Genomic DNA, 57,492 nt, shown 5'->3' on the forward strand with positions numbered 1-57,492 from the left:
CTGGTGCATGCCTTGCGGCATTTTAAAAATTTTGGAGCGGGAAACGAGACTCGAACTCGCGACCCCGACCTTGGCAAGGTCGTGCTCTACCAACTGAGCTATTCCCGCTTGGGTGGTGCTTGATGCATGCCTGATGGCATTTTCAAATTTTGGAGCGGGAAACGAGACTCGAACTCGCGACCCCGACCTTGGCAAGGTCGTGCTCTACCAACTGAGCTATTCCCGCCCTGCGTGACAAAAAATTCTGTACCGTCACGGGAGGCGCATTATACGAGAATTCCTTCCTGCCGCAATAGTTTGGCGTCACTTTTTTGCGATTTTGTTCCGACTGACGATTTAATCAACAATGTGGCTAAAATGGAAGCAAAATCGCGGCGCGTGAAGGCGTAAGGCTGCAATCCACTGATTCAGGGCGAAAAAAAACAGGCCGGCGAACCGGCCCGCTTTTGTCTGCTGACGCTCAGAGCGTGTGCTCGGTGCGCGCGATGATGTCATCCTGCGCATCCGGCGACAGCGCAGTGAAGAACGCGCTGTAACCCGCCACCCGCACGACCAGATCGCGATACTGGTCAGGATGTTTTTTGGCCTCCAGCAGCGTCTCACGCGACACGATGTTGTACTGAATATGCCACCCCTTATGCACTTCAAAGAAGGTGCGCAGCAGCATCATCAGCTTCTGACGGTCGCTGTCGTTATCCAGCGTGGCGGGATTAAGCTTCTGATTCAGCAACACGCCGCCCAGAATCGACCCGGTTGGCAGCTTGCCCACCGAGCTGATAACCGCCGTCGGCCCCAGATGGTCGGTGCCGGATGCCGGGCTTGCCCCTTCAGCCAGCGGCGTGGTCGCTTTGCGGCCGTCCGGCGTTGCCATGGTCGCGGCGCCAAACGGCACGTTAGCGGAGATGGACGAGGTGCCCGCGTAGTAATTCCCACCGATGGGCCCCCGGCCATAGCGCGGGTTGTGGTACTGCTTAATCTCATCGATATAGGTCTGGTAGGCGCGGGTCAGCAGCGTATCCACCGTATCATCGTCGTTGCCGTATTTCGGGGCACCGTTAATCAGGCGCTGGCGCAGCTGTTCATGGGTCAGGCCCTCAAAGTTGTCCGCCAATGCCTGCGCCAGCTGTTGCTGACCGATAACGCCCTGGTCGAACACCAGCGTCTTCACGGCCGCCAGGCTGTTGCCGAGGTTGGCGATACCCACCTGTAACCCCGACACCCAGTCATACTTCGCCCCGCCCTGCTTGATGCTTTTCGCCCGCTCGATGCAGTCATCCACCAGCGCGGAGCAGAGGATATCCGGTACGTTCTCCTCCAGCATGGTATCGACCACATATTCAATTTCGATGGATTTACGGGTGTAGTAGCGGATCTGGTTATCCCATGCCGCCATGACCTCCTCAAAGCGCTGGAAATTGCCTTTTGACAGCGCCTGCGCCTGAGGCAGGAACACTTTCCCACTGGTGGCATCGCGCCCGCCCTCAAGGGCGGCCAGCATCACGCGCGCGAAGTTGATAAAGCTCATGCCGGTGCAGCGATAGCCCCACTTCCCGCCCACGGCGGTTTCGATGCAGCCAATGGCGGCGTAGTCGTAGGCATCCTGCGGCGCGATACCCAGTTTGATGAACTCCGGAATGACGATCTCATCGTTGTTAAACGCCGGCATCCCGAAGCCGCAGCGGATCACCTGCACGCAGGCGTCGAGGAAATCATCGCTGATGCCCGCGTGATAGCGCACGCTCAGGTTCGGCTGGGTAGAGCGCAGGCGGCCGCAGGACTCCAGAATGGCATACGAGAGCGGATTAACCGCGTCCATCGCCACGTCGTTCACCAGCGTCTGCCCGCCGATGGTCACGTTCTGATAAAGCGGGCTTCCCGCTGAGGCTTTGGAGTGCGAGCCGGAGCGGATCTTGTTCACCTCCAGCAGTTTGAGCCAGCAGCCGTGCAGTAGCTCAATGGCCTGCTCACGGCTGAGCGAGCCGTTCAACTCGACATCGCGGCGATACCAGGGATAGAGATACTGATCCATGCGGCCAAACGACACCGAATGCCCGTTCGACTCAATCTGCAAAATCAGCTGAATGAAATAGCACAGCTGCAGCGCCTGCCAGAACGTTTTCGGCGGCTCGTGGGCGATCGCTTCGCAGTTCTCCGCAATCTGCAGCAGCTCGTCGCGACGGCTTTCACGCGTCTCGTCGTTGGCCATCCGGCGCGCTTCCTGTGCGAAACGGCCAATATGATCGCTGACGGCCTGCAACACGATATCAATCGCTTTCAGGAACTGCTCCCCGTTCAGATCCTCAAGCACCGTCAGATTGATGCGCGCGCGGCGCTGCGCCACGGTGTCGCGCAGGCCATCAAGGCCTTTCTCCAGCAGCAGAGGGAAGTTCACCGCCAGATGGGCGTCCCCGGAGGTCATGTTGCCTTCCGCCTTGATGATGCCGGTTTCCAGCAGCGCTTTTTGTTCATCGGTGAACATGCCGTAGCAGCGGTCCTGCACCGTCTGACCGCGCCACCACGGGCACACCGCATGCAGCACGCGTTTATTCTCTTCGCTTACCGCGAACCCGGCACCGGGCCGATCCGCCAGATCGTCAATCTCCTTTTCGATCCACGACACGGTATATTCCGGGAAAATCGGCGCGGCGCGCACTTCGCTCGCCTGGTTGCCGACGATCAGCTCATCATGTTTGATCCAGATGGTGCGCTCGGCAAGGTGGTGTGACAGCGCCAGCGCGCGTCGCACCGGCAGGGGCTTATCCATATTATGCTGATAAGCCTCGGTATAGTGCTGCGCGCGTTCCGTGCAGACCGGGGGCTTAACGATATTCACCAGGGCATTTTTATGTGCCTTGATGCGATTGCTCAGAACGTCAAGTTTCAGCGTGGTCATAGAATTATCCTCTCAGGGTAGCCGTCAGACCTTTGCGGTGCGCGTAGTCCACAGCGAAATCAAGCAGCATCGGGTCGTCCAGCGGTTTCTCCGGTGCCAGGTAGGGTTGGTTAAGCAGCTGGTATTTGTTCATTCCCAGCGTGTGATACGGCAGAAAATGGATATCGCTGACGCCCAGTTCATCCGCAGCAAAATCGGTGATGGCGCGTAGTGAGGCGGGGTCAGCGTTAAAGCCGGGGATCAGCGGCACGCGAACGGTCAGCGCCTTACCGGCCCGGGCGAGACGCGTAAGGTTGTCGAGCACCCGTTTGGCCGACCCGTCGGTCCAGGTTTTAAACGCGACGCTGTCGACGTGTTTGAGGTCGGCGAGAAACAGATCGGTATCGGAAAGCGCCGGTTCGATATAGCGCCACGGGACATGCAGGCAGGTCTCTACCGCGGTGTGAATACCCTGCTGATGGCTGGCCTGCAGCAGCGTGTGCGCCAGCGCCGGGCTCATAAAGGGTTCGCCGCCGGAGAGGGTTATTCCCCCGCCGCTGCGGTCGTAGAAGGGTTTGTCGCGCATTACCACGGCCATGATCTCGCTGGCGGTGCGATCGTCGCCGCACACCGTCAGCGCCTGGGTCGGGCAGCAGTCGCGAAGCGCGTCGGCCGTCTCAGGCGTAAGGCGTTCGCGGTGGATAACCAGACCTGACGACAGGCGCTCGATATGCTGCGGCGCGGCCTCCTGGCAGAGCGTGCAACCCGCAAGGCACAGGCGGGCGTCAAACATCAGCTCCGGCACAGCTGAACGGCTTTCGGGATTCTGACACCAGCGGCAGCCCAGCGAGCAGCCTTTCAGGAACACAACGGTGCGAATGCCCGGGCCATCGTGCGTGGAATAACGCTGGATATTAAAGATCATCAAAGCACCCTCTTATTTTCGAATGAAAAGTAGATAACTTTCATTCGAAATAAACGTTGATAACGATCAACGTCGCTTATCGGGGCGTCTCTATACTGCTCAAAAATTGTTAAATCTCACATTTTGAGGAGAGATCGATGGAGCTCTATCTTGATACCGCCGACGTAGCCGCCGTTGTCCGCCTGGCGCGCATCTTCCCGCTAGCCGGTGTGACCACCAATCCCAGCATCATCGCCAGCGCCAGGCAGCGGCCTGAAGACGTATTGCCCGCGCTGCGTGACGCGCTGGGCGGCGAAGGGCGTCTGTTTGCTCAGGTGATAGCAAACCAGGCGCAAGAGATGGTGGCCGAGGCGCACAAACTGCGCGGCATCATTAGCGATCTGGTGATCAAGGTGCCGGTCACGGCGGAAGGTCTGGCGGCGTTGAAGCTGTTAAAAAGAGAGGGAATCCCAACGCTTGGCACCGCGGTATACGGCGCGGCACAGGGGTTGTTTGCAGCGCTTGCCGGTGCAGAGTACGTTGCCCCTTACGTTAACCGGGTCGATGCCCAGGGCGGAGACGGCATCCAGACCGTGACGGAGCTGCAGCAGCTTCTGACGCTGCATGCCCCGGGCGCGAAAGTGCTGGCAGCAAGTTTCAAAACGCCGCGTCAGGCGCTAGCCTGCCTGCTGGCCGGGTGCGAAGCCATCACCCTGCCGGTAGAGGTCGCCGAACAGTTTATTTCCACGCCGGCGGTCAGCGCGGCAATAGGCAAGTTTGAACAGGACTGGCAGCACGCCTTCGGTACGCGGACGCTGTGAGTCAGCCATACACAAAGGCCCTCGTAGCGAGGGCCTTTGTCATTCAGAGCCGAATGAAATGCTCGCGGTAGTACGCCAGCTCAGCCACCGACTCACGGATATCGTCCAGCGCCTGATGCGTCCCCTGCTTTTTAAAACCGTCCAGCACTTCCGGCTTCCAGCGACGGGCCAGCTCCTTAAGCGTGCTGACATCCAGGTAGCGATAATGGAAGTACGCTTCCAGTTCCGGCATATATTTGAACAGGAAACGGCGATCCTGAGCGATACTGTTTCCGCAGATTGGCGACGTTCCTTCCGGCACCCACTCGCGTAAAAACGCCAGCGTTGCCAGCTCCGCCGCACGGTCATCCAGCTGGCTTGCCTTCACGCGCTCCACCAGCCCGCTCGCCGTGTGTGTACGCACGTTCCAGTCATCCATCAGCGCCAGCTGGGCGTCTGACTGATGCACCGCCATCACCGGGCCTTCTGCCAGGATATTAAGATCTTTATCGGTGACAAGGGTGGCGATTTCGATGATGCGGTCGCGCTCAGGATCGAGTCCGGTCATTTCAAGATCGATCCAAATGAGGTTGTTTTCATTGGCACTCATGCTATTTTCCATCCGTTATCGCGTCACGCTCGGGTGACAGGCAGTTAATTCATTTACAATAGCTGGTATCATAGAGGTTTTGCCCATCAGGGGCGACCAGGAGCCATTAAGATTGAGCAAAAATAAACTCTCCAAAGGTCAGCAGCGCCGCGTGTCAGCCAATCACCAGCGCCGTCTTAAACAGACTACGGAGAAAGCCGATCCCGACGACTCACAGTTTGGTGAGCCTCGCGACGGCCGCGTCATCAGTCGTTTTGGTCAGCATGCCGACGTCGAATCACCTGACGGCGGGGTGCACCGCTGCAACATCCGCCGCACTATCCGTTCGCTGGTCACCGGCGACCGCGTGGTCTGGCGTCCGGTAAAAGAGAACGTCCAGGGCAAAGGCATCGTTGATGCGGTACACGAGCGCACCTCGGTACTGACGCGTCCGGACTTCTACGATGGCGTGAAGCCTATCGCCGCGAATATCGATCAGATCATCATCGTCTCCGCCATCCTGCCTGAGCTGTCGCTGAACATTATCGACCGCTATCTGGTGGCCTGTGAAACGCTGGACGTTGAACCGTTACTGGTGCTCAACAAGACCGATCTGCTGGATGAACAGGGCCTCGCCTTCGTCAACGAGCAGATGGATATCTACCGCCACATTGGCTACCGCGTGCTGCTGGTCTCCAGCTACAAAGACGAAGGGCTGAAAGCGCTGGAAGAGGCGCTTATCGACCGCACCAGCATCTTCGCCGGGCAGTCAGGCGTAGGGAAATCGAGCCTGCTGAATAATCTGCTGGGCCTGAAAGACGATCGGATTCTGGTCAACGACGTCTCCGATAACTCCGGGCTGGGCCAGCACACCACCACCGCCTCGCGTCTGTATCACTTCCCCGGCGGCGGCGACGTCATCGATTCGCCAGGCGTGCGCGAGTTCGGTCTGTGGCACCTTGAGCCGGAACAGATCACCCAGGGCTTTGTCGAATTCCACGACTATCTGGGCCACTGCAAGTTCCGCGACTGCAAGCACGACAACGACCCAGGCTGCGCCATCCGTGAGGCCGTCGAGCGCGGCGAGATCGCCGAAACCCGCTTCGACAACTATCACCGCATTCTGGAAAGTATGGCTGAGGTAAAAACGCGTAAAGGCTTCTCCGCCACCGATGACTGAACCCCGGTCGATGCGTAGGATGACGAGCCGCGCTGCGGTTTTATGCTATTATCGCGCCCTTTTCTGTACGGCCTGGCGCCAACGCGCCGGGCAAGGACTGGCAAAACCATTAGCCTGGAGGCTACCTTGCTAAACGACATCAAACTTTCGCTTCAATACATTCTGCCGAAACTGTGGCTCACTCGCCTGGCGGGCTGGGGCGCAAGCAAACGTGCCGGCTGGCTGACGAAACTGGTTATCGATCTGTTTGTGAAATACTACAAGGTCGATATGAAAGAGGCACAGAAGCCGGATACCGCCAGCTATCGCACCTTCAACGACTTCTTCGTGCGCGCGCTGCGTGACGACGTGCGTCCGCTCAATACCGATCCAAACGTGCTGGTGATGCCGGCAGATGGCGTTATCAGCCAGCTTGGCCGTATTGAAGACGACAAGATCCTGCAGGCCAAAGGCCACAACTACACGCTTGAAGCGCTGCTGGCGGGTAACTACCTGATGGCGGATCTGTTCCGCAACGGCAGCTTCGCCACCACCTATCTGTCGCCGCGCGACTATCACCGCGTGCATATGCCGTGCAACGGTATTCTGCGCGAGATGATTTACGTACCGGGCGATCTCTTCTCGGTCAACCACCTGACCGCGCAGAACGTACCGAACCTGTTTGCCCGTAACGAGCGCGTTATCTGCCTGTTCGATACCGAGTTTGGCCCAATGGCGCAGATCCTGGTCGGGGCGACCATCGTCGGCAGCATCGAAACCGTCTGGGCGGGCACCATTACGCCGCCGCGTGAAGGCATCATCAAACGCTGGACCTGGCCTGCGGGCGAGAGCGACGGCGCCGTGGCGCTGCTCAAAAGTCAGGAGATGGGCCGCTTCAAGCTGGGCTCCACCGTTATCAACCTGTTCGCACCGGGTAGCGTGGAGCTGACGCCGCATCTGCAAAGCCTGTCGGTAACCAAAATCGGCGAGCCGCTGGCGGTCTCGACCGACGCGGTGATTGCTGACGTAACCCCTGCCGAAGTGACCCAGGAAGAGATCGACGCCGAGCGCGACGCCAATCCTCTGGTCGACAACAAAGACGACGTGTAACAGCAAAGAAGGGTTCTTCCGTGCGCCTGATTATCACTGTACTGATGGCCTGGTGCCTCAGCCTGGGGGCGCACGCAGCAAGCGCCCCCGATGCAAAACAGATCGCCCAGGAGCTGGAGCAGGCGAAAGCGGCCAAAAATCAGCCTGACCAGGCCGAGACCGTGGAAGCCCTCCAGTCTGCGCTGAACGCGCTGGAGGAGCAAAAAGCCTCGCTTGAGCGCGCCAGCCAGTATCAGCAGGTTATCGACAATTTCCCCCGGCTCTCCCAGACGCTGCGTATGCAGCTCAACAACCTGCGCGACGAGCCGAAAAAAGTCCCCTCCGGCATGACCACCGACCGGCTCAACCAGGAGATCCTCCAGGTCAGCAGCCAGCTGCTGGAAAAGAGCCGTCAGGCGCAGCAGGAGCAGGAACGTACCCGCGAGATCAACGACTCCCTGAGTCAGCTTCCCCAACAGCAAACGGACGCCCGCCGCCAGCTTAATGAGATTGAGCGTCGCGCCGGCAGCCAGCCTGCCACCAGCACCCCGCTCTCTCAGGCGCAGAATCTGGGCTTACAGGCCGAATCGGCACGCCTCAAAGCACTGGTGGACGAGCTTGAGCTGGCGCAGCTGTCGGCGAACAACCGTCAGGAGCTGTCGCGCCTACGCGGTGAGCTGGCGCAAAAGCAGAGCGAGCAGCTGGATGCCTGGCTGCAGGCGCTGCGCAATCAGGTGAACAATCAGCGCCAGCAGGAAGCCGAACGCGCGCTTGAGAGTACCGAGCTGCTGGCCGAAAACAGCGCCGACCTGCCGCCTGCGCTGATGGATCAGTTCAAGGTAAACCGCGAGCTGTCCCAGGCGCTCAACCAGCAGGCCCAGCGTATGGATCTGGTGGCCTCCCAGCAGCGCCAGGCCTCCAGCCAGACGTTGCAGGTACGTCAGGCGCTCAACACGCTGCGCGAGCAGTCGCAGTGGCTTGGCGTCTCCAATTTGCTGGGTGAAGCGCTGCGCGCCCAGGTTGCCCGCCTGCCGGAAATGCCCAAGCCGCAGCAGCTTGATACGGAAATGGCGCAGCTGCGGGTTCACCGCATGCGCTATGAGGATCTGCTGAGCAAGCAGCCGCAGCTGCGTCAGATCCGCCAGGCCGACGGCAGCGATCTGAGCGCCGAGCAAAACCGCATTCTGGAGGCCCAGCTGCGCACCCAGCGTGAGCTGCTGAACTCGCTGCTGCAGGGCGGCGATACCCTTATTCTTGAGCTGACCAAGCTGAAAGTGGCTAACAGCCAGCTGGAAGACGCCCTGAAAGAGGTGAATGAAGCCACGCACCGCTATCTGTTCTGGACCTCGGACGTCAGCCCGTTGACGCTCTCCTGGCCGGTGGATATCGTGCAGGATCTGCGGCGCCTGATCTCGCTGGATACCTTCAGTCAGCTCGGTAAAGCCAGCGTGATGATGCTGACCAGCAAAGAGACGCTGCTTCCGCTGTTCGGCGCGCTGGCGCTGGTGGGCTTTAGCATCTACTCGCGCCGCCACTTCACCGCCTTCCTGACGCGCTCCAGCGAGAAAGTCGGGAAAGTCACACAGGACCACTTCTGGCTCACCATTCGCACCGTGTTCTGGTCGATTCTGGTCGCCTCGCCGCTGCCGGTGCTCTGGGCGACGCTCGGGTATGGCTTACGGGAAGCCTGGCCCTGGCCGATTGCCGTTGCGGTGGGCGATGGCGTCACCGCCACCGTACCGCTGCTGTGGGTTGTGATGATTTGCGCCGCGTTCGCCCGACCAAACGGGCTATTCGTGGCGCACTTCGGCTGGCCGCGCAACCGGGTCGCGCGCGCGATGCGCTACTACCTGATGAGCATCGGGCTGATTGTGCCGCTGATCATGGCGCTCATCATGTTCGATAACCTCAACGACCGTGAATTCTCCAGCACCCTTGGGCGCCTGTGCTTTATTCTGATCTGCGGCGCGCTGGCGCTGGTGACGCTGAGCCTGAAACGGGCCGGCATCCCGCTCTATCTCGATAAAGAAGGCAACGGCGACAACATGGTCAACAGCATGCTGTGGAACCTGTTGATGAGCGCCCCGCTGCTGGCCATTCTCGCCTCGCTGGTGGGGTATCTGGCGACCGCGCAGGCCCTGCTGGCGCGTCTGGAAACCTCGGTAGCCATCTGGTTCCTGCTGCTGGTGGTCTACCACATCATCCGCCGCTGGATGCTGATTCAGCGCCGCCGCCTGGCGTTTGACCGCGCCAAGCATCGCCGCGCCGAAATTCTGGCCCAGCGTGCGCGGGGTGAAGAGGAGCCGCCGCATACGCTCAGCACCGAGGGCGCGCTGGAGGTGGAGGCCTCCGAACTGGATCTCGATACCATCAGCGCCCAGTCGCTGCGCCTGGTGCGCTCCATCCTGATGCTCATCGCCCTGCTGTCGGTGATTGTGCTGTGGTCAGAGATTCACTCTGCCTTTGGCTTCCTTGAGAACATCAAGCTGTGGGACGTCTCCTCAACCGTGCAGGGGGTGGAGAGCCTGGAGCCGATCACCCTCGGGGCGGTGTTTATCGCCATTCTGGTGCTGATTATCACCCTGCAGCTGGTGCGCAATCTTCCGGCACTGCTGGAGCTGGCGCTGTTGCAGCACCTGGAACTCACGCCGGGCACCGGGTACGCGATTACTACCATCACCAAATACCTGCTGATGCTGGTGGGCGGGCTGATGGGCTTCTCGCTGATTGGTATTGAGTGGTCGAAACTGCAGTGGCTGGTGGCGGCGCTCGGCGTCGGGCTGGGCTTCGGGTTACAGGAGATCTTTGCGAACTTTATCTCCGGCCTGATTATCCTGTTCGAAAAACCGATCCGCATCGGCGATACCGTGACCATCCGCGATCTCACCGGCAGCGTCACCAAAATCAACACCCGCGCCACCACCATCAGCGACTGGGACCGCAAAGAGATTATCGTGCCCAACAAGGCCTTTATCACCGAGCAGTTCATCAACTGGTCGCTGTCCGATTCGGTCACGCGTGTGGTGCTGACCGTGCCGGCGCCAACCAACGCCAGCAGCGAAGAGGTCACCCAGATCCTCTACACCGCCGCCGAGCGCTGTTCGCTGGTGATCGATAACCCGCCGCCGGAAGTATTCCTGGTGGATTTGCAGCAGGGTATTCAGCTGTTTGAGCTGCGTATCTATGCGGCAGAGATGGTGCACCGTATGCCGCTGCGTCATGAGATCCACCAGCTGATACTGGCCGGCTTCCGCGAGCACGGTATCGACCTGCCGTTCCCGCCGTTCCAGATGCGGCTGGAAACGCTGGATGCGAAGGCCGCCGGCAATACGCTGAGCAGCGCCGGACGCGGAAAACGCGCGCCGGGAACCCTGTAACCCCCATAAAAAAAGGAGCCTCACGGCTCCTTTTTCTTTTCTGCTGTTAGCGTCACGCTACGCCCGGTCAACCGGGAAAGCAATAACGTCGGCGAGGCTGTCTGCACCCAGAGCCAGCATGATCAGGCGGTCAACGCCCAGCGCCACGCCGGAGCAGTCCGGCAGGCCCGCTTTTAATGCCTCAAGCAGGTTGTAATCCACCGGTTGCTGCACCAGGCCGCGCGCCGCGCGTTTGCGGTTGTCCTGCTCAAAGCGCTGCTGCTGCTCACGGGCATCGGTCAGCTCGTGGAAGCCGTTCGCCAGCTCAATGCCCTTGAAGTACACCTCGAAGCGCTCTGCCACGCGGTGATCTTCGGTGCTGATCTGTGCCAGCGCCGCCTGGCTTGCCGGGAAGTGATAGATAAACGCCGGGCGCTCTTTACCGATATGCGGCTCCACGCCGACGCTGAACAGCAGCTGCAACAGCGTATCGCGATCCTCTTCGGTGTCGGCGATATTGCTGAGATCGAGCTTCGCCGCCACTTCGCGCAGCTGCGCTTTGTCCGCTGACAGCGGGTCAATCTCCAGATGACGCAGGAACGCCTGCTGATAGGAGAAGAAGTCTGCCGCGCTGCACTCGAGCACCTGCTGTAACAGGTCGTCGACCTCGTTCATCAGGCGGTACATGTCGTAGTGCGGGCGGTACCACTCCAGCATGGTGAATTCCGGGTTGTGATGACGCCCCATCTCTTCATTGCGAAAGCTGCGGCACAGCTGGAAGACCGGGCCACAGCCCGCCGCCAGCAGGCGCTTCATGTGGTATTCGGGGCTGGTCATCAGGTAAAGGTTCATTCCTTCAGAGTGACCCGGCCCTACGAAACGGGTTTCAAACGGGAACAGATGAATGTCGGTTACCGTTGCCTGGCTCATGCAGGGGGTTTCCACCTCCAGAACGCCGCGATCGGTGAAGAAGCGGCGGATCTCGGTCATGACGGCGGCGCGTTTCAGTAAGTTAGGAATGGATGCGCTTGGCTGCCAGGTGGCCGTCTCGCTCATGGGGAATTCTCCAAAGTCAAACAAGGGCAGGAAGTCTACTCGGAAGGCGTCAGCGAGACAAATTTTGCACAATATTTTTTCCGCGCCCCCCTGTCAAAAGCCCCGTCCAGCGTGCCTTTTTCAGGGTTACGCCGATGATTTGCACCAAAGAAGAGCAAAAAAATCGAACGCGTCAAATTTCCCTCAAAATCCTATGGTTATACTTTGCTACCTATAAAGGAGCAGGAATCGCGTCGTGCGCATGCCCGGCTGGATGGTGCGGCGTCCATACACTTACCAGGAGGAATGTCGTGCATACTTTTCACGCCGATATTGCAGTGATTGGGGCAGGCGGTGCCGGATTACGCGCCGCCATCGCCGCGGCGCAGGCTAACCCTGACGCTAAAATCGCTTTGATTTCAAAAGTCTATCCAATGCGCAGCCACACCGTTGCCGCTGAAGGCGGCTCTGCCGCGGTGACGCAGGATCACGACAGCTTCGACTACCATTTCCATGATACGGTCTCCGGCGGCGACTGGCTGTGCGAGCAGGATGTTGTGGACTATTTCGTTCACCACTGCCCCACCGAAATGACGCAGCTTGAGCTGTGGGGCTGCCCGTGGAGCCGCCGTGAGGATGGCTCCGTCAACGTCCGCCGCTTTGGCGGCATGAAAATCGAACGCACCTGGTTTGCCGCAGACAAAACCGGCTTCCATATGCTGCACACGCTGTTCCAGACCTCTCTGCAGTTCCCACAGATCCAGCGCTTCGACGAGCATTTCGTGCTCGATATTCTGGTGGATGACGGCCACGCCCGCGGGCTGGTGGCGATCAACATGATGGAAGGCACGCTGGTGCAGATCCGCGCCAATGCGGTGGTGATGGCGACCGGCGGAGCGGGCCGCGTCTACCGCTATAACACCAACGGCGGAATCGTCACCGGCGACGGCATGGGCATGGCGCTGCGCCACGGCGTTCCGCTGCGTGACATGGAGTTTGTGCAGTATCACCCCACCGGTCTGCCCGGCTCCGGCATCCTGATGACCGAAGGCTGCCGCGGCGAGGGCGGGATTCTGGTCAATAAAGACGGCTACCGCTACCTCCAGGACTACGGCATGGGGCCGGAAACGCCGCTCGGCGAGCCGAAAAACAAATACATGGAGCTGGGGCCGCGCGACAAGGTTTCCCAGGCGTTCTGGCACGAGTGGCGTAAAGGCCGCACCGTCGCCACGCCGCGCGGCGATGTGGTCTATCTCGACCTGCGCCATCTCGGCGAGAAAAAGCTGCTTGAGCGGTTGCCGTTTATCTGCGAGCTGGCGAAGGCCTACGTCGGGGTCGATCCGGTAAAAGAGCCGATTCCGGTGCGCCCCACTGCGCACTACACCATGGGCGGGATTGAAACAGACGCCCGGTGTGAAACCCGTCTCCAGGGGCTGTTCGCGGTGGGCGAGTGCTCCTCCGTCGGGCTGCACGGCGCCAACCGTCTCGGCTCCAACTCCCTCGCGGAGCTGGTAGTGTTTGGCCGGCTGGCCGGGGAGCAAGCCATGGCGCGCGCGGCAACCGCCACGCCTGCCAACGATGCGGCGCTCAATGCTCAGGCCGCCGACGTCGAGCAGCGACTGCACGCTCTGGCAAACCAGCAGGGCACCGAGAGCTGGTCGAAAATCCGGGATGAAATGGGGATGTCGATGGAGGAAGGTTGCGGCATCTACCGCACGCCGGAGCTGATGCAGAGCACCATCGATAAGCTTGCCGAATTGCAGGAGCGCATTACGCGCGTACGCATTACGGATACGTCCAGCGTGTTTAATACCGAACTGCTTTACACCATTGAGCTGGCGCACGGCCTGAACGTTGCCGAGTGCATGGCGCATTCGGCCATGGCGCGTAAAGAGTCGCGCGGCGCCCATCAGCGGCTGGACGACGGCTGCACCGAGCGTGACGATGTGAATTTCCTCAAGCACACCCTCGCTTTCCGTGAGGCCGATGGCACCACGCGCCTGGAATACAGCGATGTGAAGATTACCACTCTGCCTCCGGCAAAACGCGTTTACGGTGCAGAATCCGAAGCAGCAGAGCAGAAGGAGACGACGAATGGCTGAGATGAAAAGCATGAAAATCGAAGTGGTGCGCTATAACCCGGAAAAGGACGACGCCCCGCACAGCGCATTCTACGACGTTCCCTGGGATGAGCAGACCTCGCTGCTGGATGCGCTGGGGTACATCAAAGATAACCTTGCCCCAGACCTGAGCTACCGCTGGTCGTGCCGCATGGCAATCTGCGGCTCTTGCGGCATGATGGTCAACGGCGTGCCGAAGCTGGCCTGCAAAACCTTCCTTCGCGAGTACACCCAGGGCATTAAAGTGGAGGCGCTGGCGAACTTCCCCATTGAGCGCGATCTGGTGGTCGACATGACGCACTTTATCGAAAGCCTGGAGGCGATTAAGCCGTACATCATCGGCAACAACCGCACGCCGGATCAGGGGCCGAACCGGCAAACCCCGGCGCAGATGGCGAAATACCATCAGTTCTCCGGCTGTATCAACTGCGGCCTGTGCTACGCCGCCTGCCCGCAGTTTGGTCTGAACCCGGAGTTCATCGGCCCGGCGGCCATCACCCTGGCGCACCGCTATAACCTCGACAGCCGCGACGGCGGTAAGAAAGCACGCATGCCGCAGCTTAACGGGCAGAACGGGGTGTGGACCTGCACCTTCGTTGGCTACTGCTCCCAGGTGTGCCCGAAACATGTCGATCCGGCCGCCGCCATTCAGCAAGGAAAAGTGGAAAGCTCGAAGGATTTTCTTATCGCGACCCTGAAACCTGACGCAAGGAGCGCATAACGATGACCACGAAACGTAAACCCTATATTCAGCCCATGACGCCCACCTGGTGGAAGCGCCTGCCCTTCTACCGGTTTTATATGCTGCGCGAAGGCACGGCGGTGCCAGCGGTTTGGTTCAGCATCGTGCTGCTCTATGGGCTGTTCGCGCTGAAGCACGGCCCGGAGAGCTGGAGCGGATTTATCAGCTTTTTGCAGAATCCCGTCGTGCTGCTGATTAACCTGCTGAGCCTGGCCGCAGCGCTACTGCATACCAAAACCTGGTTCGAGCTGGCCCCTAAAGCCGCCATTGTGGTTATCAAAGGCGAAAAAATGGGACCGGAGCCGGTAATCAAAGGCTTATGGGCCGTCACGCTGGTGGTGACGATTGTTATTCTCGGCGTTGCGCTGTTCTGGTGAGGAAACCACGATGATTAATCCCATTCCAAAACGTTCTGACGAGCCGCTGTTCTGGGGCCTGTTTGGCGCAGGCGGCATGTGGAGCGCGATTGTCGCGCCGGTGATGATCCTGCTGGTCGGCATCCTGCTGCCGCTGGGCCTCGGGCCGGACGGGGCGTTCAGCTATGAACGCATCCTGGCGTTCGCCCAAAGCATCCCTGGCCGCCTGTTTATCTTTTTGATGATTGCGCTGCCGCTGTGGTGCGGGCTGCACCGGATACACCATGCCATGCATGACCTGAAAATCCACGTTCCGGCCGGGAAATGGGTGTTCTATGGCCTGGCGGCAATCCTGAGCATCGTTACGCTTGTCGGTGTGCTGACGGTATAACCTCTCCAGGGCCTGCCGCACCGGCAGGCCCCTTCGCTTATTTCACGCAAAATCCTCTGCTTCTTCTACACTTAGCATAAAAATCCCGGAGGAAAGTCGTGATGAGAATCCTGCCTGTTGTTGCTGCCGTGACCGCTGCGTTACTGGTGGTATCCTGTAGTTCCCCTACCCCGCCGCGCGGCGTAACGGTGGTGGAAAACTTCAACACAACCCGCTATCTGGGAACCTGGTATGAAATTGCCCGTCTGGATCATCGCTTTGAGCGGGGTCTGGAGCGCGTGACGGCGACTTACAGCCTGCGCGACGATGGCGGCCTGAAGGTGATTAACCGCGGCTACAATCCGGATCGCGGCATGTGGCAGCAGAGTGAAGGGAAAGCCTACTTTACCGGGGATAAATCCCGTGCGTCGCTGAAGGTGTCGTTCTTCGGGCCGTTCTATGGCGGCTATAACGTGATTGCGCTGGATGAGGATTACCAGAACGCGCTGATCTGCGGTCCGAATCGCGATTATCTGTGGATCCTCTCCCGCAACCCGACGATAACGCCGGAAGTGAAACAGAAGATGCTTGATATCGCGACCCGGAACGGTTTTGAGGTGAATAAACTTATCTGGGTGAAGCAGACCCCGCGTTAATGGGTGCTTATTTTCAGCCCGATAATACCCGCCACGATGAGCAGCAGACTGACGATGCGCGCCGCGCTGGCGGACTCACCCAGCAGTACAATCCCGGTAATGGCAGCGCCTACCGCGCCTATGCCCGTCCAGACGGCATAGGCGGTGCCGGTGGGCAGCGTCTTCATTGACCACGACAGCAGCACAATACTGACAACCATCGCCGTTATCGTCATGATACTCGGCGCAAGGCGGGTAAAACCGTGGGTATATTTCAGGCCGACCGCCCATACCACTTCAAGCAGACCAGCAATAACAAGCACTAACCAGGCCATAACAGGCTCCCTTTTTGAGATGGGGCCGTCCCCGGAGTGATGACGCGCATACGGGTCGTCCCGCATGGCCTTAAGATAAGCGAGGGCTATGATCGGCACTTAACTGGCCACGTTCAACCCTTTTTTCTTATCTTTACCGGTCAATAAACTCTAAAAGCCGGAAATAGCGGCAGTTGTCTGTTTAGATCAAGGCTTCAACTGGTCAGATATCTTTCTATCATGATGCGTTTCCTTCGTCCGGGAAACGGGGTATGTATCTTTCCTGAACGCGAAGCAGACCATGTATAAAATATTAGTGATTGACCGTTGTCACTTCAGCCGCAACGGCTTGAAAGAGTGGCTCAATCATCCCGACTACTTTACCGCATCCTTTTCCGTCACCGGTATCGACAACCTGCTCCACGCCCGTGAGCATATTCTGCAGTGGCAGCCCAATATGGTGATTGCTGATTTCTACAGCTTTATGGGCGAACTGCACCACATTCAGCAGCTGTCGTCGATTTTCGCCGCCTGCGGGAATACCACGCGTCTGATTCTGCTGCAGAGCGGGCACGCGGCGGTGCTTGATGACTACTGTGCGATGCAAAACAGCTGGCGCTCGGTCGAGAAATCGCTGTCGCTGCAGGGGCTGCGCACGCTGATTCAGGAGGCGCTGGTGTCTCGTCCGCCGTTTGGCGAGCCAAAGCCGGTCACGCCGCTGCTCACGCTGCGTGAAGAGCGCGTGCTGTCGTTGTGGAGCGAAGGGACAAGTAACGAAGTTATTGCGGCCGCGATGCGCATTACCGTCAAAACGGTGTACACCTACAAACGCAACATTCGCATGAAGCTGGGCGCGGACAATCGTTTTTCACTGTTTCTGGCGTTGCCGGAGACGATGGCAGCAGGTTGAGCGGGGAATAGCGGTACGGCCAGACAGCCGTACCGATCGGAACAGGCTTACTGGGACGCTTTGGTTGCTGCGCCGGAAATCGCGCTGCCGCCATCCTGAATATCTTCACCCACGCCGCGGGTGGTATTACAGGCAGTCAGTAAAGATGACAGCACCAGTACAGAAAAGAACGTCGCAATTGCTTTCTTCAACATAATATCTTCCTTTTATTGCCAAAGTTATTTTGTGTATAGCCACTTAAGCATAGACAAAAACGCAACAGCTGCGCCAAAAGGTGAAAATTTTAAGAGAAGTGGAAACTACTGCACGGCGCGCTGAATAGCACCGCCCAGATGCTGCACGTCCTGGCCAAAGCCACGCGCGGTATTGCAGCCGCTAAGCAGGGTGAGGCTAAGGAGTGAAATCAGCAGAAATGCGAACAAGCGGGACATGGTTTTGCGGTTCCGGAAGTAACGGCGCGGCTGGGTGCCACGCCGTCGATATCTCAGTACGCGATTACTTCACGCGGGAGACGTATTCGCCAGAGCGGGTGTCAACTTTGATGACTTCGCCAATCTGTACGAACAGTGGCACTTTAACCACGGCGCCGGTGCTCAGGGTAGCAGGCTTGCCGCCGGTACCTGCGGTATCGCCTTTCAGACCCGGATCGGTGTCTACGATTTCCAGTTCAACGAAGTTCGGCGGGGTAACCTGAATCGGGCGACCGTTCCACAGAGTCACGATGCACTCGGCCTGGTCCAGCAGCCACTTGGCGTTTTCACCGATGGCCTTCTCGTCCGCAGCCAGCTGCTCGAAGGTTTCGTTATTCATGAAGTGGTAGAACTCACCGTCGTTGTAGAGGTAAGTCAGGTTCATATCCACTACGTCTGCGCCTTCGGCAGAGTCGGTGGATTTGAAGGTTTTCTCAACGCGACCGCCGGTCAGCAGACGACGCATTTTCACGCGTGCAAACGCCTGCCCTTTACCCGGTTTTACGAACTCGCTGGATTCGATTGCGTAAGGTTCGCCTTCGAACATGATTTTAAGACCGGAACGAAAATCGTTGCTAGAATAAGTCGCCATAAAGGCCCTCGAATAGTTAACTGGTAGCTTAGCCAAAAAAATGGCACACATTGTAACCCTAAATCCCCCTTCCAGAGAAGATTGGTTAGCGCAACTTGCCGATGTTATAACCGATCCTGATGAGCTCCTGCATCTTTTAAATATCGTTCCGGACGCCGGGCTGCTCGCAGGTCGTGATGCGCGTCGACTTTTTGCGCTGCGGGTGCCCCGGGCTTTCGTCGCGCGCATGGAAAAAGGCAATCCTGACGACCCGCTGCTGCGCCAGGTATTGACCGCCCGCGAAGAGTTTATCGCCGCGCCCGGCTTCACGACCGATCCGCTGGAAGAGCAAAACAGCGTGGTGCCTGGGCTGCTGCATAAGTACCGAAATCGCGCCCTGCTGCTGGTGAAGGGCGGGTGCGCGGTGAACTGCCGCTACTGCTTCCGTCGCCACTTCCCTTATGCCGATAACCAGGGGAACAAGCGCAACTGGAAAGCGGCGCTGGAATATATTGCCGCCCACCCTGAACTCGACGAGATCATTTTCTCCGGCGGCGACCCGCTGATGGCAAAAGATCACGAGCTGGACTGGCTCATCAGCGAGCTGGAAGCGATCCCGCACCTCAAGCGCCTGCGCATTCACAGCCGCCTGCCGATCGTGATCCCGGCGCGTATTACCGACGCGCTGGTAAGCCGTCTGGCGCGCTCACGCCTGCAGGTGCTGCTGGTTAACCATATCAATCACGCCAACGAAATCGACGACGCGTTCCGCGCAGCCATGCAGCTGCTGCGTAATGCTGGCGTAACGCTGCTGAACCAGAGCGTACTGCTGCGCGGCGTCAACGACAGTGCGCCGGCGCTGGCCGCGTTAAGCAATGCGCTGTTCGATGCCGGGGTGATGCCCTACTACCTGCACGTGCTGGATAAAGTGCAGGGCGCTGCGCATTTCATGGTGAGTGACGACGAAGCCAGGCGCATCGTGCGCGAGCTGCTGTCGCTGGTATCAGGTTATCTGGTGCCGAAGCTGGCGCGGGAGATTGGCGGGGAACCCAGCAAAACGCCGCTGGATTTACAGCTGCGTCAGCAGTAGCAGCCATAAAAAAGGTGGATACGCATCGCTTATCCACCTCTACCGTTTCAGTCATCACGCATGCGTGTGGGCTATTCCCCGTTTCCCTCCACGGCAGGCATTCCCGTCAGTTCGGGCACTTGTAGACCTGACCGGTCATTTCGCTGGCGGTCGGCACGAAGCTTGAAATGATGTTCTGTGACGGGCTGGTTACGCCGTAGAGCACGTTGCCGCCCATCGCCGCCGCCTGGTTACGCAGGGCATTCGCCGCACCGCGCATTGAGCCGCCTTCCTCACCGTGCTGGCCTGACAGCCAGTTGCTCTGCTTGCCGGTCGCCGTGCCAATCAGCTGACACTGTGAGCCAGGCTGCTCCTCCACGAAGCGAACGTTCTGTCCGCCGGTGGAAAGCTCGTTACCGCCTGAGCAACCAGCCAGCAGCAGCGCTGCCGTAATCATTCCCGCTGAGACTATTAAGCGCATGTTATTCCTCATTTTCGATAAGCTGGACAAACCCTGCCCGATTCAACCTTATACCTAAAACGTGACGAAAAGAAAAACCCCGGCCGTTTTCGACCGGGGGTTTTGTGTGCTGAAACGCGTTGTGGCGGTAAACCCGGGCATAACGCGCAGTGTTTTGCGGGTTAGCTGCCGGTGTAGCCGTGACGCGATGCGCAGGCTGACCGGCATAAAAAAACCGGCTGAATCATCAGCCGGTTTTTTTGGGTGCGGAGCGCGCAGACGCGATGCTGCGCGCAGGGCAATTACATCATGCCGCCCATACCGCCCATGCCGCCCATACCGCCAGCGCCGCCTAAGTCAGGGGCGTCTGCTTTCGGCAGGTCGGTAACCATGCACTCGGTGGTGATCATCAGGCCAGCCACAGAGGACGCGTACTGCAGTGCAGAACGGGTCACTTTGGTTGGGTCCAGGATACCCATGTCGATCATGTTGCCGTACTCTTCGGTCGCCGCGTTGTAACCGTAGTTGCCGTCGCCCGCTTTAACGGTGTTGGCAACCACTGACGGCTCTTCACCGCAGTTCAGTACGATCTGACGCAGCGGCGCTTCCATTGCACGCAGTGCAACTTTGATACCGACGTTCTGATCTTCGTTCGCGCCACGCAGGTCGCTCAGCTTGCTGGCTGCACGGATCAGCGCAACGCCACCACCGGCAACCACGCCTTCTTCCACCGCAGCACGGGTCGCGTGCAGGGCGTCTTCAACGCGTGCTTTTTTCTCTTTCATTTCAACTTCGGTCGCTGCACCCACTTTGATTACCGCAACGCCGCCTGCCAGTTTCGCTACGCGCTCCTGCAGTTTTTCACGGTCGTAATCAGAGGTGGCTTCTTCAATCTGCTGACGAATCTGGGTAACGCGACCCTGGATTGCAGACTCTTCACCGGTACCGTCGATGATGGTGGTGGTGTCTTTGTTGATAACAACGCGTTTAGCCTGACCCAGGTCTTCCAGCGTGGTTTTTTCCAGTTCCATACCGATCTCTTCGGAGATAACGGTACCACCGGTCAGGATAGCGATATCCTGCAGCATGGCTTTACGACGGTCGCCGAAGCCAGGTGCTTTCACCGCAGCCACTTTCACGATGCCGCGCATGGTGTTCACCACCAGGGTCGCCAGCGCTTCGCCTTCCACATCTTCAGCGATGATCAGCAGCGGCTTACCGGCTTTAGCAACGGCTTCCAGCACCGGCAGCATTTCGCGGATGTTGGAGATTTTTTTGTCAGCCAGCAGAATGAACGGGCTTTCCAGTTCGATAGAACCGGTTTCCGGCTTGTTGATGAAGTACGGAGACAGGTAGCCACGGTCGAACTGCATACCTTCTACCACGTCCAGCTCGTCCTGCAGACCGGTGCCTTCTTCAACGGTGATAACGCCTTCTTTGCCCACTTTCTCCATCGCTTCCGCGATCAGTTTACCCACGGTTTCGTCGGAGTTAGCAGAGATAGTACCTACCTGCGCAATGGCTTTGGAGTCAGAGCACGGTACGGACAGCGCTTTCAGTTCTTCAACCGCAGCGATAACGGCCTTATCGATACCGCGTTTCAGGTCCATCGGGTTCATGCCAGCCGCAACGGCTTTCAGACCTTCGGTGATGATAGCCTGCGCCAGTACGGTCGCAGTGGTGGTGCCATCGCCCGCCGCGTCGTTCGCTTTGGAGGCCACTTCTTTCACCATCTGCGCGCCCATGTTTTCGAACTTGTCTTCCAGCTCGATTTCACGCGCTACGGATACGCCATCTTTGGTGATGGTCGGTGCACCGAAAGATTTATCCAGAACCACGTTACGGCCTTTCGGGCCGAGGGTAACTTTCACTGCATCTGCCAGTACGTTTACGCCGCGCAGCATTTTCACACGGGCGTCGTTACCGAATTTTACGTCTTTAGCTGCCATTTCGTTTTTCCCTTAAATTCGTATGTTCAGTGAGTTCACGCGTGGATTACGCTTCGACAATCGCCAGGATGTCGCTTTCGGACATGATCAACACTTCTTCATTGTCGATCTTCTCGGATTTCACGCCGTAGCCATCGTTAAAGATCACGATGTCGCCAACTTTCACGTCCAGCGGCTGAACGCTACCATTCTCAAGGATGCGGCCTTTACCGACTGCGATAATTTCGCCACGGGTTGATTTACCTGCCGCGCTCCCGGTCAGCACGATGCCGCCTGCGGATTTGGACTCAACCTCTTTACGCTTGACGATGACACGATCATGTAACGGACGAATACTCATTGATAGCTCTCCTTTGAGAAAGTCAGTATCAGTTGTGGGGTAACGCCGGCCCAAACGGGTTATCGGCTGGTGACCTGAGAGATGGGGATAGAAAATTCCCCCTTCAAGGGGGAAGCGTTAAAATTTTTTTATCTGTCGTCGCGATCCTGGTCTTCCAGGCGCTTCGGGCCGTCATCCTTGCGCTGGTATTCGCCGTCGATGGTTTGGCCATTGCGGTCGCCAGCGGTGAAACCGCCGCCGGGCATACGGTTAAAGCGCAGGTACGGCATCAGGCGCAGGGTCAGCAGTTTTTGCACCGGCGGCAACAGCAGCAGCAGGCCGAGGAAGTCGGTAAAGAAACCGGGGATGATGAGCAGCAGGCCCGCGATAATCAGCGAGACGCTTTTGAGCATCTCCTCTGCCGGGCTTTCCCCTGCTTCCATCTTCTGCTGCATCAGCATCAGGTTTTTGAAGCCCTGGTTGCGCACCAGCGACATACCAATAATGGATGTGAATACGACCAGCAGCAGCGTCAGCAGCACGCCGAAGACGTGAGCGACCTGAATGAAGATGGAAATCTCAATATAAACGTAAAGAAATATGGCAACTAACGGTATCCAGCGCACTGGCGTCTCCTGTCTGTATGCCGATGCCACAAGGCCTCGGCGAAAATGAGGTGCGAATCGCAATCCACTGGTAATGGAGGCGAGCGACGCGAATTTCAATCCAGGCTGCGGGTAAGCGATGCGTAAAGTTTTTTGCGGTGAGCCATTTCACAGATTAATAAATGTAATGAAATTGTTGTCATAATAAGTGATCCAGATTACTGCATTTCGCTATCATCAGCATATGATCGTGGATATCAGAGCGATTAAGGAAATAATCGTCGGTCTGACTCCAGCATAACCACATAAATACTGAGTATTTAGTGTATTCATCGGCAGCTTGAAAAAGAAGGTTCACATGTTAAACAACATTCGTATCGAAGAAGATTTGTTGGGTACCAGGGAAGTTCCAGCGGATGCCTACTACGGTGTACACACTCTGAGAGCGATTGAGAATTTCTACATCAGCAACAGCAAAATCAGCGACATCCCTGAGTTTGTCCGTGGCATGGTGATGGTGAAAAAAGCCGCGGCGCTGGCCAACAAGGAACTGCAAACCATTCCGAAGAAGGTGGCCAACGCGATTATCGCAGCATGTGATGAAGTCCTGAACAACGGCAAATGCATGGATCAGTTCCCGGTAGACGTTTACCAGGGCGGTGCAGGGACTTCCGTGAATATGAATACCAACGAGGTGCTGGCTAACATCGGCCTTGAGCTGATGGGCCACCAGAAAGGCGAGTACCAGTATCTCAACCCGAACGACCACGTTAACAAGTGCCAGTCCACGAACGACGCCTACCCGACCGGCTTCCGCATCGCGGTGTACGCCTCGATTCTTAAGCTGATGGATGCGATCAACCAGCTTGGTGAAGGCTTCCAGCGTAAAGCGGTGGAGTTCGAAACCATTCTGAAGATGGGCCGCACCCAGTTGCAGGACGCGGTGCCGATGACCCTCGGTCAGGAGTTCCACGCGTTTAGCGTGCTGCTGAACGAAGAGACGAAAAACCTGCTGCGCACCGCGGAGCTGCTGCTGGAGGTTAACCTCGGCGCAACCGCGATCGGCACCCGTCTGAATACGCCGGACGGCTACCAGCAGCTGGCGGTGCAGAAGCTGGCGGAAGTCAGCAATCTGCCGGTGGTCCCGGCCGAAGACCTGATCGAAGCAACCTCCGACTGCGGTGCCTACGTGATGGTGCACAGCTCCCTGAAGCGTCTGGCGGTGAAGCTGTCGAAAATTTGCAACGACCTGCGTCTGCTCTCCTCCGGCCCGCGCTCCGGCCTGAATGAAATCAACCTGCCGGAACTGCAGGCGGGCTCCTCTATCATGCCGGCGAAAGTGAACCCGGTGGTGCCGGAGGTGGTAAACCAGGTGTGCTTCAAGGTGATCGGCAACGACACCACGGTCACCATGGCGTCTGAAGCGGGCCAGCTGCAGCTGAACGTGATGGAGCCGGTGATTGGTCAGGCGATGTTCGAGTCCATCCACATCCTGACTAACGCCTGCTATAACCTGCTGGAAAAATGCGTCAACGGCATCACGGCGAACAAAGACGTGTGCGAAGGCTACGTCTACAATTCCATCGGGATTGTGACCTACCTGAACCCGTTCATCGGCCACCACAACGGCGATATCGTCGGGAAAATTTGTGCCGAAACCGGGAAAAGCGTGCGCGAAGTCGTACTTGAGCGTGGTCTGCTCTCTGAAGCCGAGCTTGACGATATCTTCTCAGTGCATAATCTGATGCACCCGGCGTACAAAGCGAAACGTTATACCGATGAAAGCGAACAATAACAGCACAGGTTAAACGCAAAAAAAGGCACGTCCATCGGACGTGCCTTTTTCGTTTCAGGCGTCTACGAATTCACAACATTCAGTTATCTATTAATTAACTCACTCACAAGGAAGCATTTATGATAGTCGTTGAACTCGTCATCGTTTTGTTGGCGATCTATATCGGCGCCAGACTCGGGGGGATAGGTATCGGTTTCGCCGGCGGTCTCGGTGTTCTGGTGCTTGCCGCAATCGGGGTCAAACCGGGCAATATCCCCTTTGACGTTATTTCCATCATTATGGCGGTGATCGCCGCGATCTCTGCCATGCAGGTGGCCGGTGGGCTTGACTATCTGGTCAACCAGACGGAAAAGCTGCTGCGTAAGAACCCTAAATACATCACTATCCTTGCCCCCATCGTCACCTACTTTCTCACCATCTTCGCCGGGACAGGCAACATCTCGCTCGCCACGCTGCCGGTGATTGCCGAAGTTGCCAAGGAGCAGGGCATCAAGCCGTGCCGTCCGCTGTCAACCGCGGTTGTCGCCGCGCAGATTGCTATCACCGCCTCACCGATTTCGGCAGCGGTGGTCTATATGTCCTCGGTCATGGAAAACCACGGCGTCAGCTACATTCATCTGCTGTCGGTGGTGATCCCCTCCACGCTGCTGGCCGTGCTGGTGATGTCATTCCTGGCGTCGATGCTGTTCAACTCGAAGCTTTCCGACGACCCGGTATACCAGAAGCGTCTGGAAGAGGGGCTGGTTGCCCTGCGCGGCGACAAGAAAATCGAGCTCAAGTCACGCGCCCACGCCTCGGTGTTCCTGTTTTTACTGGGCGTTGTCTGCGTGGTGATTTACGCGATTATCAACAGCCCGAGCCTGGGTCTGGTTGCCACGCCGCTGATGAACACCACCAGCGCAATCCTGATCATCATGCTGACCGTCGCCACCCTCACCACCATTTTCTGCCATGTGGAAACGGAAGCGATCCTCAACTCCAGCACCTTCAAAGCCGGTATGAGCGCCTGTATCTGTATCCTCGGCGTTGCCTGGCTGGGTGATACCTTTGTCTCTGCCAATATCGACTGGATTAAAGCGACCGCGGGCAGCGTGATTCAGGGCCATCCGTGGCTGCTGGCGATAATCTTCTTCTTCGCCTCGGCGCTGCTTTACTCCCAGGCCGCCACGGCAAAAGCGTTGATGCCGATGGCGCTGGCGCTGAACGTTTCTCCGCTCACCGCCGTCGCCTCCTTCGCGGCGGTATCCGGCCTGTTTATCCTGCCCACCTACCCGACGCTGGTCGCGGCAGTGCAGATGGACGATACCGGCACCACCCGCATCGGACGCTTCGTGTTTAACCATCCGTTCTTCATTCCGGGAACGATGGGCGTTGTGCTGTCCGTCTGCTTCGGCTTCCTGCTGGGCAGCGTGCTGCTGTAAGTCAGTAACCGCAGGTGACAAAAAAGCGGGCCGGCGCAACGGCCCGTTTCCTCCCCCGCCGCGCCACCCATGTTATAGTGCCTTTTTTCGCCGCTACGAGGTTGCTATGACCCAGCCTGATGCCGTTGTAATCCTCTGTACCGCTCCCGATGAAGCCACAGCCCAGGAGCTGGCCGCTAAAATGCTGGCCGAAAAGCTTGCCGCCTGCGTGACGCTGCTGCCGGGCGCGACATCGCTCTACTACTGGGAAGGAAAGCTGGAGCAGGAGTATGAAGTGCAGATGCTGCTCAAAAGCGACACGTCCCGGCAGGAAGCGCTGCTGCGCTGCCTGAAAAACCTCCACCCGTATCAAACCCCTGAACTGCTGGTATTGTCGGTTCTTCACGGAGACAGTGACTATCTCTCATGGCTCAACGCATCCTTACGCTGATCCTGCTGTTATGCAGCACCCCGGCATTGGCCGGGCTGTTTGACGCCCAGCCCAAAAGCCAGTATCTGCCCGCCGATCGGGCATTTACGTTTGATTTTATCCAGCAAGAGCACGACCTGACCCTAAGCTGGCGCATCCACGACGGCTACTATCTTTATCAGAAGCAGATAAGCGTCGTGCCGGCGCAGGCCGAGCTCGGCCCGCTGGCGCTGCCGCCGGGTACGCCGCATGAAGATGAGTTCTACGGCAAAAGCGAAATCTATACCCGCCAACTCCAGCTGCCGATCGACATCCGCCGCGCCGCGCCCGGAGCGTCCCTGAAGGTGACCTACCAGGGCTGTGCTGCCGCCGGGTTCTGCTACCCGCCGGAAACCAAAATCGTGCCGCTCAGCGCGGTCGCGCCAGCCGCGGAGACGCCCCCGGCTCCGCCCGCGCCTTCTGAACGCGTTCAGGGCGACCACGCGCCCGCGCCTCTGCCCTTCTCCGCCCTGTGGGCGTTGCTGATTGGGATTGGCATTGCCTTTACGCCGTGCGTTCTGCCGATGTACCCGCTGATCTCCGGCATCGTGCTCGGCGGCCAGCAGCGTCTCACCACCGGCCGGGCGCTGCTGCTGGCCGTTGTCTACGTGCAGGGCATGGCGCTGACTTATACGGCGCTGGGCCTGGTGGTTGCCGCCGCCGGGTTGCAGTTTCAGGCCGCGCTCCAGCACCCTTACGTACTTATCGGCCTGTCGATCGTCTTTGTGCTGCTGGCGCTGTCGATGTTTGGCCTGTTCACGCTTCAGCTCCCGTCCGCGCTTCAGACCCGGCTGGCGCTGATGAGCAACCGCCAGCGCGGCGGCTCGCCGGGAGGCGTATTCGCGATGGGCGCGATTGCCGGACTGATCTGCTCCCCCTGCACCACCGCCCCGCTGAGCGCCATCCTGCTCTACATCGCCCAGAGCGGTAATCTTTGGCTCGGCGGCGGGACGCTCTATCTGTATGCCCTCGGCATGGGGCTACCGCTGATACTGGTGACGGTATTCGGTAACCGCCTGCTGCCCAAAAGCGGGCCGTGGATGGAAAAAGTCAAAGTCGCCTTTGGCTTTATCATCCTCGCCCTGCCGGTCTTCCTGCTGGAGCGCGTGGTGGGCGAACCCTGGGGGATGCGGATGTGGTCGGCGCTTGGCGTCGCGTTTGCCGCCTGGGCGTTTATCGCCAGCCTGAGCGCAACCCGCGCCTGGCTGCGCGTGGTGCAGATCCTGCTGCTTGCCGCCGCGGTGATCGCCGCCCGCCCGCTTCAGGACTGGGCCTTCGGCACCGCCCCCACCCAGAACCACGCCGCGCTGGCCTTCACCCGCATCGCCAGCGTCGACCAGCTGAACGCTGCGCTGGCGGCGGCCAAAGGCAAGCCGGTGATGCTCGATCTCTACGCCGACTGGTGCGTTGCCTGCAAAGAGTTCGAGAAGTACACCTTCAGCGATCCGAATGTGCAGCGTGAGCTGCGCGACACCGTGCTGCTGCAGGCGGACGTCACGGCCAACAACGCGGCGGATCGTGCGCTGCTAACCCACCTGCGCGTGCTGGGCCTGCCGACCATTTTGTTCTTCGATGCCCACGGGCAGGAGCAACCGGACCAGCGCGTGACCGGTTTTACCGACGCGGAGGCGTTTACCCGTCATTTGCAGAAACGTGAACGGTAAACGACACTCTATGTGGAATACACGACCTGATAAGATGGAGGAACAGTCTGTGGAACGCGAAGCAGTTCTGGACCAGGCTCTGCAACTCCTTGAACAACAAGGACTCTCCAGCACGACACTGGATATGGTAGCGGCACGCGTCGACTATCCGCTGGAGGCGCTGCAGCGCTTCTGGCCTGACAGTGAAGCGCTGCTCTATGACGCCCTGCGTCATCTCAGCCAGCAGGTGGATGCCTGGCGTCGTACCCTGCTGCATGACGAGACACAAACGCACGAGCAAAAGCTGCTGGCGCGCTATCAGGCGCTTACCGAGTGCGTCACCCGTAACCGCTATCCCGGCTGCCTGTTTATTGCCGCCTGCACCTTTTTCCCCGACCCCGAGCATCCGATTCATCAGCTGGCCGACCAGCAGAAGCGCGATGCGTTTGCGTTCAGCCACCAGCTGCTGAGCGAGCTGGAAGTGGATGACCCGGCGATGGTGGCAAAGCAGATGGAGCTGGTGCTGGAGGGCTGCCTGAGCAGGATGCTGGTCAATCGCAGCCAGACGGATGTCGATACCGCCCGTCAGCTGGCAGAAGATATTCTGCGTTTCGCCCAGTGCCGCAAAGGCGGGGCGCTGACCTGACCCTGCCGACTCTGGCAGTATAGTTATACCCCTGATACGCATATACTCCGTCCGATTTTATTCATAAAAAGGACTTTATATGCGTATCCTGCCGAAGGCCTTGCTGGGACTTTTGTTCAGCGCTTCGCTTCACGCTGCCCCGCTCGTGGGCATTCAGTTTCAGCATAACGACTGGGAAATCGCCTGCGATAACACCGGTACCTGCCGTGCGGCGGGGTACGGGGTCAACGAGGGTGAAGTCAGCGTATTACTGACACGTCACGCCGGACCGCATGCGGAAATCATCGCTCAGGCAGTCTTTGCCGATGAGATTGACGACCCCGACTCACTCACGCCCACCTCGCTGTTCATTGATGGCACTTCCCGTGGTGAACTGGAGTCCGGAAGAACCGGTTATCTGCAACTCACCTCCACCCAACGTGATGCGCTCCTTCAGGCCCTGCGCCAGAGTGGCCGGATTGAATTTGGCAGCAACACGCGCCGTCTGGCGCTCTCCTCCGCAGGCTCAGACGCCGTACTGCTGAAGATGGACGATTTTCAACAGCGCATCGATACCCGGAGCGCTCTGATACGGCCGGGAAAACGCAGCAACGATACGGTATTACTGCCCCGCCCCCTGCCTCTGGTGGTCAGCTATCCCACCCTGGCGAACGCGAAATCGGTCGCCCTGACGCCTGCCGAACTGGCGAAGGTTGAGCCGCAGCTGCGGGAAAAATTCGCCGCGGAGTGCGATCTTGTGCAGGAGGAACAGCGGCAGCCGTGGATGAAAACGCCGATCGATGACAAGCATGTCACGCTCACTACGCTGTGCTGGCGCGGCGCCTATAACGAAAGTTTTGCCGTCTGGTTCACCGACAATACGCTCAGCGCGCCCCCGCGGTTTGTCACCAGCGATGCCAGCGACTTTACTGACGGATTCATATTCTCCTCGCACAAAGGGCGCGGCATGGGCGACTGCTTTTCCGCTGAAAGCCGTCACTGGGATGGCGAACGCTTCGTCAGAAGTAAGGCGATTACCTCAGGCATGTGTCGCGGCATGGCCGCCGGTGGCGTCTGGATCCTGCCGACGCAGGTCAGCGTCTTACGCAAGAAAGCGGATGTTGATGTCGACAAGGCGGCGCTGAAAATCCTGCACGCCGCACTGGAGACGCTTCAGGCTGAAGGTACGGTCAGGGCGCTGGCGCAACGCTTCCCGGTAAAAGCCCTGCAGACTGACTTTACGCTTAACCCCGACGCACCCGACCGCAAACCGTCAGCCGCGATAAGTGACGCCGAGTGGCAGGCGTTCGTTAACTCGAAAATCGTGGTAGATAGTTCAGCCGAAAACATCAGTTTTACGCTGGTAGATCTGGATAACGACGGCAAGCGCGATCTCATCGTTCACAGTTATGAGGGAGGTACCAGCCTTTATGATTACACCGGAGTGCGCAGAAACGATGGCAACCAGTTCTCCGTTGTCGATTCGCGGTTTAACGCCAACCACGACATGTGGCCAATGTCCGGCGTGCTGTTCTCTACTGCCGGACGCGGTGCCGACCAGGAAGGGCAATGGCTGGAGATAAACGGCCAGATCTATGCCCTGGTGCGCGACGGCGTATTTGGCTCAGACACGTTCTGGCTACTGCGCCCCTTCACTGACACCACGCATGCGCCAGCGGTAACGGTGCGTTATCACTACGACCTGCGTCTCTCATCCGGCGATGATGCGCCTTCAACGCTGACACCAGACGAACAGAACGACCTGATGGCCGAACTGGAGCGTGTCCAGCAGTCGCTTAATCATGACAAACCGCTCCGTGCGGCAGATACCCCGGTCTGCCCGGTCCCGCCCGGTACCCCCGCTGACGCGTTAATCTTCTATTCCGCTGGCCGTCCGGTAACCTATGCTGAACAGGTTGCCATGCTGCCCGCCTGGCACAACGGCTCGTGCTATGTTGGCACACTGATTTACCTGTATGACTACTCATCTGAGAGCGGCATAGAAGGTTTCCTGACCTTCGATTCACCTCGTCAGGACAACAAAGCGCCAGAGGGATTTACCTTATCCGGTACACGTCGCATAACGGGCATGGAAGCGGGATGGAAAGCGTATGCCAGCGACGCGTCAGAGGAGTAAATATTGTGCATTTTGAGGACAATTACGCCTGAATTGCCGCAATGTTGAGCAAACAAACCGTGGATGGGGAAAACCTCGTTGACGCCACTCACGGATTAAGGTTTAATTCGCCCCGTTGCCCGGATAGCTCAGTCGGTAGAGCAGGGGATTGAAAATCCCCGTGTCCTTGGTTCGATTCCGAGTCCGGGCACCACTCTTTAAAGAACCCAGCCTATGGCTGGGTTTTTGCTTTCTGGCGTACGGACACTCTACCCTACGGCTTTCAATGCCCCGCTCTCACAATGTTCACCAGCCAGCGTTACGCTGCATCATCCTCAATACACTTCATGCCATCCGCGGTGCGCACCCAGCGCGGGGCTTTCATTTCTGCAGTGAAATAGTTGATCAGGTCGTACAGCAATCCGCTCAGCTGTGTTTCCATCTCCGGGGATAACGCCTGCCCTGCCAGCAGATGCGTCAACGTGAGGCAGTAGCGGCATAGCTGGGTGCAGTCCGGATCGAAACGCGGGGTGCGAACGGGAAGCGACTCCACCGTCAGGCTGTCTACCAGGTGCGCAGGTACCGGATCGAGTAACGTTGGTTCCAGCACCGACAGGCATGCATAGAGCCTGCCGCAAAGCGCCATTTTTAATGTCGGATCGTCGCTCTCCATCAGGGTTTCGACAAACTGCTCGCAGTGGTCGGCAAGGAGAGTGAAATCCGTGGTCGCACTGAAAGGTACGGTGAGTAACGGATGAGTCGGGGTGAGGGTCGTAGCCATAGTGGCAGCCTCCTGTAACGGGATAAATTCCCGCCACCTGAGAGGCTAATCTCATGTGGTGGCGGAACCGGACGAGGTTAGCCTTACCGGCGTTACAGGGAACCGGCGCGTCTTTCGACGCCCTCGCCCGGTCCGCCATTGAGATGCGGCCGTGCGCACGACACAAAGATAGCTTGTGTCGCCTGTAACAATACTTCAGGAGGCTAATCCCGGCACCTGATTTTGCAGGTGCGAGCGCACAATAGCGCTAACCGTTACTGGCGGCAAGCGACGTCGCGCCCGAAAGCGAGGCAAGATGCGAATCAGGAAACCGCCTCGCAAAACCCTGCAAAAACCCTTTCTGCTTTCCGGTTTTTAAGATTGAATACCGAGCGCAGCAGGCGTACCATTTGTACGGAAAATTACCGTACAAAATCGCCATCGGAGACGCCTTACTATGCCTGCTCAAAAGACCCAGCGAATCGATCTGAGGCTTAGCATGGAGGATAAAAGCATGATTGAAGAGGCCGCAGCGATGACCAACCAGACCGTCACCCAGTTTATGCTTAACAGTGCCTCGGAACGGGCCGCGGAAGTCATCGAACAGCATCGGCGCATCGTGCTTAACGATGCATCGTGGGAGCAGGTAATGGATGCCATCAGCAATCCTCCGATCCCTGTCGCAAAACTGAAGCGTGCTGCCAGACGTCTTAAGGATCTGGAGTAAGCCATGCCCGGTCTGACAATTGAGATCCTGAGGGATGATGTTTGCTACGACACCACCGCCTTTGATTGCGGTGACGCGACGTTAAACACTTTTCTGACCGAACATCTGAAACGGCAGCACGACAGCAGATTTTTCCGGGCTTACATTTTGCGCACACGCGATGAGGCCGCCAGGGTATGCGGGTTTTACACCCTCTCCGGAAGTAGTTTTGAGAAAGCACACCTCCCCTCCAGAACACAGAAAAAACGCGCGCCGTACCGCAATGTTCCTGCCGTCACGCTCGGGCGCCTGGCCATAGATCATCACCTGCAAGGAGAGGGCTGGGGATCGACGCTGGTCAGCCACGCAATGAAAGTGGTTTACCAGGCCTCGCTGACGGTGGGGGTCCACGGCATGTTTGTTGATGCGCTAAATGAGAAAGTGCGTGATTTCTACCTGAGCCTCGGGTTTATTCCGCTCAGCGGCGACAACAGCTGCGTGGTATTTTATCCGGTGACCGCAATGGAAGCGCTGTTTGTTGCAGGAAAATAGAGTAATTCAGAGATAAGCGAGAGTAAAGTATTAAACCGCAGCCCTTGAATTACTCTTCTCATTCAAATTTTCAGCGCATTAACCAGCACGGTACATATTACCTTGTTAAACTCTTGATGCCTGATGACTGACTATTCATATTCCAGACGCAATATCGCTCTTGCTGTAAAAGGACCTTCTTTCAATTCTGCACCTGCCTTCTGTACCAGTACCGCCTCAAGTCTGGGTAAATTTTCCGCATTTACTGGCCATCGGGCATTCATCATCATAGGAACGTCATCCATTAATAATTGAACGCCAAAATCTGCTTGTTGGTCAGATGTAACGGTAGAGAGCATGGGATCGAAAGCGGCTTTATTTCCCATATAGGATAGGGTCATTGACCATGCCTGATTACTTTCTTCGCACTCGATATCTAATTCTACGGGCTGGCGGTAAATACCGTCAGGTACTTTCTTTATGCTGACCTTATCCCCAAAAGAGATATAAATGGTGTTACCCCCATTAATCGTGCATGCGGGTGGTTCTATCAGCGTTCCTGTCAGCTCCAGATTCAAATCATCTGCTGCCTGACTACTTTCTACGAAGCTGAAACCTATAAGAACCATCAGTAAAACAACAAATAGCCCTAAAAACTCGATCAACAGATTATGTTCAGGCTGCTTTTTCATTATTGATACTCCACAACCAGAGAGGCAAGAATACGAAAAGCGCCGCCTTTTAAAGTAGTTTCTTTTTGTCTTACGGGTACCGCATAGATTTCAGGAAGCGCTGGCCACTTGAAATTAATTTTTTCATCCAGCCCCATACGCGTTTCGCCATGATAAAAGGCTATACCGAAGTTCGCTTGATTGCTTGCCAGCGCATCCGGATCGAAAGCAGTAGCGGCACCAGAGATGCGTACAGCCTGCAAGTTAGAAACTGCACTGGAACAATCAACGGTAAAGATGACGGGTTTTTTATAATTTATCCCATCCACGCGCGTAGTCATCACATCATCACCAAAATGAACGGTGATCAGTTCATTATCATTCACGGTGCAGGGCGGTGCTTCAATCAACATGCCATGAAAGCTGACATCCGCATCAGCGAGCACCAGCATGCTAAACGGCATAACCAGCACGAGCGGTAATAAGTATCGTGCGATCATAATGCTAGTTCCTTACTGATAAGCGATAACCATCGTTGCTGTCCCTGTAAAAGGCCCGGCGGTAAGAGTGGTATTATCTTGCGCAACTGGCACAGCATAAAGCAGTGGTTCAGAACCATAATTGAATTTAACCTGCGCCCCCGGGAGCAATATTGTGCTACCGTCAAACAGTCGAATACCCAAATCTGTTTTACTGGTTTTGAGCAAGCCAGCATTAAATGACGCAGTCGTGCCACTTATGGCTAGCGTTAGTCCTTGCTTTGCGGGCGATACACAGTAAAGCGTATATTCGATCTGCTTTTTATAGTTAACACCATCAACCTGACTGGTAATGATATCGTTGCCAAAATCAACATCTATCATATCATTGGTGTTAATTACACATTGCGGCGCGCTGATCAGCGTTCCATGAAACGTGATGATGGCATCGGCTAAAGCCACGCGTGAGATCATACACAGCAATATCACTGTACCTATCATTTTTATCCTAAAAAAAATAATGGCTTTCATTTTTCCCCTTTTTTATTGGTAAGCAATAATCATCGTGGCAGTACTGGTAAACGGGCCGGTGCTCAAGGAAGTATTATTTTGCGCGACAGGTACTGCATAAAGCACAGGTGGGGCAGTATAATTAAATGCTATTGCCGCGCCTGGGGTAATCGGATTATTTCCATTGTAAAGCAATATACCCAGCCCAGCATTTGATGTTTTTATCAACATCGAATTAAACGTCGCGGGCGTGCCGGAAATGGTCATTTTCATCCCCTGTTGTGCCGGATTAGTGCAGATCAGATAATAATTGAGCTCTTTTTTATAGTTTATCCCGTTCACCTGAGTAGTGAGTATATCATTACCAAAATCTACATCGATGACATTATTACTATTCACGATGCATTGCGGAGCATCAACCAGCGTACCGGTGATATAGACAGTGCTGGTATCGCCATCTGAAACAGCCAAAGATTCTGCGTTAAAAAAAATAAGAAGGATAATACCCACAAGACTTGAAAGCCTGGCACGGTAAGTCATCGCTGTGTTCCTTATTCAGGTATTCACTAATGTGTTATTTATCCTTTATCTCGTTCAGGGATTGAGGCTCATCAATAACACGAGTTTGGCTATTCTCAGGCGGTGAGATAATTTTTCCAGCTTTGCAAAGCATGCCCGCGCAGGTAAAAGACAGCAGGCGCTGACTTCCATAGTCGTTAACGAACATTAATACGGGTGCATTACCCACTTCAGAGACAGGTGTCTTAATAGCCGCCGTGCTTTTAGGTGCAACCATCACTGCTTCAAAATTATCCAGCCCCTGACCTGTCAAAGATTTGCGTATTTCAACAAATGAGAAATGATAGGGCGTCGGGTTATTAATAATGTACTGATTGTCCTGCCTGGTAAGTGAAAGGGTTTGAGTTCCGGGTACCGTATCAGCGTTTGCATCAACCTTTAACGAATCCGGCCGCCAGAACACTTTCAATCGGGTCTGCATAGCCAGAACCAACACATTCGGTTTAGTCGATTTTGGTGGAATTTCGCGCAGGTTAAAATAGAACACGCTTTCCCGATCTTTGGGCAAACTCGAAATTTCCGGTAGTGGCTGGATGCGCATCAGGGTTTTAGCCCCTGCTTCCACGCGCTGAACCGGTGGTAATACCATCAACGGGCCGCTAAGCTTTTGTTCTTTTTCATCTTCCATCCAGCCCTGAGCCAGATAAGGTTCACGTTCATTACGGTTTGTTACATTGATGCTTACCGATTTATCGCTCTCATTCATGATCAGCCGCGAGCGATCAACGGTTAATGCTGCTCCCGCCGTGGAGCAGGCGCTGGCAGCCAGTAAGACGGTCAGCAGCCCGAAGTAAATTGTTTTCATATCAGCCTCTTAATCATATTCCAGCGTAAAGCTCACGACGGATTCAAAGGCACCTTCCCGGACGTTTGAATAGTCACTGCTTTGTACAAAAGCGCGGTAATTGAGGATGGTTTCCTCCCCGGTAAGGGGAACAGGTTTCATCGTCTTCGCCGGTTCCACGGCATTACCGTCACTATCTTCGAGCGCAATCGCAACGCCCTGCGCATCGCCAGTCACCGCAAAGGCTCCCGGCTGGTCATTCGCTTCGGTCCCATTGAAGGTCACCGCCACGTTGTTACCCGCCGTCAGGTCGCACTCGATAAGCCGGATTCGAAACGGCTCGGCGATAGAGCGGGTGTGATTGCTAAAGGTTTTCTTCACCACGGTGCCGAAATCCACCGTCTGATCTTCCGACCCGGTATCGACCACACACGGATCGGCAATCAGCGTGCCGCTGTATTCCACGTTGGTATCAGCCAACCCGCCCAGGCTGACTATGACAGTGGCAAGCCCGAGCGCCACACGGATGTTACCGTTCATCATTCGTACTCCAGCCCGATGTTGATCACTGCCCGGTAGCTGCCCAGTACCAGCGGTTCTGCGGTGCGACTTAGCTGCGCCAGCAACATCAGATCGTTGCGGCCCGGCATCAGGATCTGCGGCCAGGAACGTTCGCCGGGAATTAGCCTACGGTGCGCAGAATCTTCCAGGTGGAGACCTACGCCCTGGGCGTCGCCATGAACCCGGAACAAGCGATGATCGCTCGGGTCTTCCTCACCGATAACGTTCATAAACACCACGGGTTGCATTGGGATAAGCGTTACGTTGTTGCCATGTTCAGGACTACGGACGCTACTATCCAGCATGCAGTCTTCCAGCGTCAGGTGCACAGCGATCGGCTGCGAGCGGTCGCCGGGTTGGTGAAGACGAAACTGCGGCACCGCGTTCATTACAATTTCCTGCTCAGCGGAATCCGTGGACAAGTGGCACGGGGAGTTATACAGCGCAGCACGCACCAGCAGCCCACCGTTCATTCCTTCCACGTTCCAGTTGTCACCGTCAGCCCCCGCCGCCAGCACACCGGCAGCCAGGATCCACAGCACCAGCGTGGTTACTGGAAAATAACCTCGTCTGCGATAGTTCATGCCCCCTCCCGGGTTAATTACGCTTTGCTGGCCGGTAAAATGCTTTTGCAGATATCCCCGCTACAGCGGTATTCCAGCGTCGGCTTGCCGCCGAAATCATTAATTGTGGTGACATACGGCGTCGAAGTAGAAATAGTTTTCACCGTGGCACTCGATTTCGGTGGAATCATTACCGGTTTAAAATCGTGATCGATTTTTTTCGCGGCACCGGAAATGGATATTACCGTCATGTAATAGGGCGTCGGGTTTTCAATTCTGAAGCCGCCGCTGACGCGATGCAGAATTAACTGATCGTCCCAGCGCGTAAAACGCTCTGGCATAATTGCCGCCGGGCGGTAAAACAGCTTAATACGCGTCTGAAGCGCGACCTGTAATACGTTTGCGCGATCGCTTTTCGGTGGTACTTCCCGCACGCTAAACCAGTACACGCTCTCACGGTCCTGTGGTAACGACGCGGTGTCTGGCAGAGCATTAATACGTACCATACTTTTCTTGCCCGGTTCCACGCGCTGTACCGGCGGCGTAACCATGAACGGCGAGCTGATCTTTTTCCCGTCTTTGTCTTCAAGCCATGCCTGAGCCAGATAGGGCTTCTGTTTATTCTCGTTTGTAACCGTTAATGAAATGCTTTTTTCATTGCCGGGGAATATAGCCCGGGTACGGTCAAGAGCAATTGCGGCCCAGGACGATGTGCTGGCGGATAATACGCTGGCCAGCAGCAGCAGTTTCAGAGGTAATGACATGGTTAACTCTCTCATCATAATGAATGGCCGCGACGTTCCCTTACAGTGATACTCTTTACAGCGCACCACTTGCCGGTGTGCAGGGTAATAACAGCCGCGCCACGGAAATATTATTGGGTATCACCACCTGGCAGAATGGTTCGCCGCTGGTTTTTACCGTCAGGGTTTCGCCCGGATTAATCCCACTGAGCCAAGACAGCCCGCCGTCGCTAACGATGCCCACTTCACGATCTTTGCCGTTGCGCACGCTGGCCCCGAACGGCGGGTGACTGCCGTCAGCCATATTCAGCACCGCGACCACTTTTGCCCCTTTCAGTACGTCGAAGCGGCGGAAACCGATAGCCCCCTCGGTGAGCACGGCTTCAGCAACCGGTGAACCGGCGGCCTCAATGTCGTCCGGCAGCTTGTTGACATCGATCGCAGTGGTGCTGCGGTAGTAGCTGGCAAAGTCCGGCACCACGGCAATCCCAAAGCTGTTGGTGTGCTGGTTGCGGTCGACGGGAACATCGCCAACACCGTCAGTGCTGATCAACATTCGGGTACCGCCACGCCCGCCGCCCGGATGTAGCGCCGCGCCTTTGGTGGTGGCGGTTAGCCCGCCCGAGAGTGACAGCCCGGCGGAGGTGTAACCGTTCTGGGTCCAGTAAAGGTTGCCAGACATATCGGCGTAGTCGCCGCGGTGGGTGTAGTACCCGCTGGCTTGCGTCGCTAACCCCTCGCCGTTGCCGCTGCGCGTCCCAGCCTGGAGGCGGTAGCTGTCGCCGTCATCCAGGCGTTGATACCAGCCCGCGGTCTGGGAGTAACGCCCGTTATCCCAGTTGCCGTTGTAGCTTGCTGAACCATTGCCAAACGGCATACTGAAGGACAGATAAGCTGAGTCATCCCGACGTCCATAGTATTCGCTGCGCGTAGCACTGAGGGTCGCTGACAGGTTACGGAAGTTACCGACATCGAAATACTGGCTCACCGAAAGGCTGTAGCGGTCATTATCCTTGCGGTCCCAGTAGGTCTGGTGGCTCCAGCTTAAGTACGCTGACATCCGCCATTCCGGGAAAGATTTGTTCGCGGTGACGGTGTACAACTCTTTATCGTGTCCGATAACGCCGCCGTGATAGCGGGCGTCCAGGTATTCACCCATCGACAGATAATCCTGCTCCGAGAAACGGTACCCGGCGAACGTCACCTCACTGTTGTAATCATCGAAGCGTTTGGAGTAGCTCAGACGCCAGGATTTGCCCTGTAGTGTCTGGTTGTCCACCTTCGCCACCGACTGGGTGACGTCCGCCGACAGGGCGCCAAGGGCAAACAGATCGCGACCAATACCCACCGACAGGGCGTTATAGCGCCCGGCAGCAATCCCGCCGCCATACAGCGACCAGGCGTTGGATACCCCCCAGGAAAACTCACCGGTGGTAAAATTCGGCCCCTGCATATGATGCTGATAGTTGCTCGGACGACCGGCCGCCAGTTTGTAACGCAGCTGGCCGGGGCGCGTCAGATACGGCACCGACGCGGTATCCACCTGGAAGGTCTGTACGCTACCGTCTTGTTCCTCCACGCGCACGTCGAGACGCCCGCTGACCGCATCGCTGATGTCCTGAATGCGGAACGGGCCGGAGGCGACCGTAGTCTGGTAGATCACTCGCCCCTGCTGGCTGACTGTCACTTTAGCGTTGGTGCGGGCAATACCTGTCACTTCCGGCGCGTACCCGCGCAGCTTTGGCGGCAGCATACGGTCATCGCTGACCACCGACAAACCGGTAAAACGCCAGCTATCGAACAGATCAGAGGTGAGATAGTCTTCCCCCAGCGTCAGTCGCGCCTTCATATCGCGCAGCGTGCGGTAGGCATACAGGCGGCTCCAGTCAAAGTTATGCTGGCTGCTGCCGCCCACGCCGGTGGTGTGGGCATAATTAGACTGCCAGTCGCCGCGCAGACGCCACGGTCCGATATTTGCGCCGGCGGTACCGCTGCCGCTCACGCTCTGGGACTGATGCCCGCTGCTCGGCTGGGTCACGTTGCTGTTGAGGTTATAGTCGAACAGCAAGCCGGGAATACCGTCCTCCCAGCGCGACGGCGGCAGCCAGGAAGCGTCCTGATACTCCATCCAGCTCTGCGGCAGGCTGATTAACAATGAAATGTCCGATAAATCGCCGCGTACCGTCATGCCGTCGAGCGCGCTGAAATCCGCGCACTGACCATCATGCCACCACGCCAGCTTGTCCTGGGCGGCGTCGGTAAGCCCCAGTAGCGCAACGCTCTCTGCTGTCAAACAGGCCTCAACGGGAACTTTGTCTCCATTCTCCCCGGTTTTTTCTGGCCGTTCATAGAACGCAATATCACTATCTTTTACGGCGTGTTCATTAACCTTAACGCTCAGATTATAAGTGCCGGGCATAACAAATCCCGCCTCGGAAAAACGCGACAGATCGATATTCTCTTTATCTTCGGCATCCATAATGTCGGTATTAAACTCGACGGCATATACTGGCATTTGTATGCCAAGCAATGCCATAAGAATATATACCGACAAACGATGTCGACGTGCAAAATAAGAGTTTTTCGAACTCATGACGCTGTATCCCAGATAATATTTGGCTACTGCTTTAAGGACATAATCAATAGTCAGCCTGCTTTGTTAAATAAACTGACTATTGATAAGTCACCATAAAACGCACTAATGACGACACCTCGCCAGCAGAAAGTGGCTTGCCGTTATTAACTAAATGTAAGTGGTATTTCAGATCCATTTCTTTACCGGTTAATTCAACAGGGGGTAACGCCTCGCCACTGACAGCCTGGTTTCCCGTATCATCAGTAATGGCCAATGCCACACCCGTACCCTCTCCTTTCATAGCAAACAAATCAGGGTGCCCCTGGTCCGGCATGCCGGCGAAAGTAATCTGGGTTGATTTCCAGAACTGACCGTGCTTTTTGCCGAGTTCGCAATTGAGTAAATGGATATAGAAAGCTTTACTGCTGCGTTTGCCTGCGGAAATATCCCTCAATGGGATATTACCAAAATCAATTTCTTGCCAGACATCATCCGTAGCAATCGCGCAGGCAGACTCAACGATTTCGCCCCTCATTTTTACATGCCCGAATCCCTGATGCGGCTTCGAAAACGTGACGCCGGGAGACAGTACGACAATAATTAACAGTATCTTCATCCACATAATCATTACCAGATAAAAGCTGACCGTTACCGGCCAGCTTTGTGGCTATTACTCGTAATCCATGGTGAAGTTAGCAACGGACTCGAAATCACCGGTGGTGATAGTGTCGCTGATGCCTTTCAGATAGGCGGTGAAGCCGAGTGACGGATTAGTACCGGTCAGTTTATACAGGCTGGACGGCGTACCCAGATCAACCACTTTGCCACTTTCATCTTCAATCGCGATACCTGCACCAGCGGCTTCACCGGTCAGACCCAGCAGCTTTGCGTCCAGTGTAGAAGCGGTACCAGAGAAAGTGACGCTTACGCTATTACCGATGGTGTTACCGTCATCGTCAGTACCAAATTCGCAGTTTTCCAGATCGATGGTGAAAGATTTCGGTGCAGAAGTACCGCCATCTTTCAGCGTATGGGCAGCGACCTGACCCAGAGCAACGGTCTGATCTGCTGATTCCGGCGTGATGGAGCACGGTGCATCGATGATGCTACCGGTGAAGGTTACTTTGCCGTGCCCCTGGTCTGCGGCGTTGGCACCAGCAGCAACCATCCCCATGGTTAAAATAATAGCGGACGCGAGTTTATTGATTTTCATTAAATAAATCCTTTATTAAAGTAGTAAAGAGTCATACATGTTTCATCAGGAAATATTCACGCCCGATGAACGAGATATATAATATCAAAGCAAACTAAATATATGCCGTTCATACACCCACACCGATGATTACGATATTAGTTATCGATACCCAACCACCAAAATATCGCTGCGACACGCCTTATCGCAGCGATAACATTTATTAGTGATTTATATCGTGGGCGAACCAGAGTCCCGCCATTCATTTTTAAACAAAGCCTAAATGAAATACGCTTACGCACTGACATAGCCAACTTTGATTGTGGTTTTTTGTCAGCCTGTAGCCCTATTGAAAGAGGCTACATGCAGTTTTCCGTTGCCTCTTCAATGAACGTCATACCGTGCGTCATAATATTTCCGTGTACGTTTGCTATCACACGAGCTGCACCTGGATGCTGGCTGGTAAGCGTCACGGTGGACTTGCCATCTGGCCCGGTATCAGTTGAGTATGCTGAGAGAGAGCCCAGACTGGTGCTCCACTCAACAACTTCTCCAGCGAGTGGTTGATGGTTTTTGTTGTTAACGCTCAACGTGAGTGTTACCGCGTCGTTTCCGTTAGCCTGGGCGCAGTGTCGGCCCTGTAAAAACAAGACCAGATATTCATAAAAGTTGACATGCTGCTGAGCAGATTCGCCCGATGCGATGCTCGCGGTAACGTGTGCCATGCCCGGTTTATCACTAACCAGTGAGACGGTCGCGACACCTTCATGATCTGTCACTGCAGAAGCTGCTGATAACATACCGAGGTTGCTTGCCCAGAAGATCGTCTCTCCTGCGACTGGAGAACCATCCTTAGTAGTGATCTTCGCCCTGAACGTAACATTATCGAAGCTATACCCGCTAGCCGCGACGCTAGTTTGGTTTGCCTCTAATGCGATGCGATACTCATTTCGGTGCACGAAGTTTACTTCAGGCGCAGAGACGGACTGTTGGTCGGCTGTCGCTACGACATGAGCACTCCCAGGCACATGGCTCCTTAGTCGGACGCGTGCTTTTCCAGCGCTATCAGTCAAAACAGAATGAACACTTAGCTCCCCTGTATCGGTTTGCCAGGTAACAGGGATCTCACTGCTTGATTTACCATCTGCGCGTATTAAGGTTGCGGTATAAGCAATTTCATCCTTTCCATCCGCCAGTGCCTGGGTTTTATCTGGTTCGACAGTCATGTTGCTATTCTCTGCCACAGCGTAAACGAGGGTCTGCGCGCGATTAGACCGGTTTCCATCACTATCAATGGCGGTGCCGTAGAGTTTGATCGCTTCTCCCGGTATAGCCGGAAGTAAGATGGTGATGCTTTTATCACTAACGTTAATCACTTTTCCCCCCGCCGCTACCAGCGCCGTATCATCCAGCTCTACCTTCGCGATACCTCGTTTTGCCATGATGACCGGAACAAAAGTGAATTCAGTTGCGGGTCCAGCATGTATCTCATCCGGGAATCGCAACGAAAGTATATCCTGACGGCGATAATCCATTACCAACGTATTGTTACGGCTAACAAGCTCAAGTTGATTGTTCGCATAATAATGCTGCTTCAAATGGTTATCTGTTCGCAACTGCTGCTCCAGATTCAGCCCGACTCGCCATGTGAGATTAATATTGAAAAAAGTATCAGGGCTGTGAGCACGTTGCTGCTTTCTGTCTATACCCGCAGTGAATAGCGGCATTGGCGAGTAGCGCAGACCCAGTGTCGTCGCGTAAGGATTTTTCCCCCGTTGCGAAAATGAAGTTAGCGTCGCCTGTTCGCCATAATACTGTTCATACACAAAACGCCATCCCAGTGAAGGCCACTGAGGAACCCATCCTTCGAGGCGAACATCCCAACCGTCAGCGGGTTTTTCATCATAGCCATACTGCCGATGTGAATGACGCCAACCTGTCACCGCTTGATAAAGGTTTACTGATAGCGTCGCATTATCCAGCCAGCCTTCAATACCCACCCCATAGCGTTGATGGTGCTCATGCCAGCCAACGTCATAAAAAGCGTTATAACCCAACATCCAGTCGGCGAAAAACCAGCGCTGACCAATACCTGCATTAGCAGTTAACGGCATATCGCTATCGTGTAGACCCCACTGGGTAAAAATGAGGTTTCTGTCGACATGATATAAAGGAAGAAGCAAATCGATAGAAGATGCCTTTAATGAAAATGCTGACGTACTACGGAGATCGACACTCGCGGTACCGAACTCATTAAGCCATTGGGTCAATGCATTACTTGTACCAAAAGTAACCATTTCACTTATGAGCCTGTTACCATCGTTGTGCTCGGCATATGAACGCTTCTGCATCAAAAACGTCGTATCCGTGTGCGGTTCTGTTTGTGCTGCAAGATCAAATGCTCTGTCAGATGATATCGCTCCCTTACAACCCATCATAAATATCAAAAACAGTACCCATCCAGCGTATGGCTTTCTCAAAATAAAACGCATAGTTAACTTCTCGCATCGTTAATACAAGTACATTTGGTGAGGGGGGATTCTCTTCACTGAGAGTATTCCCTCATGATTTGCGCGGATAAAAACTAGCAAAAAGACAGAGAAAGACTTAACCCGGCACTGCTTTTCCGAATATGCATTTAACCTTCGTTTAAACTAACTGAATATCAACAAGAATTGATTTAGAACATACTTAATCATTAAAAAAGCGCGGCATAACACGATAATCAATATTGATAATTTATGCATCAACCACGCGATAGATTATCAGGATAACATCCCCAATACGATGCATAATAATATTCACACTTCATTTGCAGAGTAAATATCTGACATATTTCCTTATAAAAGCACCCAATCAATATAAAAATCTCAGCAAATTATATTGCAAAGTGAATTTTGTTCAAAAAAGACACGACTCAACGCTTTTTTTCGTAAAAGAAATGAAACATTTATACACCCTGCTTAACAGTATTATGCAGAAAGCATCGTGTATCGACCAGTTTGTCCATAGTTACAACCATGATCAATATCAAAGAGTTAACAAGCCCGTACAGAGTAACTTTAACGAAAGTGTTACGTCTCATCTTTTAATACGTGGTAAAGGAACGTTAATATCATATGAAATGGTTTATTATAGATTGTGTTGCATGTCCGATAACCTGCACTTTTTTTTCAGCGCTTGTTTCTGAAAAAAATAATAAAATGGTTATGTGGAGCGCCAATCATAAATTACTAAATTTTGAAGATACACTTTTCATTTCTCACAACAACCAGGTTATAGATTCCCGAAACAAGGCTTTAGATATATTGATGCTCAGGCCATTCCGATCGGAGCTATGGAAAACTATCTATAACGGAATAGAATGCCCGGGGGATAGACGTCAGCGTGGCAAGCTGTGCGGATATCAAAGGAGATGTAATTTTAAACGATGCCCATATGGCCTGGTTACCGTCAAAAAAACGTACTAATTTTTTATAAAAACCACATGCACGTGTCATAAATAAAAACACAACTTATCCCGGCATAGTATTTTTACAAGCAAGAGCCAGCGTGACGCTAATTATGCATGGTATACACCATGCATAATTCATTAGGGGCATATAGCTTATTGTAGTATTGAGCAGCTAAGTACCGGCGAAAACGCATTTCCGATAAGTAACACGTTATTATTCAGGTGCCATATCCTGAATATTCGGCCTTCACGTTCAGCGCCTAGTATATAGTGATTAACCCGGTCGCCTTCAATGTTATCCGCACCCGTCCTCTTTATCTCAATAAGATTAGCTCTGACAATTCCCTTCGCCAGGTCGACGGTTTCATACCTGAACCATAGTTCTCTGCTCATATGGTAACGCTTGCCGTCTTGCGTAACTGAACCATCCACAGCCATAAAGATTTTATTATTATTGAAAAAACTAATGGTAATATCGCTCACGTTTTTTAATAACATGCGGTCATGCTGCACCTCAGTGCTGAACCCACCAACACACGTAAAGGTGACACGATTATCATCGTATTTATTCCAGAACAAATAGGCTAGCGCAATACAGGCCAACAGGATTGCAATAGCGTTAACCTTTTTCATATCATTCCTCCTCCACATTGTAATAAACGCTATAACAGTCATATTGCCCGGCATCAGTTTTAATACATTTAAGCGTAAAGGCGCGATAATTGCTGTTGGATACCGTATTTTTCGATAAATAAAATGTGGTCTGTGCAGGATTTTCACATTTTAAGCCATTAACAACCTGCATAAAATACCCGCTATCATCAAGGTAGTCATCACCCGCACCGCGCACTGATAATTTTCTTACGTCACATCCTTGAAAGTTATTTATTTTAGTGGTGTGTAACAGCGGAATCTGTTTGGGATCAATGCTCGTCTCGGACACATGATAGAAAAATAAAAATTGGGTAAGCGCTAATACTACCGGAAGAAAAAGCAATACAGTACCCAGACGGGCAGTATAATTTTTAATAACATTTTTCTTATTTACACTGTCAAGCGGAGGCTCACTTTCAGACGTTACGTTCTCGTCCTGCAGAGGCTCGATTAACACGCTGTCACTGATCATAAAGCCAACCCGCGGGACCGTCGTGATCACCTCATTATCTATACCTAATGTGGCAATTTGCTTTCTTAAAACGGACACGTTTTGATTCAGATTATTATTGGTTGCATGTGCGCCGTTAGCATCAAAGATTTTTTCAAAGATTTCATTGCGGGATACAGCAAAGCCCTGATATTCAATCAGCAATGACAGAAGCTGCGCATGGGTTACAGAGATAGCAACATCATCCGCGGTCTGAGCATGGATCAGACGGCAGGATGCGCTATCAAAAACCACCCACTTTTCGATCAAAAATTTCATCCCCGTCTACTCCCTATGATGAAGAATCAACCTTAGCTCAGCACAAAAACATTAGTCAGATATTTTAATTAGCATAAAAAACCAATAAAAAGCTAATTTCCGACAAATATTGCCATGCCCCATCAACGATTCATAATAGCATCACCGCATCATATGATATAAAGGAGACGATGCCATTATGAATACTTCTTCTCTGTTACCCTGGCCTCAGCCTGCACATTCTTACAACTCAGAGCAAACCCGACTCAACCACAAAATGATGACGATCCTTAATGTGATCGTTAACGCTGATAAAGACGGCGTTACTACACGTCACGTTTCCGACCAGTGCGATATGTCGATCTATTCCGCCAGGAACTGGTTAATGAAACTTGAAGAAGAAGGACATATTCATCATGAAACGGTTGGCACACGTAAAACGCTGTGGTTTCTTAATAGAGACTAGCCGGGAAAAAGCGCGGTAGTGATACCCTTTTCATCATTGAAAGAATGATAGTAAGACAGTTTTAACGGTCGGTGTAATGTTGCTGATCGTTAACACTATCGATCCCGATGTGTTTTAATTTTTTGCATAAGTAATGTTCCTCTGTGCTCGGCGACGCGTTGCGTATAAATAATAAAATCCCTGTTTCGCAGAAGCCGTAATTTAAACATTGCCCTGCGTTTATAGACGCTCACCGTTTTCGGTGAGCACCCCATTTCCTGCGCCATAACAGCCACCGTCTGGCCTGTGCCAAAACGTATCACTGTTTCCTGCTCCCGGGCGCTCAGATGATTAACGTAACAAGAGGAGCATTTTGTTTCGCATCGATAAACCGGGTTTTCCCATGGACGCAACAATTGTTTAAGAACGAGTTCCAGTCCTTTTTGTGCGTCATCTTTACATCCCTTACGATTTATTACCGCAGCATCGGGGGAGCAGGCTACCCAGGATGGTAATGCATTGTCTCGTACTATCCGGATGTGATAGCAACGTAAGTCAGCTATATTTGCGTTCCAGCTCCGGCAGCGGCCGGGAAAATCAAAGGGTTTTTCGCCGGGCATACATTCCGATAAATATATGTCGGCCTGGTGGACCTCATCGACTTCACAAATACGATGCCTTTTTCTGGGATCTACATGATGTAGTGCCTGCTTCATTAGTGCTATTAACCCTTCGGTAAAATATCTGTCCGATAATGAGCAGTATACTTTAACATCGCTGTAACAATTATTCTCTGATTGTGGCAACCATTTATTCAGGTATTTATTAATCGGCTGGTCGGGTTTAATATCGACTGCTTTTTCTGGCCAGAGAAACCCTTGTCCGATATCGGCAGCAGAAAAACAGGCATGCTCTCGCAGCTTCTCATTCTCGATGCCTTCTGCCAGAATAAATGGTGCCAACTGACGAGCAACGTTGATGAGACGTTTCAAATAAGGTGAAGTTATTAATGAGCGGTCAAGTTTGATGCCATCAAAAACTATATCGGCTTTCATATAATAGTCATGCACCGACAATGTCCAGTCGTCAAGCCAGACCATCCAGCCATTCTTACGTAGCTGGTGAATATTTACTTTAAGAAAGTGATGTGATTCGTTATCAAGCGTCACTGCATTTTCAGGATCCTGAATTTCGATGGCGAGTCGGTTTTGATGCGTAAAAAATAGTAAAGGTTTTATCAGTAGTGGATCACACAAAACTTTTACCGGCAAATTGAGAAACCATGTTCCGCTTCGATTTAGCATGACTTCAGCCTGCCAGAGAAAGAGTGCTAATGTATCACTTGCCGTCTGGCGCGCAAAAAACGCTCCGGGTTCCTGACGGCTTTTCAGGCGAATAAGCACTTCATGGGCGATAACAATATTGCTAGCTGTCAACATTAAGGGTTGTAACCTCAGACCAGAAATCGCCTCTGCCATATCGGTGACACATGAGTGTTGCAAAAACATAATCAAATTGCCTCAGAATAATAAATTACATTCTACAGAAACTGTAGACTGACTCGTGTAGCCTCTTTATTTCTGACAGCATATAAAATTCATCCTAAAATTCCCGCATTAAATTACCACATCAGAATTACGAGAAATTTTGTCGTGAACAAATATTAAACACGATCAACTGCTTGCTTTTGCCCCTGAATAAACAAACAAAGCAGAGGATTATATCGCAGCCTGACGCCTGTGTATTTCGTTTAACATTTATTTAGGAAACAGACGTTAGATTAATGGCCGATTAGCAAACTATCCCTGGAACGCTAACGACCCTCTATAATAATGACTCATATTCCTGCAAGCCGTTGGCCGCTTACGCGGCCTTTTTTTGTGTCAAAATATCCTCAACGAGCGCTTCCCTTTCCCGCCACTACCCTGTCAGGCTCCCTTTGCGTTGGTTATCTGTACCCATTGAAATCAAACCGCAGATTATATCGCCATGATGGCACCTGTCTGCTCTGAACAAGAGAAAACATCGCAGTACCGCACCGCACTCAATTTCGTCTCGTATTTATGTTCTGCCTTTATTTTTTAATCAATAACGTCATCAATGTTATATAATAAGTACAGAAAAAATACTCCTTGATATGAATAATTGAATTATCAGTGCTCAGCAATACTTGCGAGTTGAGCACTTCGCTCAGTAACAGATACGGTGACATGTGAAAAACTATCTGAATTCACTAAGACAGTGCTTCATTAAGCGTCTTAGTTTAACAACAAAACCAGAAACCCGGCGCATCCGCTGCGATATTATGACGAATGGCCTTAACTGCATCTTATTGTTCTTGCTCGCGATACCGCTCTTCGGCTTCGCTGCATCAACAACCTATAAACTTCCGCATATCGTGTCCACTAAGTGGATTAACTTATACCAGATCGAAATCAGCACGGTACCGAATACATCCACTTGGGTGCTCGATAATAAAACACAGAAAAACACTGATTACTATCTCGAAATGAGAATCTGCCCATCCAAAAGTGGTCAGCCCATATTGACTCATTGCTATAATGTTATTAAAAATCCAGGAAATGGAGAGATTTTCGGATGTAGCAAATATGATGACCCGGCAAAAACCTGCGTCCCAAAGTTTAATAATTATTTTTCTAGCGCATATATAACCGACTCTGTAGCTTATGATAAAGACAGTGGTCAATGCGTAATCATCGTGGCGTATAAAAATATAACCAATGAGACAACAATTATCGATGTAGACTGCAGACCTGGGGTTGGCATTCCAGAGCCACCGCCGGTAATTGACTGGTGCGGTATGGGTATGAGCACTGTTACCATAGATTTTGGTACCCTACCAATGTCCTCAGCGGTGGGCGCACAAAAATCTTCAACACTTTCTGTTTATTGCGAAGGTGCACCGCGATATTACTTTGAGCTCGTTTCAGGTAATAACATTAAGCTGAGTAATAACATGTTGGCGACGCTGACTATTGATGGATACAGTCTTAATAACTATTTTACGGGTACAGCGGGAACCTCGATAAAAACCATTACCGCCACGCTAACGGGCACACCGGCAAGTTCAGGTGCCTTCTCAGGACAGGGTGTACTCCGTATTACCTACCCCTGATGGTATTACCCCCCGCCTCAGGGCGGGTGGTTTATCTGAAACCGACGTCATTACTCATCCCCTCAAGCTTACAACCTTAACTTCTTAAGCTTCGCTTAATTCTTGTGTGGAACTATGCCGGCATCATACTTCCGGATGCCGTTCTATGTTGACCCTGAAAAGACCCCGCATCAGCCGCCTGGCCGCTATTCTCGCGTTTGCGGCCTATATCGCGCTGCTGCTCAATATCGCGTTTTACCGCCAGGTGCTGGCGCTGCTTCCGTTCAACTCGCTCTACAACGTGCTGGTGTTTGTGTCTATGCCGGTGGCGCTGTTCTGCATTATCAGCGTGATCCTGCTGCTCGCCTCGTTTGTCTGGCTGGAGCGGCCCCTGATCAGCCTGTTTATTCTGCTGAGCGCCGCGGCGCAGTATTTCATTCTGACCTACGGCATCATCGTGGATCGGTCGATGGTGACCAATATCGTCGACACCACGCCGGCGGAGAGCTTTGCGTTGATGTCGCCGCATATGGTGATCGTCCTGCTGCTGTCCGGCGTGGCGATGGCCGTGCTGGTGTGGTGCGTGGCGTATCGTCCGGCGGCGTCGTGGCTGAGAAGCGTGCTGCCACGCCTGGTGGCGCTCATCGTATCCGCGCTGGTTATCGTGCTGATCGCCTTCTTCTTTTATAAGGATTACGCCTCGCTGTTCCGCAACGACAAGCAGCTGGTAAAGGCGCTGAACCCGTCGAACAGCATCGCCGCGGTGTGGTCTTACTATCGCCATCATCAGCTGGATAATCTGCCGCTGGTGCGCATTGGTGAAGACGCGCATATGGCTCCGCAGGCGCAGAATGACGGGAAAAAGCATCTGACTATCCTGGTGGTGGGCGAAACCTCACGCGCGGATAACTTCTCGCTGGGCGGCTACGCCCGGGAAACCAACCCGCGACTGGCTAAAGATGACGTGTTCTACTTCCCGCACACCACATCGTGTGGCACCGCGACGGCGATATCCGTACCCTGCATGTTTTCCGGGATGCCGCGCAAAGACTACAACGAACAGCTTGCCAGCCATCAGGAAGGGCTGCTGGATATCCTGCAACGCGCCGGGCTCAGCGTGCTGTGGAATGAAAATGACGGCGGCTGCAAAGGCGTGTGTAATCGGGTACCGCATCAGAACATGACGCAGCGTAACCTGCCGGGGCAGTGTATCGACGGCGAGTGCTACGATGAGGTGCTGTTTGACGGGCTGGACGAGTACATCCGCAACCTGAAACAGGACGGGGTAATTGTGATCCACACTATCGGTAGCCACGGTCCGACCTATTACCACCGCTATCCGCCGGCGTTTCGTCGCTTTACGCCGACCTGTGACACCAATGAGATTCAGACCTGCTCGCGCCAGCAGCTGATCAACACCTATGATAATAGCGTGCTGTACGTTGATTACGTGGTGGATAAGGCCATCGCACTGCTCAAAGCGCATCAGGACCGCTTCACCACCAGCCTTGTTTACCTCTCCGATCACGGCGAGTCGCTGGGTGAAGACGGCGTCTATTTGCACGGCCTGCCTTACCACATTGCACCGGATACCCAGAAGCATGTACCGATGCTGATCTGGCTGTCGGACGCTTACCAGGCGCAGTATGGCGTCGATAAAACCTGTATGCAGACGCGCGCGGCGCGGGACGCGTACTCTCAGGACAACCTGTTCTCAACCATGCTGGCGCTGGCCGGGGTGCAAACCCAGGCGTACCATGCGGCAGACGATATTCTGGCCCCTTGCCGGAGAGTAAATGAATGAAGATTCTGGTGATTGAAGACGATGCGCTGCTGCTCCAGGGCCTGATGCTGGCGATGCAGACCGAAGGCTACGCCTGTGACGGCGTGACCAATGCCCGTGAAGCGCAGGCCAGCCTTGAGAGCGGGATTTACAGTCTGGCTATTCTCGACCTTGGCCTGCCGGATGAGGACGGGCTACACCTGCTGCGCCGTCTGCGCCAGCGTAAACACTCGCTGCCAGTGCTGATCCTCACCGCGCGCGATACCCTGCACGACCGCGTATCCGGGCTGGATGCGGGCGCCGATGACTATCTGATGAAGCCGTTTGCGCTGGAGGAGCTGCACGCGCGCATCCGGGCGCTGCTGCGTCGCCACCATAATCAGAGCGACAATATGCTGGCGGTGGGCGATCTGCGGCTGAACATTACCTCCCGCCAGATCTGGCTTGGCGATACGCTGCTGGAGCTGACGCCGAAAGAGTACGCCCTGCTCTCACGCCTGATGCTCAAGGCGGGCACGCCGGTTCACCGTGAAATCCTGTTTAACGACATCTATAACTGGGACAACGAGCCGTCCACCAATACGCTGGAAGTGCACATTCACAACCTGCGTGACAAGATTGGCAAGTCGCGCATCACCACCCATCGAGGGTTCGGTTATATGCTGGTGAAAACTCCGGAGACCCCCTGAGACATGTTTACGCGCCTGTTCCCCCGCACCATGACGCTGCGCCAGAAGCTGATCATCACCATCGGCGCAATCCTGCTGGTGTGCCAGTTCATCAGCGCGTTCTGGCTGTGGCATGAAAGCAAAGAGCAGATCCAGCTGCTGGTGGAAAGCGCGCTGCACAACCGCAACAACCATCGTCATATTGAGCATGAGATCCGCGAAGCCGTGGCGAGCCTGCTGGTGCCGAGCCTGGTGATGATCAGCCTGACGCTGTGCATCTGTTTTCAGGCGGTGAAGTGGATTACCCGCCCGCTGCTCGATCTCCAGCATGAGCTGGAGGCGCGCACCGCCGACAACCTGACGCCGGTAACGCTCTCCAGCAACGTGACCGAGGTGGAGTCGGTGATTGGCGCCATTAACCAGCTGGTCAATCGCCTGAACCTGACGCTGGAGAGCGAGCGTCTGTTTACCGCCGACGTGGCACACGAGCTGCGCACGCCGCTGGCGGGGATCCGGCTGCATCTTGAGCTGCTGTCGAATGCGCAGCGCATTGACGTTACGCCGCTCATATCCCGCATCGATCAGATGACCCAGAGCGTATCGCAGCTGCTGCACCTGGCGCGCGTCAGCCAGTCGTTTTCGGCAGGCATCTATCAGCAGGTCTCGCTGATGGAAGACGTGGTGCTGCCGCTGCGCGATGAGCTGCTGAGTATGCTCTCGACCCGGCAGCAGACGCTTGCGTTGCCGCCAGCCGATGGCCCCGCGGCTACGGTGCTGGGGGACGCCACGCTGCTGCGGGTGCTGCTGCGCAATCTGGTGGAAAACGCCCACCGCTACAGCCCGGAACAGGCGGTCATCACGCTTACGCTTCATCTCCATGAGGACGCCGTGGAACTGACGGTCGATGACGAAGGGCCAGGCATCGATGAGGCCAAACGGGGCGAGCTGAGTAAAGCCTTTGTGCGCATGGACAGCCGCTACGGCGGTATCGGCCTTGGCCTGAGCATCGTGACGCGCATCACCCAGCTCCACCACGGGCAGTTCTTCCTGCACAACCGTGAGAGCGGCACCGGCTGTCGCGCCGCACTGCGCCTGCCTCTCGCGGTAAAGTAAAGATCGCCGCCTGACGCTTGCCTGGCGCAGGCGACCCTCTATACTCCTGTCATCTACGTTCGTCAGGCGATCCCATGACCACTCGCACCCGTCCCGCGCCGTTAACCTTTGTTGGCCCGCTCATGATTGTGATGCTGGTGCTGGCCTGCGCCTTTACGCTCCACGCGCACTGGGGTGCGTTTTTGCAGTGGTGTCTTGCCATGCAGATCGCGCTGCACCGCTACCTGGTGATGTACCTGCTGCAGCTGAACAACAACCAGTACACCTGCGGTCTGTGGCTGCTGACCGGGGCGTTTATCTATGGCGTGCTGCACGCCATCGGCCCCGGCCACGGGAAATTCATCGCTACCACCTACCTGACCACCAACCGCGAAACGCTCAACGCGACGCGGCTGCTGCCGTTCTTCGGCAGTCTGATGCAGGGCGTAAGCGCCATCCTGTTCGTGTTCATTCTGGCGGTGGGGTTCAACCTCGCGGCGGGCGATCTCAGTCAGAGCCGCTGGTACGTCGAGAAAATCAGCGCCGTGCTGATTGGGGCGTTCGGCGTGTGGCTGGTGTTGCGCGCTCTGAAAGAGAGCCTGCCCACCCTGCGTACCGCACCGCGCTTTACCGCCTTCCGACCGCATCAGCATGGCGCCAGCTGCGGCTGCGGACATCACGGTGTCGGCCACGCCGCGGCACAGGCGGGTGACTGGAAAACCCGTCTCGGCATCATTCTGGCTATCGGTGCGCGACCGTGCAGCGGGGCAATCATGATCCTGCTCTTCTCCAATGCGTTAGGGATTATTAGCTGGGGGATGGCCGCGGTGATGACTATGTCGCTGGGCACCGGGCTGTCAATCATGGGTATGTCGCTGGCGGTGCGCTATGCGCGCCAGGCCGCACTGCGCTACACCTCAAATCAGACGCCGCGCCAGCTGCAGTGGATGCTGCTGGCGGTCCGTGTCGCCGGCGGGCTGGCGCTGATGCTGTTCGCGCTGATCCTGTTCCTGACGGTCATTCCGGTCAGCGCCAACGGGGACTACATCGCGGCAGGGTGCTGATCGCCCGCGTGTGCCGACGAGCGGCGCCCTGAATTCCTGCCCTTGCGCAGGGCAGCGACGCCACGCGCTGGCGTCGCCCTACTCCCTTTACCCACGTTCCACACCCTGCCCGTTGATTTCCTTCACTAATCCTTGCCATGAAAAAGTTAATGCGTACAATTCTCATTCTCTTTCAAGAAGCATAAGCAGTACGCAGCACAATGCAGACGCCCGCCCCGGGCTGTCGCCTTTTAACATGGTTGGCAAGGAGTCCTGGAATGAAGGTAAAAATATCTGCTCTGGCACTGCTGGTAGCGGTCACGCTCAGCGGCTGCACATCACACAGCGCTGAAACAGCAAAACCCGCCGCGGCACCGGAGAAGGCATCTGCCGCGCAGGACGCCGCGCTTCAGCAGCGTGAACTGGCCGACGGCCTGTACGAGATGGCGCTCGGCCCTAAAGGCGATGCGCTCTACATTGCCAGCACAGAGGGCTTCAAGGACGTACAGGGCGGGATGATCTACAAGCTCGATCCGAAAACCCTGAAAACGACCGGCGCGACTCATACCGACCTGAAAAACTTCGGCGCGGCTCTCGATCCCCGGAGCGGCATTCTGTACGTGACTAACTCGCTGGACGGCGGCGTCAGCGCCATCAATACCGCCGACGGCAAAGTTCAGGCGCGCGTGATGTTCAAAGAGCGCAACAAAGAGGGCTTCCCGTACGGCGCGCGTCAGGTGCTGCTGCTTGATGGCATGCTCTACATCGGCGGCGTTGCCGATCCAGGCGTTATCTGGGTGGTCGATGCGAAGACCATGAAGCTGAAGAAAACCATCCAGAACGCCGGGAAATGGGTGACGGGCCTGCTCTACTCTGCGCAAACCAAACGCCTGTACGTGGCTAACGGCGGCGGCGAAGTGCTGGTGATCAACCCGCGCACCAACCGTATCGAAAAACGCTGGAAGCCGCTGGGTGAGAAAGACGCGCTGCTGCTGAACTTCGCCGAAGACAGCGCAACCGGCCGTCTGTTCGTGACCGGTTCAAAAGCGAAAACCACGCTGGTGCTGGATATCCATACCGGGGCGGTGATCAAGCAGCTGCCAACCGGCGACGCGCTGGGGGTAAAATTCAACGCGAAACGCAACGAAATCTACCTCACCCAGCGTGATGCAGGCAAAGTGCTGAGCCTTGACGCCACCAGCTACGCGGTAAAAAACAGCTGGAGCCTGCCGCCGCACCCGAACAGCCTGCTGCTCTCAGCCGACGGCAACACCCTGTTTGTCACCGTGAAGCAGTCCTTTAATAAGGACCACTCCACCAACGGTCCGGACAGCATCGTGCGCATCGATCTGAACAAGTAACGCTGTCGAATACCCGTCAGGGAGGCGCTTGCCTCCCTTTTTTACGCCCCAAAAAAAACGGCCAGCCCTGAGGCCGCCCGCTGATACAGAGATACGCAGAGCGTTACTCTTTGATATCCGGATGCTGCTGAACCAGACGCGTGCGCTTCTCCTGAAGCTCGGCGATCTCGCGGTCCAGATCTTCGATCTTGTTCTCGATGTTGTCGTGATGCTCCTGCAGGATCTCACGCGCTTCGGCCAGGTCAGAGGCCGCCGGGGTAGCGCCTTTCAGCGGCAGGTTGGCAGTCTCTTTCATGGTCACACCGGTAATCAGACCGATAACCGCGATCACCATCAGATAGTAAGCCGGCATCATCAGGTTACCGCTGCTCTCAACCAGCCAGGCGGCCAGCGTCGGAGTCAGACCGGCAATCAGCACCGAGATGTTAAATGCACTGGCCAGCGCGCTGTAGCGGATGTGGGTCGGGAACATTGCCGGCAGCGTGGAGGCCATCACCCCGGTAAAGGAGTTGAGGATCACCGCCAGCAGCAGCAGGCCGGCAAAAATCAGGCCGAGCACGTCGCTGTTAATCATGATGAACGCCGGAATCGCGAACACCAGCAGCGCGATACTGCCGATAATCACAAACGGACGACGGCCAAAGCGGTCGCTGAGCAGCCCCATCACCGGCTGAACAAACAGCATCCCGATCATAATCGCGATAATGATCAGCACGCCGTGGTCTTCCGAGTAGTGCAGGTTATGCGAGAGGTAGCTCGGCATGTAGGTCAGCAGCATGTAGTAGGTGACGTTGGTCGCGATCACCAGACCGATACAGGTCAGCAGGCTGCGCCAGTGCTTAGTGGCAATCTCTTTAAACGACACTTTCGGGCCGTGCTGCAGGCCTTCGCGATCGCCCTGCTCCAGCTTATCGACATGCTGCTGGAACGCCGGTGTCTCTTCAAGCGCGTGGCGCAGGTAAAGCCCGATGATACCCAGCGGCAGCGCCAGGAAGAACGGAATACGCCAGCCCCAGTCGAGGAAGTTGTTTTCCCCTACCACCGCCGACAGCAGCACCACGACGCCCGCGCCGAGCACAAAGCCCGCGATGGAGCCGAAGTCGAGCCAGCTTCCCATAAAGCCGCGTTTACGGTCAGGGGAGTATTCGGCGACGAAGATTGACGCACCGGTGTATTCTCCACCGACCGAGAAGCCCTGCGCCATTTTACACAGCAGCAGCAGGATGGGTGCCCAGATGCCGATGGAGGCATAGGACGGTATCAGGCCGATACAGAAGGTACTGACCGACATGATGATAATGGTAATAGAAAGGATTTTCTGACGACCGTACTTATCGCCGAGCATACCGAAGAACAGGCCGCCTAACGGGCGAATAAGGAAGGGAACGGAGAATGTCCCGAGTGCGGCAATCATCTGCACGCTGGGATCGGCGTCCGGGAAGAAGACTTTCCCGAGCGCATAGGCAACAAATCCATAAACACCGAAATCAAACCACTCCATCGCGTTACCCAGCGAGGCAGCGGTAATGGCTTTGCGCAGCTTGCTATCATCAATAATGGTTACGTCGCCGAGGGTAATCGGCTCAACCTTCTTCCTTCTTAATTTCATTCTTTTTATCCTCTATCAGTCGCTTCATGCTTGCCGAAAAGCCAGAAATAACGATGCGCAAAAGGATCTGGCGCACTCAACAATAATCAACTGTCTGGGGCTTGAGACGCTGCCATGTCACTCA

At 55.2% G+C, this 57,492-nt stretch carries 55 protein-coding genes and 3 tRNA genes; 27 read left to right on the forward strand and 31 right to left on the reverse strand.

The annotated features are described in order from the left end of the window. Positions 1-32 precede the first annotated feature (32 nt). The 4 genes from DW58_RS17265 to DW58_RS17280 form a co-directional block, all read right to left on the reverse strand. Positions 33-108 (reverse strand) — tRNA-Gly (locus tag DW58_RS17265). 42 nt (positions 109-150) lie between these two features. Then, positions 151-226: transfer RNA gene (locus DW58_RS17270), tRNA-Gly, on the reverse strand. A gap of 234 nt (positions 227-460) precedes the next feature. Continuing rightward, positions 461-2,893, reverse strand: a complete 2,433-nt coding sequence (locus DW58_RS17275) for a formate C-acetyltransferase/glycerol dehydratase family glycyl radical enzyme (protein WP_024548295.1) — start codon at positions 2,891-2,893, stop codon at positions 461-463. A 4-nt stretch (positions 2,894-2,897) separates the two neighbouring features. Next, positions 2,898-3,797, reverse strand: coding sequence for a glycyl-radical enzyme activating protein (locus tag DW58_RS17280; RefSeq protein WP_024548294.1), 900 nt, complete (start codon positions 3,795-3,797; stop codon positions 2,898-2,900). Positions 3,798-3,934: 137 nt separating this feature from the next. Here DW58_RS17280 and fsa point away from each other — a divergent pair, with 137 nt between their 5' ends. Then, positions 3,935-4,597 carry a fructose-6-phosphate aldolase gene (fsa, locus tag DW58_RS17285; protein WP_024548293.1) on the forward strand — a complete coding sequence of 221 codons (663 nt, stop codon included), beginning with the start codon at positions 3,935-3,937 and terminating at the stop codon, positions 4,595-4,597. Positions 4,598-4,640: 43 nt separating this feature from the next. Here fsa and orn read toward each other — a convergent pair whose 3' ends face one another. Continuing rightward, positions 4,641-5,186: an oligoribonuclease gene (orn, locus tag DW58_RS17290; protein WP_024547704.1), complete on the reverse strand. Its 546-nt coding sequence runs from the start codon at positions 5,184-5,186 to the stop codon at positions 4,641-4,643. A gap of 112 nt (positions 5,187-5,298) precedes the next feature. On the opposite strand from orn, the gene rsgA reads away from it, so the two are divergent. The 3 genes from rsgA to mscM all read left to right on the forward strand — a co-directional run bounded on the left by rsgA (position 5,299) and on the right by mscM (position 10,790). Then, positions 5,299-6,345, forward strand: a complete 1,047-nt coding sequence (rsgA, locus tag DW58_RS17295) for a small ribosomal subunit biogenesis GTPase RsgA (protein ID WP_024547703.1) — start codon at positions 5,299-5,301, stop codon at positions 6,343-6,345. Positions 6,346-6,471: 126 nt separating this feature from the next. Further along, positions 6,472-7,434: an archaetidylserine decarboxylase gene (gene asd, locus DW58_RS17300; RefSeq protein WP_024547702.1), complete on the forward strand. Its 963-nt coding sequence runs from the start codon at positions 6,472-6,474 to the stop codon at positions 7,432-7,434. Positions 7,435-7,454: 20 nt separating this feature from the next. Beyond that, positions 7,455-10,790, forward strand: coding sequence for a miniconductance mechanosensitive channel MscM (gene mscM, locus DW58_RS17305; protein ID WP_024547701.1), 3,336 nt, complete (start codon positions 7,455-7,457; stop codon positions 10,788-10,790). Positions 10,791-10,847: 57 nt separating this feature from the next. On the opposite strand, the gene epmA is transcribed toward mscM, so the two are convergent. Next, positions 10,848-11,825: an elongation factor P--(R)-beta-lysine ligase gene (epmA, locus tag DW58_RS17310; RefSeq protein ID WP_024547700.1), complete on the reverse strand. Its 978-nt coding sequence runs from the start codon at positions 11,823-11,825 to the stop codon at positions 10,848-10,850. Positions 11,826-12,115: 290 nt separating this feature from the next. Here epmA and frdA point away from each other — a divergent pair, with 290 nt between their 5' ends. The 5 genes from frdA to DW58_RS17335 all read left to right on the forward strand — a co-directional run bounded on the left by frdA (position 12,116) and on the right by DW58_RS17335 (position 16,048). Continuing rightward, entirely contained in the window at positions 12,116-13,906 is a 1,791-nt protein-coding gene (gene frdA, locus DW58_RS17315; RefSeq protein WP_024547699.1) for a fumarate reductase (quinol) flavoprotein subunit, read from the forward strand. Next, a complete protein-coding gene (locus DW58_RS17320; RefSeq protein ID WP_024547698.1) occupies positions 13,899-14,645 on the forward strand; it encodes a succinate dehydrogenase/fumarate reductase iron-sulfur subunit in 747 nt (248 codons plus the stop codon). Before frdA ends, DW58_RS17320 begins: the two co-directional genes overlap by 8 nt. Positions 14,646-14,647: 2 nt before the next feature. After that, on the forward strand, positions 14,648-15,043 hold the full coding sequence (gene frdC, locus DW58_RS17325; protein WP_024547697.1) for a fumarate reductase subunit FrdC: 396 nt from the start codon (positions 14,648-14,650) through the stop codon (positions 15,041-15,043). A gap of 10 nt (positions 15,044-15,053) precedes the next feature. Continuing rightward, on the forward strand, positions 15,054-15,413 hold the full coding sequence (gene frdD, locus DW58_RS17330; RefSeq protein WP_024547696.1) for a fumarate reductase subunit FrdD: 360 nt from the start codon (positions 15,054-15,056) through the stop codon (positions 15,411-15,413). Between the two features lie 101 nt (positions 15,414-15,514). Continuing rightward, positions 15,515-16,048, forward strand: coding sequence for a lipocalin family protein (locus DW58_RS17335; protein WP_024547695.1), 534 nt, complete (start codon positions 15,515-15,517; stop codon positions 16,046-16,048). Here DW58_RS17335 and sugE read toward each other — a convergent pair. Further along, positions 16,045-16,362 carry a quaternary ammonium compound efflux SMR transporter SugE gene (sugE, locus tag DW58_RS17340; protein WP_024547694.1) on the reverse strand — a complete coding sequence of 106 codons (318 nt, stop codon included), beginning with the start codon at positions 16,360-16,362 and terminating at the stop codon, positions 16,045-16,047. The two genes, DW58_RS17335 and sugE, sit on opposite strands and share 4 nt — an antisense overlap. Positions 16,363-16,642: 280 nt before the next feature. Here sugE and DW58_RS17345 point away from each other — a divergent pair, with 280 nt between their 5' ends. Beyond that, positions 16,643-17,251, forward strand: a complete 609-nt coding sequence (locus tag DW58_RS17345) for a helix-turn-helix transcriptional regulator (protein WP_024547693.1) — start codon at positions 16,643-16,645, stop codon at positions 17,249-17,251. Positions 17,252-17,298: 47 nt separating this feature from the next. Here DW58_RS17345 and ecnB read toward each other — a convergent pair whose 3' ends face one another. The 3 genes from ecnB to efp form a co-directional block, all read right to left on the reverse strand. Beyond that, positions 17,299-17,445 (reverse strand): lipoprotein toxin entericidin B, encoded by a 147-nt coding sequence (ecnB, locus tag DW58_RS17350; protein ID WP_024547692.1) that lies wholly within the window; start codon positions 17,443-17,445, stop codon positions 17,299-17,301. A 105-nt stretch (positions 17,446-17,550) separates the two neighbouring features. Then, positions 17,551-17,682 carry an entericidin A/B family lipoprotein gene (locus tag DW58_RS20410; protein ID WP_071789218.1) on the reverse strand — a complete coding sequence of 44 codons (132 nt, stop codon included), beginning with the start codon at positions 17,680-17,682 and terminating at the stop codon, positions 17,551-17,553. A gap of 64 nt (positions 17,683-17,746) precedes the next feature. Next, positions 17,747-18,313, reverse strand: a complete 567-nt coding sequence (gene efp, locus DW58_RS17355; RefSeq protein ID WP_024547691.1) for an elongation factor P — start codon at positions 18,311-18,313, stop codon at positions 17,747-17,749. Positions 18,314-18,353: 40 nt separating this feature from the next. On the opposite strand from efp, the gene epmB reads away from it, so the two are divergent. Next, the gene (epmB, locus tag DW58_RS17360) at positions 18,354-19,382 is read left to right on the forward strand and encodes an EF-P beta-lysylation protein EpmB (protein ID WP_024547690.1); all 1,029 of its coding nucleotides are present in this window, start codon (positions 18,354-18,356) and stop codon (positions 19,380-19,382) included. A gap of 106 nt (positions 19,383-19,488) precedes the next feature. On the opposite strand, the gene DW58_RS17365 is transcribed toward epmB, so the two are convergent. The 4 genes from DW58_RS17365 to DW58_RS17380 all read right to left on the reverse strand — a co-directional run bounded on the left by DW58_RS17365 (position 19,489) and on the right by DW58_RS17380 (position 22,715). Then, the gene (locus DW58_RS17365) at positions 19,489-19,842 is read right to left on the reverse strand and encodes a DUF4156 domain-containing protein (protein ID WP_035885497.1); all 354 of its coding nucleotides are present in this window, start codon (positions 19,840-19,842) and stop codon (positions 19,489-19,491) included. A gap of 281 nt (positions 19,843-20,123) precedes the next feature. After that, positions 20,124-21,770, reverse strand: a complete 1,647-nt coding sequence (gene groL, locus DW58_RS17370; RefSeq protein ID WP_024547688.1) for a chaperonin GroEL — start codon at positions 21,768-21,770, stop codon at positions 20,124-20,126. Positions 21,771-21,816: 46 nt separating this feature from the next. Further along, complete coding sequence (locus tag DW58_RS17375; RefSeq protein WP_008453772.1) at positions 21,817-22,110, reverse strand: co-chaperone GroES; 294 nt, start codon at positions 22,108-22,110, stop codon at positions 21,817-21,819. A gap of 128 nt (positions 22,111-22,238) precedes the next feature. Beyond that, positions 22,239-22,715 (reverse strand): FxsA family protein, encoded by a 477-nt coding sequence (locus DW58_RS17380; protein WP_024547687.1) that lies wholly within the window; start codon positions 22,713-22,715, stop codon positions 22,239-22,241. Between the two features lie 337 nt (positions 22,716-23,052). On the opposite strand from DW58_RS17380, the gene aspA reads away from it, so the two are divergent. The 7 genes from aspA (at position 23,053) to DW58_RS17415 (ending at position 30,956) form a co-directional block, all read left to right on the forward strand. Beyond that, a complete protein-coding gene (aspA, locus tag DW58_RS17385; protein WP_024547686.1) occupies positions 23,053-24,489 on the forward strand; it encodes an aspartate ammonia-lyase in 1,437 nt (478 codons plus the stop codon). 119 nt (positions 24,490-24,608) lie between these two features. Further along, entirely contained in the window at positions 24,609-25,910 is a 1,302-nt protein-coding gene (locus DW58_RS17390; protein ID WP_024547685.1) for an anaerobic C4-dicarboxylate transporter, read from the forward strand. Positions 25,911-26,016: 106 nt separating this feature from the next. Then, a complete protein-coding gene (gene cutA, locus DW58_RS17395) occupies positions 26,017-26,340 on the forward strand; it encodes a divalent cation tolerance protein CutA (protein ID WP_024547684.1) in 324 nt (107 codons plus the stop codon). Continuing rightward, entirely contained in the window at positions 26,316-28,022 is a 1,707-nt protein-coding gene (locus tag DW58_RS17400; RefSeq protein ID WP_024547683.1) for a protein-disulfide reductase DsbD, read from the forward strand. The genes cutA and DW58_RS17400 overlap by 25 nt, the downstream gene beginning before the upstream one ends. Before the next feature lie 49 nt (positions 28,023-28,071). Then, positions 28,072-28,647, forward strand: coding sequence for a transcriptional regulator (locus DW58_RS17405; RefSeq protein WP_024547682.1), 576 nt, complete (start codon positions 28,072-28,074; stop codon positions 28,645-28,647). A gap of 79 nt (positions 28,648-28,726) precedes the next feature. Next, positions 28,727-30,763 carry a DUF1176 domain-containing protein gene (locus DW58_RS17410; protein ID WP_024547681.1) on the forward strand — a complete coding sequence of 679 codons (2,037 nt, stop codon included), beginning with the start codon at positions 28,727-28,729 and terminating at the stop codon, positions 30,761-30,763. Positions 30,764-30,880: 117 nt separating this feature from the next. Further along, positions 30,881-30,956 (forward strand) — tRNA-Phe (locus tag DW58_RS17415). A 105-nt stretch (positions 30,957-31,061) separates the two neighbouring features. On the opposite strand, the gene DW58_RS17420 is transcribed toward DW58_RS17415, so the two are convergent. Then, on the reverse strand, positions 31,062-31,523 hold the full coding sequence (locus DW58_RS17420) for a hypothetical protein (protein ID WP_024547680.1): 462 nt from the start codon (positions 31,521-31,523) through the stop codon (positions 31,062-31,064). 436 nt (positions 31,524-31,959) lie between these two features. Here DW58_RS17420 and DW58_RS17425 point away from each other — a divergent pair, with 436 nt between their 5' ends. Together DW58_RS17425 and DW58_RS17430 are read left to right on the forward strand one after the other, a co-directional pair. Beyond that, positions 31,960-32,229 carry a type II toxin-antitoxin system TacA family antitoxin gene (locus DW58_RS17425; protein WP_024547679.1) on the forward strand — a complete coding sequence of 90 codons (270 nt, stop codon included), beginning with the start codon at positions 31,960-31,962 and terminating at the stop codon, positions 32,227-32,229. A 3-nt stretch (positions 32,230-32,232) separates the two neighbouring features. Further along, positions 32,233-32,760 (forward strand): GNAT family N-acetyltransferase, encoded by a 528-nt coding sequence (locus DW58_RS17430; RefSeq protein WP_029696496.1) that lies wholly within the window; start codon positions 32,233-32,235, stop codon positions 32,758-32,760. Between the two features lie 131 nt (positions 32,761-32,891). Here the strand turns inward: DW58_RS17430 and DW58_RS17435 are convergent, their stop codons facing one another. The 14 genes from DW58_RS17435 to DW58_RS17500 all read right to left on the reverse strand — a co-directional run bounded on the left by DW58_RS17435 (position 32,892) and on the right by DW58_RS17500 (position 46,273). Further along, positions 32,892-33,431, reverse strand: coding sequence for a fimbrial protein (locus tag DW58_RS17435; protein WP_024547677.1), 540 nt, complete (start codon positions 33,429-33,431; stop codon positions 32,892-32,894). Beyond that, positions 33,431-33,910, reverse strand: coding sequence for a fimbrial protein (locus tag DW58_RS17440; RefSeq protein WP_024547676.1), 480 nt, complete (start codon positions 33,908-33,910; stop codon positions 33,431-33,433). Before DW58_RS17440 ends, DW58_RS17435 begins: the two co-directional genes overlap by 1 nt. 12 nt (positions 33,911-33,922) lie before the next feature. Beyond that, positions 33,923-34,420 (reverse strand): fimbrial protein, encoded by a 498-nt coding sequence (locus DW58_RS17445; RefSeq protein ID WP_024547675.1) that lies wholly within the window; start codon positions 34,418-34,420, stop codon positions 33,923-33,925. A 12-nt stretch (positions 34,421-34,432) separates the two neighbouring features. Beyond that, positions 34,433-34,939, reverse strand: coding sequence for a fimbrial protein (locus tag DW58_RS17450; RefSeq protein ID WP_024547674.1), 507 nt, complete (start codon positions 34,937-34,939; stop codon positions 34,433-34,435). A 34-nt stretch (positions 34,940-34,973) separates the two neighbouring features. Then, positions 34,974-35,783 (reverse strand): fimbrial biogenesis chaperone, encoded by an 810-nt coding sequence (locus tag DW58_RS17455; protein WP_024547673.1) that lies wholly within the window; start codon positions 35,781-35,783, stop codon positions 34,974-34,976. A gap of 9 nt (positions 35,784-35,792) precedes the next feature. Further along, complete coding sequence (locus DW58_RS17460; protein WP_024547672.1) at positions 35,793-36,305, reverse strand: fimbrial protein; 513 nt, start codon at positions 36,303-36,305, stop codon at positions 35,793-35,795. Then, positions 36,302-36,907: a fimbrial protein gene (locus DW58_RS17465; RefSeq protein ID WP_024547671.1), complete on the reverse strand. Its 606-nt coding sequence runs from the start codon at positions 36,905-36,907 to the stop codon at positions 36,302-36,304. Before DW58_RS17465 ends, DW58_RS17460 begins: the two co-directional genes overlap by 4 nt. A 17-nt stretch (positions 36,908-36,924) precedes the next feature. After that, complete coding sequence (locus tag DW58_RS17470; RefSeq protein WP_024547670.1) at positions 36,925-37,665, reverse strand: fimbrial biogenesis chaperone; 741 nt, start codon at positions 37,663-37,665, stop codon at positions 36,925-36,927. Positions 37,666-37,705: 40 nt separating this feature from the next. Further along, positions 37,706-40,222, reverse strand: coding sequence for a fimbria/pilus outer membrane usher protein (locus tag DW58_RS17475; RefSeq protein ID WP_081706627.1), 2,517 nt, complete (start codon positions 40,220-40,222; stop codon positions 37,706-37,708). Positions 40,223-40,301: 79 nt separating this feature from the next. Continuing rightward, positions 40,302-40,820 (reverse strand): fimbrial protein, encoded by a 519-nt coding sequence (locus DW58_RS17480; protein ID WP_024547668.1) that lies wholly within the window; start codon positions 40,818-40,820, stop codon positions 40,302-40,304. Between the two features lie 54 nt (positions 40,821-40,874). Next, positions 40,875-41,417 (reverse strand): fimbrial protein, encoded by a 543-nt coding sequence (locus DW58_RS17485; protein ID WP_024547667.1) that lies wholly within the window; start codon positions 41,415-41,417, stop codon positions 40,875-40,877. Between the two features lie 338 nt (positions 41,418-41,755). Then, a complete protein-coding gene (locus DW58_RS17490) occupies positions 41,756-43,888 on the reverse strand; it encodes an inverse autotransporter beta domain-containing protein (RefSeq protein ID WP_024547666.1) in 2,133 nt (710 codons plus the stop codon). Between the two features lie 1,115 nt (positions 43,889-45,003). Then, positions 45,004-45,483, reverse strand: coding sequence for a hypothetical protein (locus DW58_RS17495; protein ID WP_024547665.1), 480 nt, complete (start codon positions 45,481-45,483; stop codon positions 45,004-45,006). 1 nt (position 45,484) lies between these two features. Then, positions 45,485-46,273, reverse strand: a complete 789-nt coding sequence (locus DW58_RS17500) for a winged helix-turn-helix domain-containing protein (protein WP_024547664.1) — start codon at positions 46,271-46,273, stop codon at positions 45,485-45,487. A gap of 178 nt (positions 46,274-46,451) precedes the next feature. On the opposite strand from DW58_RS17500, the gene DW58_RS20415 reads away from it, so the two are divergent. After that, on the forward strand, positions 46,452-46,718 hold the full coding sequence (locus DW58_RS20415; protein WP_071789217.1) for a FaeA/PapI family transcriptional regulator: 267 nt from the start codon (positions 46,452-46,454) through the stop codon (positions 46,716-46,718). Between the two features lie 95 nt (positions 46,719-46,813). On the opposite strand, the gene DW58_RS17505 is transcribed toward DW58_RS20415, so the two are convergent. Next, positions 46,814-48,175, reverse strand: a complete 1,362-nt coding sequence (locus tag DW58_RS17505) for an EAL domain-containing protein (RefSeq protein WP_160319220.1) — start codon at positions 48,173-48,175, stop codon at positions 46,814-46,816. 734 nt (positions 48,176-48,909) lie between these two features. On the opposite strand from DW58_RS17505, the gene DW58_RS21045 reads away from it, so the two are divergent. The 6 genes from DW58_RS21045 (at position 48,910) to DW58_RS17530 (ending at position 55,759) form a co-directional block, all read left to right on the forward strand. Then, positions 48,910-49,833, forward strand: coding sequence for a hypothetical protein (locus DW58_RS21045; RefSeq protein ID WP_152525639.1), 924 nt, complete (start codon positions 48,910-48,912; stop codon positions 49,831-49,833). 145 nt (positions 49,834-49,978) lie between these two features. Further along, a complete protein-coding gene (gene eptA / locus DW58_RS17510) occupies positions 49,979-51,616 on the forward strand; it encodes a phosphoethanolamine transferase EptA (protein ID WP_024562484.1) in 1,638 nt (545 codons plus the stop codon). After that, on the forward strand, positions 51,613-52,284 hold the full coding sequence (gene pmrA, locus DW58_RS17515; protein ID WP_024550268.1) for a two-component system response regulator PmrA: 672 nt from the start codon (positions 51,613-51,615) through the stop codon (positions 52,282-52,284). The genes eptA and pmrA overlap by 4 nt, the downstream gene beginning before the upstream one ends. 3 nt (positions 52,285-52,287) lie before the next feature. Continuing rightward, the gene (gene pmrB / locus DW58_RS17520) at positions 52,288-53,376 is read left to right on the forward strand and encodes a two-component system sensor histidine kinase PmrB (protein ID WP_035885498.1); all 1,089 of its coding nucleotides are present in this window, start codon (positions 52,288-52,290) and stop codon (positions 53,374-53,376) included. A gap of 74 nt (positions 53,377-53,450) precedes the next feature. Continuing rightward, positions 53,451-54,419: a nickel/cobalt transporter gene (locus tag DW58_RS17525; RefSeq protein ID WP_051195600.1), complete on the forward strand. Its 969-nt coding sequence runs from the start codon at positions 53,451-53,453 to the stop codon at positions 54,417-54,419. Positions 54,420-54,676: 257 nt separating this feature from the next. Then, positions 54,677-55,759, forward strand: a complete 1,083-nt coding sequence (locus DW58_RS17530) for a YncE family protein (protein WP_024550265.1) — start codon at positions 54,677-54,679, stop codon at positions 55,757-55,759. Between the two features lie 103 nt (positions 55,760-55,862). Here DW58_RS17530 and proP read toward each other — a convergent pair whose 3' ends face one another. Further along, complete coding sequence (proP, locus tag DW58_RS17535) at positions 55,863-57,368, reverse strand: glycine betaine/L-proline transporter ProP (RefSeq protein WP_024550264.1); 1,506 nt, start codon at positions 57,366-57,368, stop codon at positions 55,863-55,865. Positions 57,369-57,492: the final 124 nt, after the last annotated feature.

Origin of the sequence: Siccibacter turicensis LMG 23730 (assembly GCF_000463155.2) — a bacterium.
Taxonomy (GTDB): Bacteria; Pseudomonadota; Gammaproteobacteria; order Enterobacterales; family Enterobacteriaceae; genus Siccibacter; species Siccibacter turicensis.

Excerpts from the sequence above, each read along its gene's own strand:
- fsa (WP_024548293.1), top strand. The coding sequence starts at position 3,935 with ATGGAGCTCTATCTTGATACCGCCGACGTAGCCGCCGTTGTCCGCCTG.
- ecnB (WP_024547692.1), bottom strand. The coding sequence starts at position 17,445 with ATGTTGAAGAAAGCAATTGCGACGTTCTTTTCTGTACTGGTGCTGTCA.
- DW58_RS17400 (WP_024547683.1), top strand. The coding sequence starts at position 26,316 with ATGGCTCAACGCATCCTTACGCTGATCCTGCTGTTATGCAGCACCCCG.
- aspA (WP_024547686.1), top strand. The coding sequence starts at position 23,053 with ATGTTAAACAACATTCGTATCGAAGAAGATTTGTTGGGTACCAGGGAA.
- DW58_RS17390 (WP_024547685.1), top strand. The coding sequence starts at position 24,609 with ATGATAGTCGTTGAACTCGTCATCGTTTTGTTGGCGATCTATATCGGC.
- DW58_RS17445 (WP_024547675.1), bottom strand. The coding sequence starts at position 34,420 with ATGAAAGCCATTATTTTTTTTAGGATAAAAATGATAGGTACAGTGATA.
- DW58_RS17480 (WP_024547668.1), bottom strand. The coding sequence starts at position 40,820 with ATGAAGATACTGTTAATTATTGTCGTACTGTCTCCCGGCGTCACGTTT.
- sugE (WP_024547694.1), bottom strand. The coding sequence starts at position 16,362 with ATGGCCTGGTTAGTGCTTGTTATTGCTGGTCTGCTTGAAGTGGTATGG.
- DW58_RS17420 (WP_024547680.1), bottom strand. The coding sequence starts at position 31,523 with ATGGCTACGACCCTCACCCCGACTCATCCGTTACTCACCGTACCTTTC.
- DW58_RS17365 (WP_035885497.1), bottom strand. The coding sequence starts at position 19,842 with ATGCGCTTAATAGTCTCAGCGGGAATGATTACGGCAGCGCTGCTGCTG.
- DW58_RS17345 (WP_024547693.1), top strand. The coding sequence starts at position 16,643 with ATGTATAAAATATTAGTGATTGACCGTTGTCACTTCAGCCGCAACGGC.
- cutA (WP_024547684.1), top strand. The coding sequence starts at position 26,017 with ATGACCCAGCCTGATGCCGTTGTAATCCTCTGTACCGCTCCCGATGAA.
- DW58_RS17495 (WP_024547665.1), bottom strand. The coding sequence starts at position 45,483 with ATGAAAAAGGTTAACGCTATTGCAATCCTGTTGGCCTGTATTGCGCTA.
- frdD (WP_024547696.1), top strand. The coding sequence starts at position 15,054 with ATGATTAATCCCATTCCAAAACGTTCTGACGAGCCGCTGTTCTGGGGC.
- DW58_RS17410 (WP_024547681.1), top strand. The coding sequence starts at position 28,727 with ATGCGTATCCTGCCGAAGGCCTTGCTGGGACTTTTGTTCAGCGCTTCG.
- DW58_RS17525 (WP_051195600.1), top strand. The coding sequence starts at position 53,451 with ATGACCACTCGCACCCGTCCCGCGCCGTTAACCTTTGTTGGCCCGCTC.
- DW58_RS17470 (WP_024547670.1), bottom strand. The coding sequence starts at position 37,665 with ATGAGAGAGTTAACCATGTCATTACCTCTGAAACTGCTGCTGCTGGCC.
- DW58_RS17425 (WP_024547679.1), top strand. The coding sequence starts at position 31,960 with ATGCCTGCTCAAAAGACCCAGCGAATCGATCTGAGGCTTAGCATGGAG.
- DW58_RS17455 (WP_024547673.1), bottom strand. The coding sequence starts at position 35,783 with ATGAAAACAATTTACTTCGGGCTGCTGACCGTCTTACTGGCTGCCAGC.
- DW58_RS17280 (WP_024548294.1), bottom strand. The coding sequence starts at position 3,797 with ATGATCTTTAATATCCAGCGTTATTCCACGCACGATGGCCCGGGCATT.
- efp (WP_024547691.1), bottom strand. The coding sequence starts at position 18,313 with ATGGCGACTTATTCTAGCAACGATTTTCGTTCCGGTCTTAAAATCATG.
- groL (WP_024547688.1), bottom strand. The coding sequence starts at position 21,770 with ATGGCAGCTAAAGACGTAAAATTCGGTAACGACGCCCGTGTGAAAATG.
- DW58_RS17530 (WP_024550265.1), top strand. The coding sequence starts at position 54,677 with ATGAAGGTAAAAATATCTGCTCTGGCACTGCTGGTAGCGGTCACGCTC.
- proP (WP_024550264.1), bottom strand. The coding sequence starts at position 57,368 with ATGAAATTAAGAAGGAAGAAGGTTGAGCCGATTACCCTCGGCGACGTA.
- DW58_RS17435 (WP_024547677.1), bottom strand. The coding sequence starts at position 33,431 with ATGAAAAAGCAGCCTGAACATAATCTGTTGATCGAGTTTTTAGGGCTA.
- DW58_RS17335 (WP_024547695.1), top strand. The coding sequence starts at position 15,515 with ATGAGAATCCTGCCTGTTGTTGCTGCCGTGACCGCTGCGTTACTGGTG.
- DW58_RS17490 (WP_024547666.1), bottom strand. The coding sequence starts at position 43,888 with ATGCGTTTTATTTTGAGAAAGCCATACGCTGGATGGGTACTGTTTTTG.
- frdC (WP_024547697.1), top strand. The coding sequence starts at position 14,648 with ATGACCACGAAACGTAAACCCTATATTCAGCCCATGACGCCCACCTGG.
- orn (WP_024547704.1), bottom strand. The coding sequence starts at position 5,186 with ATGAGTGCCAATGAAAACAACCTCATTTGGATCGATCTTGAAATGACC.
- DW58_RS17375 (WP_008453772.1), bottom strand. The coding sequence starts at position 22,110 with ATGAGTATTCGTCCGTTACATGATCGTGTCATCGTCAAGCGTAAAGAG.
- pmrB (WP_035885498.1), top strand. The coding sequence starts at position 52,288 with ATGTTTACGCGCCTGTTCCCCCGCACCATGACGCTGCGCCAGAAGCTG.
- DW58_RS17500 (WP_024547664.1), bottom strand. The coding sequence starts at position 46,273 with ATGAAATTTTTGATCGAAAAGTGGGTGGTTTTTGATAGCGCATCCTGC.
- epmA (WP_024547700.1), bottom strand. The coding sequence starts at position 11,825 with ATGAGCGAGACGGCCACCTGGCAGCCAAGCGCATCCATTCCTAACTTA.
- eptA (WP_024562484.1), top strand. The coding sequence starts at position 49,979 with ATGTTGACCCTGAAAAGACCCCGCATCAGCCGCCTGGCCGCTATTCTC.
- DW58_RS17485 (WP_024547667.1), bottom strand. The coding sequence starts at position 41,417 with ATGAAAATCAATAAACTCGCGTCCGCTATTATTTTAACCATGGGGATG.
- DW58_RS20415 (WP_071789217.1), top strand. The coding sequence starts at position 46,452 with ATGAATACTTCTTCTCTGTTACCCTGGCCTCAGCCTGCACATTCTTAC.
- pmrA (WP_024550268.1), top strand. The coding sequence starts at position 51,613 with ATGAAGATTCTGGTGATTGAAGACGATGCGCTGCTGCTCCAGGGCCTG.
- DW58_RS17440 (WP_024547676.1), bottom strand. The coding sequence starts at position 33,910 with ATGATCGCACGATACTTATTACCGCTCGTGCTGGTTATGCCGTTTAGC.
- DW58_RS17450 (WP_024547674.1), bottom strand. The coding sequence starts at position 34,939 with ATGACTTACCGTGCCAGGCTTTCAAGTCTTGTGGGTATTATCCTTCTT.
- DW58_RS17320 (WP_024547698.1), top strand. The coding sequence starts at position 13,899 with ATGGCTGAGATGAAAAGCATGAAAATCGAAGTGGTGCGCTATAACCCG.
- DW58_RS17430 (WP_029696496.1), top strand. The coding sequence starts at position 32,233 with ATGCCCGGTCTGACAATTGAGATCCTGAGGGATGATGTTTGCTACGAC.
- DW58_RS17505 (WP_160319220.1), bottom strand. The coding sequence starts at position 48,175 with ATGGCAGAGGCGATTTCTGGTCTGAGGTTACAACCCTTAATGTTGACA.
- DW58_RS20410 (WP_071789218.1), bottom strand. The coding sequence starts at position 17,682 with ATGTCCCGCTTGTTCGCATTTCTGCTGATTTCACTCCTTAGCCTCACC.
- DW58_RS17275 (WP_024548295.1), bottom strand. The coding sequence starts at position 2,893 with ATGACCACGCTGAAACTTGACGTTCTGAGCAATCGCATCAAGGCACAT.
- epmB (WP_024547690.1), top strand. The coding sequence starts at position 18,354 with ATGGCACACATTGTAACCCTAAATCCCCCTTCCAGAGAAGATTGGTTA.
- DW58_RS17460 (WP_024547672.1), bottom strand. The coding sequence starts at position 36,305 with ATGATGAACGGTAACATCCGTGTGGCGCTCGGGCTTGCCACTGTCATA.
- DW58_RS17465 (WP_024547671.1), bottom strand. The coding sequence starts at position 36,907 with ATGAACTATCGCAGACGAGGTTATTTTCCAGTAACCACGCTGGTGCTG.
- DW58_RS17475 (WP_081706627.1), bottom strand. The coding sequence starts at position 40,222 with ATGAGTTCGAAAAACTCTTATTTTGCACGTCGACATCGTTTGTCGGTA.